We start from the raw sequence: 57,671 nt of genomic DNA, 5'->3' as shown, positions 1-57,671 counted from the left end.
GGCGGCGGCGCGCGGCGTGGACGTCGTCGTCCACCTCGGCGGGCTCGCGGACGAGGCGCCGTTCTCCGACATCCTGGAGACCAACATCGCCGGCACGTACCACGTGTACGAGGCCGCGCGCCGGGCCGGGGTGCGCCGCGTGGTCTACGGAAGTTCGAACCATGTGACCGGCTTCCACGACGTGTCCGAGGTGCTGACCGAGTCGTCGCTGCTGCGGCCGGACACCTACTACGGGGTGTCCAAGGCGTTCGGCGAGGCGCTCGCCGCGCTCTACCACGACAAGTGGGGCGTGGAGTCGGTGCTGTTGCGGATCGGTGCCTTCCGGCCGGAGCCGGAGGACGTACGCCAACTCTCCATCTGGCTGAGCTGGGACGACGGCGCCGAACTCGTACGGTGCGCCGTCGACGCCCCGGCGGTCGGCTGCCAGGTGGTGTACGGCTGCTCGGCCAACTCCGACTCGTGGTGGGACGGCACGGCGGGCTGGGCGGCGATCGGCTACGCGCCCCGGGACGACGCCGCCGGCCACGCCGACCGCGTCGACCGCACCCGGGGCGAACCCACGCTCCAGGGCGGCGGGTTCACGGCGGCGGACTACCGCGGAGGGATCTGGTGACGAACCACGCGAGCGGTGCGGACGTGCTGATAACGACGGCGTTCCTGCACGAGGGCGACGCCGTGGACACGATGCTGCGCGACGCGGGACTGCGCACGGTGCACACGACGGGTCTGACGGAGATGGGGGACGGCCCGCGCAAGGCGCTGCTGGCCGGGGTGCGCGCGATCATCGCCGGGACGGACCGGCTCGAAGGGCGGTTCCTTCAGGAGGCTCCGGACCTGAGAATCGTGGTGCGTACGGGAGTCGGCTACGACAACGTCGACGTCGAGGCGGCCACGTCCCGCGGCGTCCCCGTCTGCGTCACGGCGGGCTCGAACCGCCAGGCCGTCGCGGAGCACGTCTTCGCGCTGATGCTCTCCGCGGCGCGCAACATCCCCGACGGCCGCGACCTCGCCGAGGGATGCTGGCGGCAGCGGACCGGACGCGAACTGCGCGGCGCGACGCTGGGCATCCTCGGCCTCGGGTCGATCGGGAAGGCGGTGGCGCACATCGCCCGTGCCTTCGGGATGCGGGTGATGGCGTACGACCCGCACTTCGACGCGGAGTATGCCGCCGCGCACCACATCGAACGCGGCGACCTGGAGGACGTGTTGCGCGAGGCGGACTTCCTCACGCTGCACCTGTTTCTCGACGACAGCACGCGCGACCTCCTCGACGCCGCCGCCTTCGCGACGATGAAGTCCGACGCGGTCGTGATCAACACCTCGCGCGGCGGCGTGATCGACGAGGACGCCCTCGTCGCTGCCGTGCGCTCCGGGCGGATCGGCGCCGCGGCGCTCGACGTCTTCCGCGTCGAACCGCTGCCCGTGGACAGCCCGTTGCTGCACACGCCGGGCATCATCACCACCGGGCACATCGCGGGTGCCACCCGGGAGGCCAGAGCCGCATCGGGACGGAACGCCGCGGACAACGTCCTCACGGTCCTCGGCGGCGGCCGTCCGGCGCACGTGGTCAACCCGGCGTACGAGAAGTCCGTGCACGCATGAGGATCGAGACGCCCTCGGGGCCGATACGGCTGGCCGCCAACCTCAAGTGGCTGTTCACGGAGCTGCCGTTCGAGGAACGCTTCGACGCCGCGGCGCAGGCGGGCTTCCGCGCGGTGGAGTTCCCCTCGCCGTACGCGCTCGCACCGTCCCGTGTGCGGCGGTTGCTGGACGCCGCGGGGCTGGAGCAGGTGCTCGTCAACACCCCGGCGGGTCCCGCGGGTTCGGCCACCGCCGCGGGGGCGGCGTATGTGCCCGGTGCGCGGGAGGAGTTCCGCGCGGGGGTGGAACGGGCGCTGGAGTACGCGGCGGTGCTCGGCACCCGTGTCGTCCATGTGATGGCGGGGGTGCGACCGCAGGACAGCGATCCGGACGCGGCGTTCGCGGGCTATGTCGCCAACATCGCCTGGGCCGCCGACCGGGCGCGGGGGAGCGGTGTGCGGCTGGCGCTGGAGGCGATCAACCGCCGGGATCAGCCGGGGTACGGGCTGGCGTCCATGGAGACGGCCGCCGCGGTCGCACAGGCCGTCGACCCGGAGACCGTCGGCGTGCTCTTCGACGTCTACCACGCGCAGGTGAGCGGCGGAAACGTCATCGAGCGCTTCGAGACGCTGCGTACGGCGGTGGCCCATGTACAGATCGCGGACAACCCGGGCCGCGGGGAGCCGGGCACCGGGGAGATCGCGTACGCACGCGTGCTGGAACGCATCGCCGGCAGCGGATATCCGGGCTGGGTCGGCTGTGAGTACGAGCCCGCGTCGGGCACGGCGGAGGGCCTGGTGTGGACGAAGGGACTGTACCGATGACGTCTGGACGGATAGCCCTCATCAGCACGACGCCGAAGGCCGTGCCGCCCGCGGCGGCGGCCGTCGGCGCGGCCCTGCCGGAGGCGACGGTGTGGAACCTCATCGACGACCGGCTGCTCGCCGACGCCACCGCGGAGGGCGGGGTGACGCCGTCCCTGGGCGAGCGGATGGACCGCCTCATCGACCTCGCCGTCGCGGGCGGAGCGGACGGAGTGCTGCTGACCTGTTCGCAGTTCGGCGGCCGCGCACGCATCCGGGACCCGCGGCGGGACGGCGTCGCGGTGCTCGCGGCGGACGATCCGCTGTTCGCCGAGGTCGCCGCCGCGGCCCCGGAGACCGTCGTCGTGGTCGCCTCCCTCGCCTCGTCCGCCGCCGACAGCACCGCCCGGCTCGGCGCGTACCTGACGGAGGCAGGAGCCGGCGCGGAACTCGTCACGGTCGTGGCCGAGGACGCCGCCACGACGGACGATCCGGCCCTGGTGACGCGGGAGTTGACCGACGCGGTCGCCGCCGTCGGCGTTCCCTACGACCTGATCGTGCTCGCGCAGTACTCGCTCGCCCCGGCCGCCGAGGCCCTCGCGGAGCGCTTCGGCACGCCCGTGCTGGACGGTCCGAGCGCCGCCGCGAGACGTCTCGCGCAGTCGCTGGAGACGCGCGCATGATCGGCGTGATCGCCGACGACGCCACCGGGGCCACGGACGTCGCGGCGGCACTGAGCCGTGCCGGGCTGCGCACCGCGCTCGCCCTCACCACGGACCTCGCGCGCTGGGAAGGCCACGCCGACGCGCTCGTCCTCGGGCTGAAGACCCGGTCGGTCCCCGCCGCCGACGCCGTACGGCAGAGCCTGGAGGCATGGGAGGCCCTGGCGGCACAGGGCGCGGAGCGCGTGTATCTCAAGTACTGCTCCACGTTCGACTCGACGCCGGACGGCAACATCGGTCCGGTCACCGAAGCCCTCGCCGGCCGGCTCGGCACGCGGACGGTGGTCACCACGCCGAGCGCGCCGCTGCACGGACGCACGGTGTATCAGGGCCATCTCTTCGTCGGCGACCGGCTGTTGCACGAGACGCACATGGCCGACCACCCCCGCACCCCGATGCGGGACTCGTCGGTGCCGCGTCTGCTGCGGGCGCAGGCACGGTGGCCGGTGGAGCTGCTGCCGCTGGCGGTGGTCCACGCCGGAACCGGCGCCGTACGGGATCGTCTGGAGGCGCTCGGCGCGCACGGTGCCGTCCATGTCGTCGCGGACGCGCTGGACGAGGCCGATCTCGACGTGCTGGCCTCCGCGGTCCGCACGGCCCCGGTGGTCGCCGGATCCGCGGGCCTCGTCGGGGCGATCGGCAGAGCCTCGTCGGCGGGTTCGCATGCACCCTCGCGCCCGCCGGCGGGCCGTACGGCGGTCCTCGCCGGAAGCTGCTCGCACCGTACGCTCGAACAGATCGCCGCCTTCCGCGACGTGGGCCGCCCCCTCTATCAACTCACGGGCGGTCCGGGGCAGTCAGCGAACGAGTTGGCGGACGCGGCCCTGCGGTGGTGGGACGGACTCGCGGACGACGCACCCGCGCTCATCGCCTCCTCCCAGCCGCCCGAGCACCGTGCGTCGGCGCCGGAGGGAATGGCCGACCTCTACGAGGAGGCCACGGGGCTGATCGCGGCGGGACTGGCCGAACGCGGGCTGCGCCGGCTGGTGATCGCCGGCGGCGAGACGTCCGGTGCGGTCGTGAGCGCGCTGCGCACCCGGGTCGCGGAGATCGGCGAGGAGGCGGCACCGGGAGTGCCGTGGATCCACGACCGCGAGCACGGACTGCACCTTCTGCTCAAGTCCGGCAACTTCGGCGGTCCGACGCTGTTCGTAGATGTGACGGGTGACGTGCCGGGGGACGGGAGCGGGGCCGGGACGGGGGCGGCGACATGACCGAACGCGCCGCCGCCGCACGGCAGTTGGAACGCGTCGCCCACTCGATCCACCGCCGGGGCCTCACCCATGGGCGTACGGGGAACGTCGCGGTGCGCGTGGGCGGACAGATCCTCGTCACCCCGACCGGCGTCTCCCTCGACGCGGTCAGCGCCGACGCCCTCTCGGTGATCGGCCTGGCCGGAGACCATCTGGCGGGACCGCGCCCCACCAAGGAGGCGCCGCTGCACGCGGCCATGCTCCGCGCCCGCCCCGGCGACCAGGCGGTCGTCCACACGCACTCGCTCCACTCCGCCGCCGTCTCCTGTCTGGCGGACCTCGACGACGAGGAACCCCTGCCGCCGCTGACCGCCTACTACGCGATGCGCGTCGGCCGGATGCGGGCCCTGCCGTACGTCGCGCCGGGCGACCCGGCGGGAGCGGCGACGGTGGAGGAGGCCGCGCACGCGACGCACGCGCTGCTGCTGCGCAACCACGGACCGATCGTCAGCGGACGGGACGTGGACGCGGCACTCGACGCCCTGGAGGAGATCGAGCACACCGCCCAGGTCTTCCTGTCCCTGCGCGGTCTGCCGATGCGGCCGCTCACCCCGTCCGAATCAGCGGCGCTGTCCGCTCCGACACCTTCGACACCCCGGAAGGCGAGCTGACCATGGTCTCGGTGTACAGCGGTTTCGTCGTACGTCAGCCCCTCGTCGAGCACCTCATACCGCTCTTCGAGGAGACACACGACGCGAGGATCGACCCGGCCTTCGCGCCCACCACGGTCCTGCTGGAGCGCATCACCGGGGGGGAGCGCCCCGACGTGGTCATCGGCGTCGCCTCGGTCGTACGCGACCTCGCCGAGCGCGGACTCCTCACCTCGCCGGTGCGCGAGATCGCCGTCTCGGCGGTGGGGTACGCCAGGCCCGCCGGCGCACCCGGTCCCGCGGACGACTCGGCGGACGCCTTCCTGCGCTATCTGTCGGACGCACGGGCGGTCGCCTACTCGTTGAGCGGCGCCAGCGGGATCCACTTCATGACGGTGCTGCGCGCACGCGGCCTCCTGGACCGTATCGACGAGCGAGCGGTCCGGCTGGAGGGCGGACTGACGGCGCACGCCCTCGCCGACGGCAGGGCGGACGTCGCGGTGCAGCAGATCAGCGAACTGCGGTCCGTTCCGGGCTCGCACGTGATCGCGCCCCTGCCCGAGGAGTTGCAGTCGTACGCGCGGTTCGCCGTCGGTGTACGTCCCCAAGTCGGCCCGGACGCACAGGACTTCGCCGACCTGCTGTGCAGCGCCCGCGCCCGGGAACGGTTCGAGGCCGCGGGTCTCAGCGTGCCGAGCTGAGAGGACCGGTCCGCATCCCGTCGGCAGAAGCCTTGACGCCGATATCAAGCGCTATATTATAGTCCCCATTCCGATCATGAGTTCGAGTCAGTCACTGTCGCAGGGTTGTCGAGGGAGGTTGAACCGATGGTCGCAAGCGTCGTCCCCAAGCGCGGCACTCTTGGAGACAAGAAGATCCTCACCGGTCTCGGCGGTGGGGTCGCACTGGAATGGTACGACTGGAACATCTACGGCCTGATGGCCTCGTTCCTCGCACCGCACTTCTTCCCGTCGGACAACCCCGTCAACTCCACCCTGGCGGCGCTCGCGGTGTTCGCCACCGGGTTCGTCACCCGGCCGTTGGGCGCGGTCGTGCTGGGACCGCTGGCGGACCGGGTCAGCCACAAGAAGGTCCTCATCCTCTGTGTGTCGATCATGGCGGTCACGACGCTGGCGATCACGTTCCTGCCCACCTACGACCAGATAGGCGTGACCGCCGGCTTTCTGCTGCTGGCGCTGCGTCTCATCCAGGGGCTGGTCACCGGGGCCGAGGCGCCGGTCGCCAACACGGTCGCGATGGAGCTGGCGCCCGAGGGGAACAGGGCGCAGTACCTCGGCGTGGTCAGCGGGTCCTTCGTCCAACTCGGCATTCTGATCTCGATGTTCGCCAGCTTCCTCACCAGCGCCGCGGTCGGTTCGGACGCGATGCACGAGTGGGGATGGCGCATCCCGTTCTTCATCGGCACCGTTCTCGCCGTCGCGATCGTCTGGCTGCGGCGCACCCTGCCGGAGACGCTGAAGAAGGGCGAGAGCACAGAGGACGCCCAGCACGCGACGACCGGCGGAGTCTGGCGGGAGATCTGGGAGCGCCGGCTCGCCCTGCTGGCGATCGTGTTCGTCGTGGGCGCGGCCCAGGTCGCCAACTACACCTGGAACACCGGACTTCCGAACATGGCGAACTCCGTCTTCGACGAGAACAGCACGCTCGTCTTCGCGATCATCAGCGGACTCGGTGTGATGCTCGTCTTCGGCGGCCCGGTCGTGGGGCGCTTCGCGGACCGCCGCCGTGCGTCCCGCGTCTTCGTCTTCTGCCGCCTGCTGGTCATCCCGGCGATGGGGCTGACCCTGCTCTACACCCGTCCCGGTCTCGGTGTGTTCGCGCTCGTGGTGCTGCTCGGCGGGATCGTGGTCTGTCTGAACATGGGCCTGGTCAACTTCACCGCCACCAGCCTGATGCCGCTGTCCTGCCGTGCGACCGGGGTCGGCCTCGGCTTCGCGCTCGGCGTGATGCTCTTCGGCGGCACGGCCTCGTACATCATGATCTGGCTGCAACAACAGGACCTGTACTGGCTGTTCAGCGTCTACGGCGGAGGCGTCGCGGCGCTGAGCGTCGTCCTCTATCTCGTGGCGAAGAAGAAGGGGCATGTGCATGTCGATGACTGACGTGTCGGAGAAGCAGCACGGGAGACGACAGAGCCGCCGGTGCGGGAGGAACTCATGAGCGTCCTCATCGATAGGGGAACGATCACGGCGCGGATCGACGAGATCGTGCGCGGAGCCGAGCATGTGTCCATCGACCACGACCGCGTGAACGATCTGGCCCGACGGATGGCCGAGCGTCTGCTCGGAGCCGACCGGCACGCGACGCCGACACTGCTCACCCCGGACCAGGGCCCCATGGTCAACGACCGGGACACGTTGCAGTTCTATCTGATGCGGCGTTCGCAGAGCTTCACGATCTGGCGGTGGACGGACGCGGCACAGCACGGCGTCGAGGCGTGGGACTGCCACGTCAATGGCGAGCTGTACACGGGGGAACGCGCGGTCAGCGCCTGCATCATGCGGGCCATCGACGACGGACTGCCGTTGCTGGACGCGGACTTCCTGGAGACGATCACCCGGGAGCAGTTGGCGGACGTCTACCGCGACGAGGTCACGGGAGAGGTCACCTACCAGATGCTCGACCACCGGCTGGAGAAGCTCCATGAGATCGGCCGGGTGCTCAACCGCTTCTACGACGGCCACATGGTCAACCTCATGGAGCGGGCCGACGGCCGGATGTTCCGCGAGGACGGCAACGGGTCGGTGCAGCGGATCGCCGCGGACTTCCCGAAGAGCTACGGCGACGAACCGTTCGTCAAGCTGGCGATCACCGTCGTGCACCAGTTGCACAACCGCCTCGACGCCGGTCTGCCGACGACCGAGGAGTTCGCCCGGCTCGTACGGATCGACGACCCGGAGAACTCGCTCGGGCCGGCGGACTACTACATCCCGCTCTTCCTCACCCGCTGGGGGGTGTTCCGGCTGAGCGAGGAGATGACCGCGATGCTGCGCGAGCGCCGTCCGATCGCGATGGACTCCGCCATGGAACGGGAGTTCCGCGCGGCGACGGTCGCGGTCTTCGACGAGGTGCAGCGGCGCTCCGGGGTCGTACTGGCCGAGCTGGACCACGAGTTCTGGTATCACTCCGCCTTCCGCTGCCGCCCCTGCCACCCCGGGGCGAGCGAGGAGGACGTGCCCTGTCCCATCCGTGACGACTGCACGGCCTTCCAGCGCAGACCCGCGCTGATGGAACTGGGCTGGCCGCTCGTATACACGCCGTACTACTGATCGGGCCGGTGCTCGCATGGCAGCGCAGGACACAACAGGGGACACGACCGGGGACACATCCGGGGGCACGGCCGAGGACGCAGCCGGGGTCACCGTCCAGACCGTGACCGGACCGGTCGCGGCGTCCGAGCTGGGCATGACGCTCGCGCACGAGCATCTCTTCACCGACAACCGGCGCAGATGCCGGGAGCCGGACCCGGACGACGCCGAGGGCGTGGAGATCGCGGGCTCGCCGCTGCGTCCGGCGTATCTGGCACGGCTGCGCTTCGACCCGATGCTCTCGCGCGACAACGCCGTGCTCGACGACGCGGACCTCGCCGTCACGGAGGCCCTCAGATTCCGCGCGGTCGGAGGGCGGACGATCGTCAATCAGACGCCGCTGGACTGCGGGCGCCGCGAAGGCGATCTGCGGCAGGTCGCGGAACGCACGGGCCTCAACGTCGTCGCCGGAGCGGGGTATTACCTGGAGGCGTTCCATCCGCCGTGGCTGCGCGGCGCCACCCTGGACGAGATCGCCGACAGCATCGTGCGGGAGGTGGAGGAGGGCACCGACGGGGTCAGGGCGGGGATCCTGGGGGAGACCGGCGTCTCCGCGGACTTCACCGACGAGGAGCGCCGGGTGCTGCGGGCCAGCGGGCGGGCGCAGCGGCGTACCGGTCTGCCGCTGTCGGTCCATCTGCCGGGGTGGGAACGGTACGGGACCGAGGTGCTCGACGTCCTGGAGGCCGAGGGCTGCGACCCGGCGGCCGTCGTGCTGTCCCATCTGAACCCGAGCGCGGGCGACGTCGCGTACCACCGGGCGCTCGCCGCCCGCGGCGCGTGGCTGTCCTTCGACATGATCGGCATCGACTGGTGGTTCGGGCACCAGAACACCCAGGCGCCCGCCGACTCGGTCGTCGCCTCGGCGGTCGCCGGACTCATCGGCGAAGGGCTGGGCGCACGCATCCTGATCTCCTGCGACACCTATCTGAAGATGCAGCTCCACGCCTTCGGCGGCTACGGCTACGACCATCTCCCGCTGCGCTTCCTGCCCGCGCTCGTACGCGAGGGCGTCGCACCGGAACGCGCGGCCGCGCTGCTGACCGACAACCCCCGCGACCTGTTCGTGACGGCGGCGCGCAACGGGGCCGCCGGGCGGAGGAGTTGACGGAGGCCGTGAAGGACGAAGCTCTGACGGAGGACGCCGACGAGGTCGTCGGCCTGGCGCGCCGGCTGATCGCGATCCCGTCGGTGTCGGGGGACGCCGACGGGCAGCGGGCGGTCCAGCGGACCGTCGCCGAGTACGCGACGGAGCGGCACCCGGCGGTCCGGGAGGACGGCGATCTCGGCGCGGAGCGTCCGTGGACGCTGCTCTCCACCGGGGACGCGCGCGCCCAGACGCTGCTCTTCGTCTGCCATGCCGACACGGTGCCGGCAGGGGATCCCGGTGCCTGGTCGACCGATCCGTTCCGCGCGGTCGTCGACGGCGGGCGTCTGACCGGCCGTGGCGCGGTGGACATGAAGTGCGGCCTGGCCGCGGCGACTTCGGCGCTGGTGCTCGCCGCGGAACGCGGGGCGGCCGTCGCCGTGCTGATGACCAGCGACGAGGAGGCGGGCGCACTGGGCGCCGCCGGTGCCGCCGCCGCTCTGGCGGACCGCGACGTCGGCGCCGTGATCGTTCCGGAGGCGACGGACGGCGTGATCCACGTCGGCCACCGCGGAGCGCTCTGGCTGGACGTCGAGGCGCGGGGCCGCGCTGCCCACGGAAGCACGCCCGGCCGGGGCGAGAACGCGATCCTGGGACTGGCCCGCGTGCTGGAACGCGCCCGGCACGAGCTCCCGTTGTCCTCGGACCCGGACCTGGGCGAGGAGACCTGGAACGTGGGCACTGTCGCCGGGGGTACGGCGCCCAACATCGTCCCGGCGCACGCGTCCGCGACAATCGACATGCGTACGGTCGGCGCGGGCGAGGCACAGGTGCGGTGGTGGCGGGCACAGCCCGAACTCGCCTCCGTACGCACCCTGTTGAGCCTGCCCGCGCTGCGTACGGACCGTACGCATCCGTGGATCCGGTCGCTTCCCGCACCCGTCGCGCCCGCCGGGGTGCCCTACTTCACGGACGCCTCGGTGCTCCGCGCGCACTTGCCGGGAGTTCCGGTCGTGGTGTGGGGGCCCGGTGCCCCGGCGCAGATGCACGCGGTGGACGAGGCGATGGATCTGGGCTCGCTGCGTGCGATGTGCGGGCGGTACCGCCGCGCCGTGCTGGACCGGCTGCCCGAGTCCCGCGGTCCGGGCTAGGCGCGGACCGGATCGGCCTAGGAGAGAAGGCGTGCGCGGGCGTCCAGGAGGTGCTGGCGCATCTGCTCCCGCGCGCCGTCCGGGTCGGACTTCTGCAGCGCGTCCAGGACGACGCGGTGCTCTCGCGCGGCGGCCGCCGCCCCCGTACGGCCGCGCTTGGTGAACAGCCGGAAGCGCTGCATGTGTCCGGTCAGCGCGAGATAGGAGTGCTCCAGGAACGGGTTGTCGCTCTGCGCGGCGATCAGCCGGTGGAACTCGGCGTCGGAGTGCCAGTAGTGGCGGAAGCTGTCGGTCTCCTCGTCGGCGTGCGTGCTGGCGTCGGCCAGCTCGTCGACCGTGCCGCGCAGCTCCTCCAGGAACTCCGGCGTCGTACGCAGCGCCGCCTCGTAGGCGAGGGCCGGTTCCAGCACCGACCGGGCCTCGAAGAGCTTGTCGACCTCGCGGTCGCTGAGCGGGTTGGCGACGCGGTAGCCCTTGAGGGCCTCCCGGTACACCAGGCCGGTGTGTTCGAGCCGTGCGAGCGCCTCACGCAGAGGGGTCTGGCTGACGTTGAGCTCTCGCGTCAGCGCGCCGATGTTGAGCGTCTCGCCCGCCATGCGCTCGCCGTCGAGCAACTGACGCATGAGCACGTCGTACATCTGGTCCGCTATCGGCCGCCGGGCCGAGCGCTTCGCGATCGTCACGTGTCCTCCCGTGGAACTCCTGCGACATTCTCGCACGCGACCTCGCCGTTACCTTCGGTACTTCCCTGCTGACGGCAGCCGTGAGCGGCCCCCGGACCGGGGCCGGGCGGGCCCGCCGGACAGGCGGTCGCCCGGGACGGCTCAGCCCCCGGTGCCCTCCTCCCGGTCCACCGCGTCGTGCAGTGCGCGCCAGCGTGCGTAGAGCCCGGTGTAGCGGGCCGCGTGCGCGGCGTCGGGACGGACTTCGCGCAGGGTGCCGATCAGCCGGGAGCGCAGGGCGTCCAGATCCGTGGCCGCACCGCAGCCCAGGAACGCCAGCGCGGCGGCGCCGAGCAGGGTCACGTCCGGCTGCGGCGAGATGAGCAGCGGACGGTCCAGCGCGTCCGCGCGCAGTCGTGCCAGATGCGTACTGCGGGCCGAGCCGCCGGCGAGGACGACCGGAAGCCGCCCCGAGGGGTCGAGCCGGTCCAGCCCCTCGCGCACGGTGAACGCGGCCCCCTCCTGCGCGGCGCGCAGCAGATGGGCGGGACCGTGCCCGGGGTGCTGTCCGAGCACCGCACCGCGGGAGCCGGGCCGCCAGCGCGGGAAGCGTGCGCCCGTCATGGCGGGCAGGACCGTCAACCCGTCGGCCCCCGGCGGCACTTCCGCGATCCGCTCGTCCTCGACGTCACCGGTCAGGGACCGCCACCGGGCGACGGCTCCGCCGGTCAGTCCGCTGGCTCCGCCCGCGACGAACCGGCCGGGCAGGACCGAGGGGTTGAGGACGGCGCCCTCGGGAGCCTCGTCGGCCGAGGGCAGCAGCCGTCCGACCACGTCGGTGGTTCCGGCGACGTCCGCGACGGCGTCCTCACGGGTGCCCAGCAGCAGCCCGATGCCGACGGAGCCGTCCGGTCCGCCGGATACGACGGGAAGCCCCGCGGGCAGGCCCGTGGCGTCGGCGGCCGGTCCGGTGAGGGTGCCGACCACGGAGGCCGGTTCGGTCTGCGGTGCGAACACCGAGGCGTCCAGGCCCAGTTCGTCCAGCAGCGCGGTGTTCCAGGAGCGGCTGCGCACGTCGGACGCCAGGGTGTACGCGGCGCCGACGGTGTCGGAGACCAGCTCCCCGGTGAGCCGTGCGACGAGGAAGTCCTTGGGCGAGAGCACGGCGTGTACGGACGCGGCGTGCTCCGCGTCCCTCTCCAGCAGGCGAGCCAGCGCGCCCCCGGCGAGCGAGGGCCGCCCGGAGGCGTGCAGGATCCGCCGTACGGTCGCGTCGTCGAGCGCCGCGAGCCTCTCCAGACCGCGGGGATCGGACCAGCCGCCGCCGCGTTCCTCGGGTTCGAGGTCCGCGTCCACGGTGACGGTGCCGATGTGGGCGGCGATCGCCAGCGCGGCGGGCGGTTCGCCGGCGCCGGCCTCCCCGGTGGCGGCCTCCTCGGCGGCGGAGACGCCCCGCAGGGCGGCCAGTACGTCGCGGTGCAGCGCGGCCGGGTCGAAGATCTCTCCGCCCGGGTCGCACGCGCGGGAGCGGTGACGGGTCGCCAGGACGCGTCCGTCGAGGTCGACGACAGCGGCGCGCACCGCGGAGGTGCCGACGTCCACGGCGACGACCCGTGGGGCTGCGCTCATTCGGCGTCTATCCGCAGCAGGAACGGGAACTGCGGCAGGGTCCAGCTCGTCGTCAGCTCGACGACGCCGCCCGTCGCGTCGAAGGTCCGGCGGCGGGCCTCCAGCACGGCCCCTCCCGGTGCGACGTCCAGGAGCGCGGCCTGTGCCTCGGTGAGCAGCGCGGCCGTCATCGACTGGTCGGCGTACCGGAGTTGGACGCCGAAGCGTTCGCTGAGCGTGCGGTAGAGGGAGCCGCCCAGGAGCGGTTCCCGGCACAGCGAGGGCGCGACCGCGTAGGGGATCCAGGCGTCCTGGAGGGCGGCGGCGCAGCCGTCGATGAGCCGTACGCGCGTGATGTGGCTGGCCAGATCGCCCTCCGCTATGCCGAAGGCGTCGGCGACCTCGGCGTCCGCCTTCTCCGCCTCGGCCCGTACGACGCGGGAGGAGACCTCGCTGCTGGTGCTGGCGATCTCGTCCGCGAAGGAGCGCAGCCGGTTCAGGCGCCGGCCCCGCTTGACGTTCTCGCTGACGAACGTGCCGCTGCCCTGCCGGCGTACGACGAACCGGTCGGAGTCCAGCAGGTCCAGCGCCTGGCGCACGGTCATCCGGCTCACCCCGTACTGCCGCGCGAGGTCGGTCTCGCCCGGCAGTTGGGCGGCCGGAGCCAGTGCGCCGGACTGGATCTGCTCGACGAGGTCGTTGTAGATCACCTGATACCTGGGGGCGCGCGTCACGGCCGGACCGCTCCCGACTCCCGCAGCCCCGCCAGCTCTTCGGCGCTCAGCCCGAGGATGTCCCGGTACACGTGGTCGTTGTCCTCGCCGACTCGGGGTGGTGCCTTGCGGACCATGGGCGGGGTCTTCTCCATCTTGACGGGGTTGCCGGGCATGCGGATCGTACCGAGTTCGGGATGCTCCGACTCGACGATCATTCCGCGGGCCGCGATCTGCGGTGACCGTGCGACCTCGGCGACGTCGGCGACCTTGGCGTAGGGCACCCCGGCGTCCTCCAGGGCGTGCGCGATCTCGGCGACGGTGCGCGAGGACGCCCAGGCGCCGATCTCGCCCTCCAGATACTCCTGTTGGGACATTCTGCCGTCGACCGTCGCGAAGCGCGGGTCCCCGGCCAGGTCGGGACGGTCCATCACGGCGCAGATCTTCGCGAACAGCGAGGCGGTGCCGGCCTGGATGTAGACGGGCCCGTCCGCGGCCTCGTACACGTTCACCGGTGCGGTCAGCAGATCCCGCGACCCGCTGCGCGGCATGCTCTGCCCGAGCATCAGCTCCGAGATGAGGCGGACGCCCAGCGCGGAGAACATCGTGTCGAACGACGCGACGTCCACGAGCTGTCCCTCGCCCGTCCGTTCACGGTGCAGCACCGCCAACAGCGCGCCGATGGCGCCCTGGTAGCCGGTGGTGTAGTCCGCGATGTAGGTCCCGCTGAGCGTGGGCCTGCCGCCGGGCTCGCCGGTCATGCTCATCAGCCCGGACGACGCCTGGGAGATCGCGTCGAAGAGCGCCCGGCGGGAGTCGGGGCCCGTCTGCCCGAAGCCGGAGATGGAGACCAGGATGACGTCCGGGTTCAGCTCCTTCATCCGCTCGTAGCCGATGCCCATCTTCTCGATGGTGCCCGGACGGTAGTTCTCCACGACCACGTCCGCCCACTCGATGAGCCGCTCCAGGATGCCGAGCGCCTCGGGGTGGCGGGTGTCGAGCGCCGCGTCGTACTTGTTCCGGTGGTACAGGAACATGTAGATGCTCTCGTCCTCGTGGTACGGCCCGTGGTGGCGGGAGTCCTCGCCGCCCGGCCGCTCGATCTTGACGACCTCGGCCCCGAAGTCGGCCAGGATCTGCGCGCACAGCGGCCCGGCGATGAACCGCGACAGATCGAGCACCTTCACGCCCGCGAGCGGCGCCGCCGCCGTTCCGTCCGCCATGTCGCTCATGCCTCCTCCCGCCGGCCCGTGAACGCCGGGTACGTCCACGCGTTGGCGTCGCGGTCGATCTGTACGTCCAGCACCGTGGGCGTGCCCGCGGCCAGCGCCTCGGCGACGCGCTGCCGCAGCGTCGGCAGGCTGCCGACCGTCGCTCCCTCGACGCCCATCGCCAGCGCGGCCATGGCGAAGTCGACGGGGCCGAAGTCGACGCCGACGGTGCGTCCGCCGAAGTGCAGCTCCTGTTCCTGGCGGATGTTTCCGTAGCTGGAGTCGTTGAGGACGACGACGCAGACGTTGCCGCCGACGCGGGCCAGGGTCTCCAGCTCGCCCATGCTCATGGCCAGGGAGCCGTCCCCGATCAGGGCGAGGACGGGACGTGCCGGGTCGATGAGGGACGCGGCGACGGCCGAGGGCAGCGCGAAGCCCATGTTCCCGAAGCCGACGGGCTTGATGTAGCTGTTCGGCTGCCGGATCTCCCACAGGAAGGACCACACGCCGGGGTTGCCGGCGTCCGGTATCAACAGGGTCTCGTCGGGCGCGGCTTCACGCAGCGTACGGACGATGTCGGCGGGCGAGAGGGCCCCTTGGGCGGCGGTGTCCGCGACCTCGGTGCTCTGCCACCACGCCGTACGTGCCTTCTGCAGCGAGGCCAGCCACTCCGCCCTCATCTCCCGTGCGCCGGCGGCGCGTTGGCCGGCGGCGGTCACGAGGCCGCGGGCGAAGGAGGCGAGGTCGCCCACCACGCCCTCGGTGATCTCGGAGTAGTAGCGCCCGATCATCGCGGGGTCGACGTCGACCTGGACGATCTCGGGCAGGGAGCGCCGCCAGCGGGTCGTCGAGACGGCGTTGAGGCTGTTGCCGAGCGCGAGGACGAGGTCGGCCTCGTCCAGGACCCTGCCGGAGAGGGCGGTGCCCATGCGGCTGGCCGCCCCGAACACCAGCGGATGCGTGGTCGGTACGGACCCGATGCCGTTGAACGTGGTCACGACCGGGATGCCCAGGGCCTCGGCGAGAGCGAGCACGTCCTCGCTCGCGCGCGCCCGGTTGCCGCCGTTGCCCAGCCAGACGACCGGACGCTGCGCGCTCAGCACACGCTCCACGGTGCGGGCGAGCACGGCCGCCTCGGCGGCCGGACGCTCGCCGACCCACCGCCGGCTGGGATGTTCCGCCGGAACCGCGGGCGGGTCCTGGACGCGGCCCTCGATCGTGTCGCGGGCGAAGTCGAGGTGTACGGGACCGGGGTTGCCGGTCAGCGCGTTGACGTACGCCTCCTCCATGGCCTGCTTGATCGAGGAGGCGTGCGCCACCAGACGCGAGAACTTCACCAGCGGGCCCAGGAGTCGGACGTGGTCGGCGTTCTGCGCGTCGTCCTTGTGGATGTTCTCGCCGTTGTTGTTGCACGTGAGTACGAAGCCGGGGCTGGAGTCGCGGTAGGCGCCGCCCACGCCGGTGAGCAGGTTGGTCGCGCCGGGGCCGGTCGTCGCGATGCAGGCGGCCGGTCTGCCGGTCAGCCTGCCGTAGGCGTCCATCATCACGGCCGCGGCGTTCTCGTGCCGGGTGTGGACGAGTTCGATGCCGGGGGTGTCGATGATCGCGTCGGTGATCGCGAGGGTCTGGCCGCCGACGACGCCGAAGACGTACTCGACGCCGAAGGAGCGCAGCATGTCGACGACGAGCTGACCGCCGGTCTTGGATGTACTCATCTGCGGTGATTCGCTTTCTGTGTCGATGCGTCCGGTCAGGACGCGGGAACGGTCGCGCAGGCCCAGCCGGCCGTCATCAGCCGGCCGTCCGACTCCCGTCGGACCCAGACCTCCAGATCGATGCGGAGACCCGAGTCGACCGGGGTGACCGCCGTGACCACGCCGGTCGAGACGAACGGTTCGAAGACCTCCAGGGGCGCCAGGAACTTCACCCGCAGCCACCCGGAGGTGAAGAAGGCGGATCCGAAGCGGAGGCTGAGCAGTTGGGCCAGTACGCCGAACTGCTGCTGGCCCTGCACGATCGGTGCGCGCAGCCCGCCCGCGCGGGCCACGCCGATGTCGTTGTGGATGTTGCGTACGTACTCGCCGACGCGGCTGAAGACGGCGGCCTGTTCGGCGGTGACCGTCTTGTGCAGCGGGGCGAGCACGTCGCCCGGCCGGACCTCGGCGTCGAGGGCCGTGACCACCCGTGCGTCGTCGGCCACTTCGCCGGCCACCCGGCGCTCGGGGCTCGCCGACCCCCGGCCGCCGATGGCGCCCGGATCGGTGCGGAGGATCTCCACGCCCCGGTGCCGGACGATGCTCCGCCCGTCCTCGCCCGTGGCCCGCGCGTCCATGACGACGTAGCCCTGGCCGCGGCGCCGGTAGGCCTCGGTGTACCTGCCGGTGAGCGTGACCGTCTCGTCCAGCACGGCCGGGCTGTCGAACCACATCTGCTCCTCGGTGTGGTAGCCGACGACCTTGCTGGCGGCGTAGACGAGGGTGAAGAGCTGGACGAGGTCGTTGCCGAGGAGCGCAGCGTGCGCGATCCGCTGCCCGTCGAACGGGCTCCGGTGCAGATGCCAGGGGGAGTGGTCGTCCTGCGTGAACGCGAACCGCTTGATCTTGTGGTCGTCCACGAGGACCCGTACGGTCCCCAGCTCCTCGGGGATGCTCAGATTCTCGAACTCCGGCTCCTTCAGGCCCGCTTCGAGCACGTCGGCGTCGGCGGTGCGGCGCGGGTCGGTCAGGTCGCGCCAGGGGCGCGGGGACCGGGGGGACGCGTCCGTCACGGTGCCACCGCCTTCGGCTCGCCGGAACGGCCGCTCTCCTCGTCCTCGTCCTCGCCCTCGCCGACGCGGTCCATGTCCCTCCTGTTGGTCTCCGGAGCGAGCCACGCACAGACCAGGGCGATGACGAGCGAGCCCACCGTGATCAGCGCGATCGGCCAGGGATCGCCGTCGGTCGCGGCGAGCAGCGCGGTGGAGGCCAGCGGCCACAGACCGATGAGGATGCTGGGGATCTGCGCGGCCATCGAGACGCCCGTGTAGCGCACCTTGGTGCTGAACAGCTCGGAGAAGAAGGCCGGTTCGACGCCGTAGACGGCGCCCACCCCGATCGCGTACGCCACGGTGTAGATCACGTACGTGAGCACCACGGCGTCGGCCTGGAGGATCCAGAAGAAGGGGAAGGTGACGATCAGGCCCGTGACCGCGCCGATGATGAAGACGGCGCGGCGGCCGATCCGGTCGGAGAGCTTCCCGAAGTAGTAGTAGGTGTAGATGGCGGCCGCGGCCGCGACGGTGCTGGCGACCAGCACGTCGGTGCGCGGGACGTCGGTGTAGTTGGTGGCGAAGGTCAGACCGATGGTGAGGATGATGTAGCCGAAGACCGCCTCGCCCAGCCGCATTCCCATGGTCAGCAGCAGCGGCCTACGGAACCGCCGGAACAGCTCGGCGAGCGGCATCCGCTCCTTCACGCTCTGGTCGGCGGCCTGTTCCTCCAGCTTCTTCTGGGCGGCGCGGAACGTCGGCGTCTCGGTCAGCCGGAAGCGGATGAACAGGCCGACCGCGATGAGTACGGCGCTGAAGAGGAAGGGCACGCGCCAGCCCCAGCCGAGGAGTTCGTCGTCCGGCAGCAGGGAGACCAGCGCGAAGATGCTCGTGGAGAGGACCAGTCCCACGGCGTTGCCGATCTGCGGTGCGCTGCCGTAGGCACCCCGTTTGTGCGGCGGTGCGTACTCGACGGCGACCAGCGAGGCGCCGCCCCACTCACCGCCGACGGCGAAGCCCTGCACCAGCCGCAGCACCACCAGCAGGACGGGCGCCCAGACGCCGATCTGCGCCGTCGTGGGCAGCAGCCCGATGAGGAAGGTCGATATGCCCATCATCATCAGCGTCGTGACCAGGGCCGCCTTCCGGCCGAACTTGTCCCCGAAGTGCCCGAAGACGATGCCGCCGACGGGACGGGCGACGAAGCCGACGCCGAAGACCGCGAAGGCCGACAGGGTGCCGATGATCGGGTCCTTGTCGTTCGGGAAGAACAACTGGCCCAGGACGAGCGCCGAGGCGGTCCCGAAGATGAAGTAGTCGTACCACTCGACCGCTGTGCCGACGAGGCTGGCGACGGCGGCGCGCTTGGCCAGCGCGGCCCGCTCCCGCCCGCCGGACGGCCCGGCGGTGGCTGTTTCTGGCATGGGTGACTCCGTTGTCGGTGATGTCTGAGTCGATGGGACTCGACGTGAATCGATGGGGCTCGATGGGAGGGGCGGCGGGGAGCGGTGAGGGTGGCCGGCGCGGATGAGCGCTCAGGTCACACCAGGCGGGTGGGGCGCGCGGGGTCGCCGTCGACACGCGCGGACGTCCAGCCGAGGGCGCTGCGCGTCCCGTCGGCCTTGTCCACCCAGACCTCCAGCTCCAGACGGTCGCCGTGGACGCCGGACACCGCGCCGCCCGTGGTCAGTTCGTCCCCGACGAAGACCGGGGAGACGAAGCGCAGATCGAGTTCGCCGGAGGTGAAGAAGCTCTTTCCGAAGATCTCGACGAGGTGGGAGACGATGAAGCCGGTCTGCTGCTGGGCCTGCACGATCGTGCGGTCCAGCCCGGCGGCGAGAGCCTTCTCCCGGTGCGTGTGGACGTTGGCGTAGCCGCGCCCGGCCCATGAGAACGCCGACATCTGGTCCTGCGTGAAGGCCGTCGTACGGGTGGGGAGGGCCGCCCTCTCCGGAGCGTCCAGCCGTGCACGGTCCAGCGGCGGAACGCTGTCGTCCACGGTGCCGAGCACGGTGCGGGGGCGTTCGGCTCCCGCCGCCCGGCGCTGGCCGACGATCTCGCCGGCGACCGTGCGCATGATCTCCTTGCCGGTGTGCCGTACGAGCAGACGCCCGTCGGCCCCGCGCGCCTCCGCTTCGAGGACGACGTAACCCTGGCCGCGCCGCTGGTACTTCTCCGTGTAGCCGCCCTCGACGGTCACGGTCTCGCCGACCTTCACCGGTGAGTGGAAGGTGAGGTGCTCGTGGGTGTGCAGACCCTGCGCGGTGTTGCCGTCGTAGTTCTCGTAGAACAGGAACAGCAGATCGTTGGCGAGCACGAGGGGATGACCCACGGGGCCGCCGAAGGGGGACTCCCCGAAGTACCAGGAGCCGAAGTCGTCTTCGCAGTACGCGTAGTCGAGGACCTTGCGCCGGTCCACCGTCACCTCGACGGGGCCCATCGGCTCGGGGATCTCGACCAGTTCGAAGCGGGCCTCCTTCAGGGGCGAAGTCTGCGACGCCATGGTCACCTCCGTGTCGGGCCCGTCCCAGGCCAAATTGTCTAGACGACTAGGCTTTACGCTAGGTTCACACAACGGAAGCTGTCAACGGGTATGTCGGCTCCGGGATGTGTCCGGCATGCGGCTGCTCGGCGCGTACGGCGACGGGGCGACGCAGGCCGGGCCTCATCTCGCGGCGGGCGAGGGGCAGTTGGGGTCGCGGTGAGGCCGCGAGACGAGGCCGGCACGGAGCGGTCGCCGCTCAGGGCGTCGTCGCGAGGTGGTCCCTGACCGCGGCGTGCAGGGTCTCGCCGTCGTCGGCGAAGGAGTCCGTGGCCCAGCAGACGTAGCCGTCGGGGCGCAGGAGCAGGGCGGCTGCTCCGATGTCTTGGGAGTCCTGGGAGTCCTCGGGGTCCTGGGAGTCCTCGGAGCGGGTGGCGTGGACGAGGTCGATACGGGGCGGAAGCCGGAGGTCCGCCGGTACGCCGTGGGTCAGATCGAGCAGGACGGCGTGGCCGCGGCCGAAGAGCGCGGACAGCCGGGTGGCGCCGGCGCCGGTGACGAGGTCGGCGTCCGGGACGCGGTGCCCCGTGAGCGGATGGTCCCCGGGTACGTCGTAGCGCAGGGAGAGGCCCGACATCAGGCCCGCGATATGGCGGTTGGCGTCGGGCAGACGCAGCAGGTCGACGACGATGTCGCGCAGGGCGGCCACGTCCGCGCCGGGGTTCGGGTTCGCGAGGACGCGCTGCGCCGAGGTGTGGTGCAGAACCTGGGCCGCGACGGGGTGGCGTTCGGCGTGGTAGCTGTCCAGGAGGCCGCGCGGTGCCCGGCCCTGGACGGTGGCGGCCAGCTTCCAGCCCAGGTTGTACGCGTCTTGTATACCGAGGTTGAGGCCCTGGCCGCCCAGCGGGGGATGGATGTGCGCGGCGTCTCCGGCGAAGAGGACGCGGCCCGTGCGGTAGTGCTCCAACTGCCGGGTGGCGTCGGTGAATCGGGACGCGTTCTCGACCGCGCCGAGGGTGGTCTCGGAGCCGTACACGGCATGCAGGGCGGCGGTGATCTCCTCCGGGGTGACGGGGGTGTCGCGGCCGGTGTCGTCCCGACCGGCGTCTTCCTGACCGGCGGCGTCCGTTCCTCCCGTACGGCCGTAGGTGAGCCGGTACAGCTCGCCACCCAGCGGCATCAGCATCGCCCAGTAGCCGCCCTCGTGCCGGGTCAGTGTGCTCAAGTGCCCCATCTCCCGCGGCACTTGGGGCGAGACGGCGGTGAGGCGGACGTCGGCCAGTACGGCCCGGTGCGTTCCGGACCTGCCGGGGAACGGCATGCCGAGCAGTTTCCGTACTGTGCTGTGCCCGCCGTCGCAGGCCACCGCGTAGTGGGCCCGCACCCGCGGTCCGCCCGACGTCGCGACCAGTACGCCGTCGTCGTCCGGCTCGACCGCGCGGACCGCGGCGTCGCGTACGACCCGCGCGCCCTGCGCGACGGCCCGTTCCTCCAGTTCCTCCTCGACCTTCCACTGCGGGATCGCGATCGGGTACGGATGCCTGGTCCGCCACGGGGTGCAGTCCAGCGGCACCGGCAGGGCGGCGAAGTGCCCGCCCGTCGGCACGCGTTCGGCGGCGCGCGCCTGCAACGGGGCGAGCAGACCGCGCAGTTGAAGCATCTCGGCGGTGCGCGGCTGTATCCCGCCGCCCTTGACCTGCTCGATCCGCTGCGGTGAGCGCTCCAGCACCAGCGTCCGGACGCCGGCCAGGGTCAGCTCGCAGGCCAGCATCAGCCCGGTCGGCCCGGCGCCCACCACGACGACCTCGGTGTCGAGGGTTTCCGGTTCGGTCATGTCCAGCTCCCGGTCATGTTCGACTCCTCCATGTATCTCGCCTCGGTATAAAACTACACCCGGTGCAGAAATATCCTCGGGGGAGCCGACTGCTACGGTGTGGACCGTGGACGACGGCAGGCCAGGACTGCGGGAACGGAAGAAGCAGCGGACCCGCGCGGCGATCTCCGACGCCGCGATCACGCTCTTCCTGGAACACGGCTTCGGCAAGGTCTCGGTGGCCCAGGTCGCCGACGCCGCCGAGGTGTCCAAGCGCACGCTCTTCGCCTACTTCCCGACCAAGGAAGACCTCGTACTGCACCGCCTCGCCGACCACGAGACCGAACTCGCCCGCGTCGTACGGGCCCGCGAGCCCGGCGCAGGCCCCCTGGCCGCCGTACGCGACCACGTCCTCGCCCGGCTCCGCGAACGCGACCCCATCACCGGACTCAACGACCGCCCCGACGTGCTGCGCCTGACGCGGATGATCCTCGACTCCCCGTCCCTGGCGTCCCGGATGCAAGGCTTCAAGGCCGGCGCGGAACGCGCACTCGCCCAGGCCCTGCGCGAGACGGCGGACACCCCCGACCTCACGTCACGTCTGGCCGCCGCCCAGATCGTCACCGTCCAGTGGATCCTCGCCCACGACAACGCCCGCCGCCTCGCGGACGGTGAGGCGGCCGACGCGCGCTACGCGGGCGCGGTGGCCGACGCCGAACACGCCTTCACGCTGCTGGGGAACGGCCTGCGGGACCTCACGCCGAAGCGCACTCCGGGGCGGTCGCCCAAGCGGTCACAGAAGCGCTGACCTCGGCATCGCATCCGGCCGACGGGCGCCGGTGAGGCCCGAACGGCCGGTCTCCGGCGGGCGGTTGGGGCCGTGCGTAGCGGTATCCCTGTACGTTCCGATCGGCTGGAACCGGAAGGGACTTCGACGCAGTGCGTACGCGCCCGTAGGCGCGTACGAGCGGCCGAGCTGGACGACGCCGATGCATTCGCCGTCTGCGACCTGAGCTCCGGATTCACCGAACGGGCCCCGCGGCGGCCGGTGTTGACTGGGCTGCTCTCCATGTTCCGGCAGGCAGTTGGCAGGGTTGCCCTACGCGAAGGTCAGCGGACGATGTCGGGAAATCGACAGCCGGAGCTCGAGGTCAACAGCTCACCCGCTCAACTGCTGAACCTCCACGATTTCCCTGGCCCGCTTCCTCGGGTCAGGCATCTCCGTGTCGAACGTCATCCATTCGAGCCGAGGCGGTCCGCCCCGGGCGTCCCACTCGACGAAGGCAGCCTGCTTGTACTGGAAGACGTGCAAGTAGCCCCTCAGCTTGTCGTAGTCACGCTTGCGGCCCCCAGCCCGTACATCCCCCTTTTTCGCCTCCACCACCAGCAGGTTTCGGCTGACGTCGCCTGTCCCGTCATGCACGATCAGATCCGGAGTGACTTGCTCGCCCCGGTCGTTCTCCTTGGGTTCTCCGAGGTACTTGGTTCGGATGGCCTCGTTGCCTTCAACATCCCGGGGGTGTGATCGGTTGTGATCCACATCTGCCCGAAAGCCCTCTCCGAGGGCGTTGTCTATTCGTACTTGCAGAGCGGCTGCGACCTTCGCCACCACACACCGTTCACTCGTATTCTCCCTCACCACTTGCGGGTACCTCCGCCAGACGTCCCGCAGGGCCCCGCGCAGAGCCTCCTGTACCACGTCGCCAATCTCCATCCGGCCTCCCCTGCCTCAGAGTTGAGCCGACTCGTGCTACGGCCCGACATGTTGTGCAGAAGTATGAGGCCGACCCCTGACTTGGGGACGTACCGGGCCCCAAGGGCGCTCCGCGCAGGAAAGCCGGGTGGGGGCCGTCGTCGGCGGTGCAGCCGGTCACGGCCCGGCGTTCGGCTCCGGGGCGGTCCTGTTGCGGCAGCGCCGCCCCGTGAGCAGGTTCGACGTGGCGCCGTCGATCACGGAGTCCAACCGTTCGCGGGCGCTGAGCAGTTCGGCGATACGGGCGTCCACGCGGTCGCGTTCCGCCGCCAGCCGGCGGAGCAGTTCCGGGGTGGCGTCGCCGTCGACGACGCACGGCATGAGTCCGGCGATCGTCTTGCTCGACAGGCCCGCGGCATAGAGCTGCCGGATCAGCACGACCTGGTCGACCGCGTCCTCCCGGTAGTGCCGCTGTCCGCTGGCGCTGCGTTCCGGGGCGAGCAGCGCCTGTTCCTCGTAGTACCGCAGCGCCCGCACGCTGACTCCGGTTCTGGCGGCGAGCTCGCCGATGCGCATGGTGACCGCCTCCCTGCCGTGGGCTGCCCTGTCGTGGACTGCTGCTGGCCCCGGCTTGCCTTTGACGCCGGGCTTGCCTCTGACGTCGGGCTTGCCTCTGACGTCGACGTCAGGTTTTAGCGTAATCCGTACGAAGCCCGGCCGGGGCCGCCGAGCGCGGGGGCGCCCGCGCTCGTCCGCCCCGCCGTGCGCCAAGTACCGCCCGAAGGAAGCGAGTTCCCATGAGCATCCCGGTCACGGCGGCGACCGGCACCCCCGGTGCCGCCCCCGCCCCCGCTCCTGCCCCCGCCCCCGTCGTCTCCGTGAAACCGGTCGTACTGCCCGCCCCCGGACGCGGCGAGGACCTGCGCGTGCGTGTGTCCGCGCCGGCGACCGGGAGCGGTCTGCCGCTGGTCCTCCTCTCGCACGGCTACGGCTCGTCGCTGGAGGGCTACGGACCCCTCGCCGACCACTGGGCCGCCCACGGGTTCGTCGTCGTCCAGCCCACGCATCTGGACTCCAGGACGCTCGGACTTCCGGCGGACGATCCCCGCAGGCCGCGGATGTGGCGGTTCCGGGTCGAGGACATGCAGCGCGTTCTCGACGGCTTCGACGTGCTGGAGGCGGCCGTCCCCGGCCTCGCCGGGCGCCCGGACCGGAGCCGTGTCGCTGCGGCCGGGCACTCCTTCGGGGGCCAGACCGCGGGCGTGCTGCTGGGGCTGCGCGTCCGCGACCCGGAGACGGGGACGTCGGAGGACCTCTCCGATCCGCGGGTCACGACGGGCGTCCTGCTCGCCACGGCCGGGACGGGCGGCGACGATCTGACGCCCTTCGCCGCCGAGAACCTGCCCTGGCTGAGGGACCCGGACTTCTCGCACCTGACCACCCCGGCCCTGGTGGTCGCGGGGGACCGGGACGACCTCCCGCTGACCGTCCGCGGCGCGGACTGGACGACGGACCCGTACCGTCTGAGCCCCGGCGCAGAGAGCCTGCTCACCCTGTACGGAGCGGAACACTTCCTCGGCGGCGTCTCGGGTTACGACTCCGCGGAGACCACCGACGAGGACCCGTCGCGCGTCGCCCTGATCCAGCAGGTCACCTCGGTCTATCTGCGTCACAGCTTCGGCATCGACGGCTCCGGCTGGACGGCGGCGCGCAAGGCCCTCGCCGGGAACGCCCACCCGCTGGGACGCCTCGACTCCAAGTGACCGCCGCGGCAGCGGAGTTGCCCGGCTAACACCGACCGGCAGGCGGCCGCCACTCCCGCCTGATCAACCCGAACACCCATGAGTCGGAGACCTCGCCGTTCACGATGCAGTCTTCCCGCAGCGTTCCTTCGCGTACGAATCCGATCTTCTCCAGGACGCGGGCGGACGCCGCGTTGCGCGTATCGGTCTCGGCCTGAATCCGGTTCAGGTCGAGTGTGTCGAATGCCCACGTCAGCAGGGTGTGCGCGGCCTCCGTCGCGTAGCCGTGGCCCCACATCGCCTCGGCGAGGCAGTAGCCCAACGACGCGCTGCGGTAGTCCGGGTTCCATCCGGTCAGACCGCACCAGCCGACGAAGGCCCCGTCAGAAACACGGTCGACGGCCACCCGCGCCCCCGTCCCTTCGTCCGCCATCGTCCGGCACTTCGCGATGAAGCGCTCGGCGCGCGCCGGTTCGTTCCACGGCGGGGAGTCCCAGTAGCGCAGCACGTAGGCGTCGCTGTGCAGTGCGAAGAGGGGAGCCGCATCCGCGTCGGTGAAGGGCCGCAGCCGCAGGCGGGCGGTGTGCAGTACGGGGGTGGCCAACGTCATGTGTGCCATCTTGCCTCGTCACGAGGGCGGTCGGAGCGCCCAACGCCCGGTCCGAGCCCGGGCGTTGGAGGTCGCTCGTACATCCGCGTAACGCGCGGTCACGCCCGGGGAGGCGGCACGGTTCCGGAGTGGTCGTGGTCGCTCGGGGCCGTCTCGGAGGTGACCTGGTAGGACAGCAGTTCCTGGAAGAGGCCCGGCCGGTGGGCGAGTTCGGGGTAGGTGCCGTCCTGGACGATGCGTCCTTCGTCGAGGACGACGATCCGGTCGGCGACGGCCAGGTTGGTGATCCGGTGGGTCACCAGCAGCACCACCCGCTCCCGTGCGAGGTCCCGCAGCCGCTGGAAGATCCGGTACTCGGCCTTGGGGTCGAGGTTGGCGGTCGGCTCGTCGAGGACCAGGAGTCCGGCCTCGCGGAAGAACGCCCGCGCCAGAGCGACGCGTTGCCACTGTCCGCCGCTCAGCTCCTCCCCGCCCAGCCACTCCCGGGCGAGCAACGTGTCCAGCCCGGCGGCGAGTCGGGCGACGACTTCGTCCGCGCCGGCGGCCTCGCAGGCTTCGTACGCGGCCGTGTCCCCGCGCGGGGAGGGCTGGCCGAGCGTGATGTTCTCCCGCACGGTCAGCGGCCAGCGTGCGTAGTCCTGCGGTACGAGGGCCACTTGCTTCCACAGTGCGTGCGGCTCGGCGTCGTGCGTGGCGGTCCCGTCCCACAGCACGTGTCCCCGGGTGGGGAGGTACAGGCCGCTGACGATCTTCGACAGCGTGCTCTTGCCGGAGCCGTTGAAGCCCACCAGCGCGGTGACTTCACCGCGGTTCAGCGTGAGGGAGACGTCGGTCAGCGCGTCCCGCTCCTTGCCCGCGTAGCGGTGGGAGAGGGACGCGATCTCGATCGTCTTCGGCGGCCCGGGGCGGTGGGTGCCGCGGCGCATGCGGAACCCGCCGGTGCGTTCGAGGAAGTTGGTCCAGTCGTCCATGTACAGGCCGGTGCGTACGGCCCGGGAACCGACGGCCACGAGGCCGCGGACGGACTGGCCCGCGGTCTGCAGGGCGAAGACCGCCGCGCCCGCGCGTCCGACGCTGATCCGGCCGGTCGCCAGCAGCCACACCACCGCCGCCCACACGATCGCCGAGCCCAACCCTCCGCATACCGCGCCGAGCAGCGAGAACCGGGCCCCCTGGTCGGCGGCGGCCCGGTCCTCCCGGTTGATCCGGGCGACCGTGCGTCGGTACCGGCCGGAGAGGAAGGAGGCCATGGTGCCGGCGCGGATCTGGTCGGCGGCGTCCCGGGTGTAGATGTGCCAGCGCAGCACCGCGAGCATCCGGTTGTCGCCGTTGCTGCGCAGGTTGGCCAGGTATCGCACCCGGGCGGCGCTGACCTGGGAGACGGCCTGCGGCAGGCTGGCGGCCACCAGCAGCGGCAGCAGCACCGGATGGACCCCGGCGAGGACGACGGCTCCGGCGAGGAAGCTGGCGGAGGAGGCGATGAGGTCCTGGCCCTCGTCGATCAGGTCTCCGGTGACCTGCGCGCCGCGGTCGGCGGCCTCCCGGTCGCGGTTGAAGTCCGGTTCGTCGTAGGCGGCCAACTCCACAGCGGTGCAGCCGTCGAGGAGCATCTGCTCGGCCTCGCGCGTCATCAGCGGACCCAGCCGCGACGAGAGCCAGTTCACCGTGATCCCCATCACCGCCCGCGCGGCGGCGGCGCCCGCGAGCAGCGCGACGGACGGCCACGCGTGCAGCAGCCGGTCCAGGACGTCTCCGCTGGCGAGCAGGGCGGTCAGCGTGCCGCTGATCGCCAGCAGTCCCATCGCCTGTGTGATGCCGGCGACCGTCTGGCAGGCGAGGAGCCCCGCGGTGGCGGGCCGGTCCACCCGCCAGGCCAGAGCCAGGGACCGGCGGACCAACAGGGGCAGGCGGCGTGCCATGTCGACCAGCCGGATCGACCTGCCGGCCGCTTCGCGGCTCCCCGTCAGGTCCACGAACCGCATCTGCGAGCTGTCGGAGTCCTCGTCGCCGACGGTGTCACCCGTGGCCTGCCGGGGCACCGTCGGCTTCTCCTCCGGCGAATCGGCAAGTCCGGTACGGGGACCGGGAGTTCGGTGGTGTGCGGCCGGTTCGTCGGGCGAACTGTGGCCGCTGCGTGCTCCGTTGCCGGTGCTGTCGGATCCCTCGGCCTTGTTCATGCCGACCACGTCCCGCGGAACGCAGAGCCGGGGACGGCGTCAACACCGCGCCGCCTGGCCGGGGTTGGCGGCACACCATGAGGGGGTCGTTCGATTTCAGCCGGGACGGACGTGTGAGTACGTGCGGGCGCCAAGGAGTCCTCCGTACGGATGGGCGGTGGGTACAGACGCTCTAGAAACGGCCCCGCGACGGGCTCGGTAACGGGTCTTCAGCGGACAGGTGTTCTGTTGCGCGAGTCGGGCCCCTCGTAGAGCCGCGGCCGTGGGCGCGGGTCATTCGAACGGTGTCCAGTCACCCTGGCGAGGGATTGCGCATGGCGGTTTCCGGGGGCGCCGGGTGCCTTGGTGCAACGGACCAGACGGCGGGGACGGACAGCGGCGCGCGCCTTCGGCGCCCGCTCTGCCGTCTCCACATGGAAGTGCGATTACTGCACTCACGATGCCCGGTTCAGCAGCCGTGGAGGGCAACTCCAGGGGCGCGGAACGTGAGTTGCGCTGCCGCTGTGCCCACTTCCCGTACGTCCGGGGGGTGTTGGGCCGTGCGACGGGGCATAGTGGGCGGTGTGTCTGTGTATCAGGTCTCGTGTCCGGGGAGGACGCTCATCCTCGATGAGGAGCAACCCCTGCTCGAGGGCGGCGGTTTCGAGCCCGAGCCGGCTCTGTGGTGTGTGCTGGAGAGCGGCCATGCCGGGTTGCATCACACGCTCGCGCAAGGCTTGCAGGGAGGCGAGGGCGTACCGCCTGTCTCGTTGTGGCTGCGCTGGGCGGAGGGCGCCGAGTTCGACTCGCGGCGGGAGATCCTGCCCCTCTCGCCCTGTCCGGTCCGGTTCCTCGCGGGGACCCTGCAGGAGGACGCGTGCGGTCTGCCGGAGGCACACGCCGGCCGGCACGGCTTCGAGTTCGGCCCACCGATCAGCGAGGCCGACACCACGCCCTACTGGTTGCTGTGACAGCCCCGGCCGACGCGTCCCGGGCAGGACGTGCCCGTCCGTATGCCCGCCCGGACATGGTGCTCTCCGCCCCGTACGGAACCGGCCGGTTGCTCCGCTGAGAACGGTTGGTTCGGCACACGGAGCGTGGCGGCCGGGGCCAGGTCGACCGGCTGATCGTCGACGAACACGCGCTGCGCTGCGGGGAGTTGCACGTGGTGCGACCAAGAGCGCTCCTTCGTCACAGCCATCCCCACCTGTGCGTGGACGCATGTGACGCGACGTGCTCGAGCCGGGTCAGGAGACGACGTCCTTGCGGGCGAACCCCCGGAAGGCCAGGGCGAACAGCACCAGGGCGAACGCCACCGAGACGGAGGTGCCCTTGAGCATTCCCGTCCATTCCAGCTCGGGCTGTATCGCATCCGCCCACGCGTACTGCCAGTGCGCGGGAAGGAACTCCCGCCAGGAGCCCAGTGCTTCGACCGCGTCCAGCAGATTGCCGACGATGGTCAGCCCGACCGCTCCGCCGACCGCGCCCAGCGGCGCGTCCGTGACGGTGGAGAGCCAGAACGCCAGCCCCGCCGTGACCAGTTGGGAGACGAAGACGAACGCGACGGCGAGGGCGAGCCTGAACACGGCGTCGGTGGCGGGGATCGAGCTGCCCGTCGGGCTCCGCAGCGGGTCCCATCCGTACGCGACGGTGCCCACCGCCAGCGAGAGCAGCGGAAGCAGCACGATCGCGGCCAGGCTGAAGGTCAGCGCCACCCGGAGCTTGCTCCACAGCAGCCGTGCGCGCGGCACGGGCGCGGCGAGCAGATAGCGCAGCGAGGACCAGCCCGCCTCCGAGGCGACGGTGTCCCCGAAAAACAGCGCCACGGGGATGACCAGCAGGAAGCCCGCGGAGAGGAAGAGCGCCGATGTGGCGAAGTTCAGCCCGGAGACCGTGGCGGTGTCCACCAGGTTGATGCGCTGTTCACGGCCGGCGCCGCCACCGCCACCGCCGCCGTCGTCGCCCCCGATCGCGAAGGCGACGACCAGGACGAAGGGCAGCACGGCGAGGATCACCGCCACCACGGCCGTACGACGGCGCCGCAGTTGCCGGACCGCCTCCACCCGGAAGGGCAGGGTGCGGCCCGCGCGGTAGCCGGACGCGGTTTCCAGCGGGGCGGTCACGAGGTCTCTCCTTCGATCAGGGTGAGGAAGGCGTCCTCCAGGCGGCGGTGCGGGCCCAGGCCGTTCACGGGGATCTCCATCCCGACGAGTTCCGCGAGCAGTCGGGCGGGGGTCGCGCCCTCCAGCCGTACGAGCAGGCCGTCGTCGGTCCGTACGGCGGAGCCGACGCCCGGCAGTCCGGCCACCTTCCCCAGCACGGCGTCCGGGACGGGCGGGCCGTCGACGCCGACGAGCAGCGTCTCGCCGGAGCCGGTGATCTCCGTGACCGTGCCCGACCGCACGAGCCGCCCGCGGTCCATGACGACGAGGTGGGTGCAGGTCTGCTCGACCTCGGCCAGGAGGTGGGAGGAGACGATCACGGTGCGGCCCTGCGCGGCGTACCGGATCATGACCTCGCGCATCTCGCGGATCTGCGGGGGATCGAGGCCGTTGGTGGGCTCGTCGAGGATCAGCAGATCGGGCAGGCCGAGCATGGCCTGGGCGATGGCGAGCCGCTGCCGCATGCCCTGCGAGTACGTGCGCACCGCGCGGTGCAGCGCGTCGCCGAGCCCGGCGATCTCCAGCGCCTCCCCGAGGTGGGCGTCCTCCGCGGGACGGCCCGTCGCGGCCCAGTACAGCTCCAGGTTGGCCCGCCCGGACAGATGCGGGAGGAAGCCGGCGCCCTCGACGAACGCGCCCACCCGGGAGAGCACCGGCGCACCGGGCCGCACGGCGTGCCCGTAGATCCGGATCTCGCCCTCGTCGGGCGTGACCAGGCCCATCAGCATGCGGAGGGCGGTGGTCTTGCCCGCGCCGTTCGGGCCCAGCAGACCGAGCACCTGGCCCTGCTCGGCGCGGAAGCTCAGGTCGCGTACGGCGTAGCGGTCGGCGGAGGTGTCGTAGCGTTTCGTCAGCCCGGTGATGTGCAGCGGTACGTCGGCCAGTTCGGGGTCGGGAGCGGGGGCCGGGGCGCGGCGCCTGCCGGTCACCAGCAGGACGGCGGCGAGCGCGCCGGCGAGGGGGAGGGCCCAGACCCACGCGGGCAGCGGGGCGGTCTCGGTGGTGACACCGCGAGCGGTGGGGACGCTCAGGCCGCCCTTCACCGAGGCGGTGTACGAGGCCGGTTCGGCCGGAGACGCATAGCCGAGGTCGGTGGCGGCGAGGACGAGCCGCAGCCGGTGGCCCGCTTCGACTTCGTGGTCCACGGCGGGCAGGCGGAGTCGCACGGTCCGGCCCTTCCCGGCGTCGGCGATCCGGACGGGGGCGACGAGTTGGGAGGGCAGGGTCTGCTTGCCGTCCGGCCCGACGTCGTAGACCTTCGCGAAGAGCACGGCGTCGTCGGCCCCTTGGGACTTCACGTGGGACTTCACGCGCACCGTGGCGGTGGGGGAGCCGGTGATGTGCAGCGGGTTCTTCAGGGGCCGGGAGTCGAAACGGGCGTGCTGGCCGGGGAAGTCGACGTTCAGCCCGCCGACGCCGAGCGAGGACAACTGGGAGAGTCCGCCGCCGAGTCCGCCGCCCAGACCGGGGACGGCGGAGATCGAGGGCGGCCCCGCGCCCGGCGGGTTCTCGAAGGGCCTCTCCGCGGTGTCGAGGGCGACGGTGCGGGCGCCGCTGCTCAGCCCGGGATAGGTCTCGCCGACGGCGCCCCGGCTGCGGACCGTGCCGTCCGTGGAGTCCACCCCTCCGGACTTGGTGACGCGGAAGGCCGGTCCCGTGTCCGCACCCTTGTCGCCCTTCAGATAGCGGTCGAACCAGGCCGTCGTACGGGCGTCGAGGCGGGAGGTCTCCAGGTCTCCGCCGTCGTGTCCGCCCGCGAACCAGTCGACGGAGACGGGCGCCCCGTTGGCCCGGATCGCCTTGGCCATGGCGTCCGCCTGGCCCAGCGGGAAGAGGGAGTCGGCCTGCCCCTGGGCGATCAGCGTGGGCACCTTGATCCGGTCCCCGACGGCGGACGGGCTGCGGGCCTCCAGCAGTTCACGGGCGTCGTCGTCCGGCTCGCCGCTCACCGCCACCCGCTCGTACATCTCGCACAGCTCCGCCTCGAAGCGCCCGCAGCCGCCGCCGGGAGAGCCGGAGCCGAAGAAGACCCCGGACCACAGCTTCTTGAAGACGCCGTCCGGGAACAGCGCGTCGGCCAGGTTCCAGTACGTCATCCGCGGCGCGATGGCGTCGACCCGGGCGTCGTGCCCGGCCGCGAGGAGCGCGACCGCTCCGCCGTAGGAGGCTCCGGCCACCCCGACCCGCGGGTCGCCGGCCGCGTCGAGGCGCACCTCCGGGCGCCGGGACAGCCAGTCGATCAGGCGGGAGACGTCCGCGACTTCGCGGTCCGGGTCGTTGATGCCTATCCGCCCCGTGGAGTCGCCGAAGCCGCGCGCCGACCAGGTCAGTACGGCGTATCCCTCACGGGCCAGGCTCTGCGCCTGCGCGCGCACGTCGTCCTTGCGTCCGCCGAAACCGTGACCGAGCAGCACGGCGGGACGCTTCGCGGACGGGGAGCCCGAGGTGAAGTACGAGGCGTCGATCCGCGCGTCCGGCACGTCGAAGGTGCGGTCGGCCTGCCGGACCGGCGGCTGTCCGCCGGACGCCACCGCGCTCCACGTGCCCGCACCGGCGAGCGTGACGAGGACGGCGGCACCGACGAGCAACCGTCTCCAGCCGCGATGCGCCTTCCCGCGCGGCCCGGCTGACGGCGCCGACGGCCGGAACAGGCGCGTCACACGGCTCTTTCGCAGCTCCATCCTCGAACCCTAGAAGGACAGACCGCCGGTATCCGGGGGCCTCCAGGTGGATTCCGGCTCCGCTCCCGGGCGTACGTGCACGGTGCTGGCGTACAACCGACGCGGTATGCCGACGCTGCGATCGGCGACGCCCAGGTTGAAACAGCACGCCCTCCCGCGTGGCCGGGAGCGCGCCCGTCGCTTCGAGGGAACCGGATGCGCACCACCGGCCCTCGTTCAGGCCCGGGTGTAGCCGCCGTCGGCGAAGAGTTCAGCGCCGGTGACGAACGACGAGGCGTCCGAAGCCAGGAAGCCCGGTGCCGCTGGTCGACGAGCCGGCCGTCGGGTTCCCGTTCCGGGCGAGGAGTTTCGCCGGCCGCGGCATCAGTGGAGCACGAGTAACTCTCGGTGCTCGCCGGTGAGTTCATGACGGCGGGCTGCTCCACCGTGATCCAGCGCCGGACGATTCTTGGAGACGGAGCTCATGCCGCCCACCCGCTCGATCCTTCCACCGGGCGCCGGTACGACGCGCCGCCCGAGCCCCACGTCCGTACGTACGCCGTGCCCGATCTAGTGTCGACACTTGGTCGATAAGGGGGCGGACGGCCGAACTCGCCGCCGCCTGCTTTCCCTGCCGGCTGCGCGGTGCGGCAGGGCGCGAAGTCGGCCGCCCCGGAGTGGGGTGTGCTGCTCGGCGTCGGCGATCACGTGCTTCGTGTGCACGTCCTGACGTGTTCAAGCGCAGGAAGAGTGGGGTGTGGAGGGCGGCGTGGAGAGGTGCTTCCTCAGAGTTTCAGGTGGTGGTCCCGAGGTGCCGGCCGGGGCGGCGGAAACAACGCGGACAAGTGGTTGCAGCTCTATGGACATCGAGCAGCGCCGCTGATTGAATCCTAGTGTCGACACTTCGTGGACAGGGCAAGACGGGTGGCTGTGGCCGGACCGCTTCCCCATCCAGTCCGGTCGGCCGCCACGCCGGTAGGACCGGCTTCCCTCCCGAAGGAGGCTCCGTGAATCAACCCGCTCAGAAACTGCTCGTCGGCGACGTGACGCTCGGGTACCGGTCGGCACGCACCGATTCGTTCTCCCTCGCGTGCGACGGGCTCTCGTTCGATGTCGCCGAAGGTGAATTCGTCGCGATCGTGGGTCCCAGCGGCTGCGGGAAGACCTCCTTCCTCAGCGCTGTCGCCGGTCTGCTGCCGGTGACCTCGGGGCGGCTGGAGCTCAACGGGGAGCAGATACTCGGGCCTTCGCCCGACCGCTCACTCGTCTTCCAGCAGGCGTCCCTCTTCCCGTGGCGGACGGTGGAGGCCAACATCGCGTTCGGTCTCAAGGCACAGCAGCGGCTCGACAAGAAGGGCAAGGACCGGGTCGCGGGGCTCGTGGAGCTGGTCGGGCTTTCCGGCAAGGAGGGAAAGTACCCGCGCGAGCTCTCCGGCGGCATGGGGCAGCGCGTCAATCTGGCTCGCGCCCTCGCGACCGATCCGGACCTCCTCCTGCTGGACGAGCCCTTCTCCGCGCTCGACGCGCAGACCAGGGAGGTCATGCAGGAGGAGCTGACCCGGATCTGGCAGGCCGACAGGACCGGCAAGGGCAAGACCGCCGTCTTCGTCACCCATGACGTGCCGGAGGCCGTGTTCCTCGCGGACCGGGTGGTCGTGTTCTCCGACGGGCCCGCCCGTCTGCTCGAAGTCGTGGAAGTCGACCTGGCGCGACCGCGTGACGCCGCCGTCAAGCGGTCCGCCGAATTCCAGGCGATCAGTGACTACATCCTGCGGCTCGTGATGAGCCGGTCCCAACCAGGCCGAAGGGCGAGTGACCATGACAGCCACACAACTGTCGCCGGGTAGTGTCCGGCCGCCGGTGCGCACGGCCGGGCCGCGTCCGCGCCGTACGTCGGGCCGCCATCTCAATCTGGTCCTCGGGGTCGTGGGACTCGCGGTGGTGCTGGGCGCATGGCAGCTCTGCGCGGTCACCGGCATCGTCGACCCCAACTTCAGCAGCTCGCCGTCCGGTGCCTTCCTGGCCCTGATCGAATCGGTCGGTTCGGGGGCGATCTGGGCGCCGCTCGGTTCGACGCTCTCCATCGTCGCGCTCGGCATGGCGATCTCGGTCGTCGCCGGCATCCCCGCCGGGCTGCTCATCGGGCGCAACAAATACCTTCACGGCCTGACGGATCCGCTGATCAGCATCATGTACTCGGTTCCGTATGTGGTCTTCCTGCCGATGCTCATCTTCTGGTTCGGCATAGAGATGAACGCGCGCCTGGTGATCGTGGTGTGGAGCTCGCTGTTCCCGCTGCTGATCAATGTCATCGCCGGCTCCCGCAATCTGGATCCCGCCTACACACAGGTCTCCCGCGTCTACTGCGCGTCCCGCCTGTACACGCTCAGGGCCGTCGCGTTCCCCGCGACGCTGCCGTACATCCTGGCCGGCATACGGCAGGCCGTCGGCCGCGCGCTGATCGGGGCGATCGTCGCCGAGCTCTTCATGGGCTCCTCGGGACTCGGCTACCAAGTGCAGTTGCAGACCTCGAACTTCGCGATGGACGAGGCGATGGCGTCCATCGCCGTCATCGCCGTGGTCGCCATCGTCCTCACGCGGGGCGTCGGTCACCTGGAGCGCCGGTTCACCTTCTGGTCGGCCTCCGACTGAGCCGCCGACAGCAGCCACCGGCCGAGTCACACGACAGTACGACAGCACGCGTCACACGACAGCAAAGGACTCCCGTCAATGCGTAAGCGCATCACCAGAAGGCTGTGCGTACCCCTGGGCGCCATGCTGACGCTGACCGTGTCCGGCTGCGCGGTGTCGAGCTCCGCGTCGGTCCATCCGTCCAGCATGAAGATGACGATCGGCTACACCGCCATCGGCGCGGCCTATTCGGACCTGTACATATGCCAGGACAAAGGGATCTTCAAGAAGAACGGTCTGGACGTCGAGATCACTCTCCTCAACAGCTCCTCGCAGCTTGTGGCGGCGCTCGTCAGCGACAGCGTCCAGGTCGGCGTGGGAGCCACCACGGCGACGGCGGCCGGGGCGATGAATCTCAAGGGCGTCGATCTGCGGTACGTCGCACTGCCGATCAACCGCTACTACATGGAGATGTGGGGACGGAAGTCCGTGAAGCCGGGCGACGGCCTCAAGGGCAAGAAGATCGGGCTCAGTTCACCCGGCTCGCTGGGCGACGCGGCCGTGGACGCGCTGATCAAGAAGTACGGCTGGTCCGACGGGGACGTGGAGAAGGTCTTCCTGAAGTCCACGCCCGCCGAGGTGTCCGCCCTCGAGAACGGCGCGGTCGACTCCATCGTGACCCAGCCGCCTACGGGCACCAAGACGCGGCAGAAGGGCTTCAAGAAGGTCATGGACTTCACGTCCCTGCCCGCCGCGGCCAACGCCTACACGGTCAAGTCGGACTATCTCTCCACCAACCGCAAGGCCGTCGCCGCCTTCATCAAGTCCGAGACGGAGTGCCTGGCGATGCTGCACAACGACCGCGAGGCGGCGCTGGCCAGCATCATGAAGCACAGCGGCGTCGACGACAGGAAGCTCGCCGAGTACTCGTACGACTTCTTCAGTCCGCTGTGGGCCAGGAATCCCAGGGTCGATCCGAAGCTCGTCGAGGACGCCTTCAGCGTCACCGCGGACAAGGGCATCGGGACGATGCCGGACGACACCCGGGGGTTCATCGACAACTCCTACGTCGACAAGCTGCGCGATTCCGGCTACATCGACTCCCTCTCCCGTCACGACGCGAAGGGTGAGTGACGTGGGGGCACTTGACGACGTGGACGACCTGCGAGGCTGGCTGGCGCTCGCCGAGAAGCTCGGCGAGGTCAGAAGCATCCACGGCGCCCATTGGGACAAGGAGATCGGCGCCGCTTCCGAGGCCAACTACAAGAGCGCCGCGCCACCCGCGCTGGTCTTCGACGACATCGTCGGCTATCCGCCGGGGATGCGCGTCCTCACCGCCTCCATGAGCAACGCCCGCCGCCTCGGCATGACGCTCCGGCTCGGTACGGATCTCGACGACCGGGCCCTGATCGAGGCGCTGCGCAGCAAGCCCGGGGAGTGGGGGGCGAACGCCTCGCGCTATACCGTGAACGAGGTGGAGACGGGCCCGGTCAAGGAGCACGTGATCGGACCCGAGAACGCCGACCTGCTGGCATTCCCCGTGCCCCAGTGGCACGAGGCGGACGGCGGGCGGTACATCGGCACCGGGTGCGCTGTGTTCACCACCGATCCGGAGACGGGCGTGCTCAACGCGGGCGCGTACCGCATGCAGGTGCAGAACGGCGGCCGTGCCGCGAGCGTCAACATCGAGGCGGGCAAGCACGGCGCCGCCCATGTGCGGGAGTGGTTCGCCCGGGAGGGCAGGGCGCCCGTGACGGCGTCGTTCGGCCACGACCCGCTTCTGCTCGTCGTCGCCGGCACGGAGGTGCCCGCGGGGGTCTCGGAGCTGGAGTACGCGGGCGCCGTGCGCGGCAGGCCCGTCGACGTCATTAGGGGCGAGGTCACCGGGCTGCCCCTTCCCGCCACCGCCGAGATCGCCGTCGAGGGATGGCTCTATCCCGAACGGCGGGAGCAGGAGGGCCCGTTCGGCGAGTGGACCGGCTACTACAGCGGCGGCACGGAACCGGTCCTGACGATGGACATCGAGCGGATCTACCACCGGAACGATCCGGTCCAACTGGGCGCGCCCCCCGGAAAGCCGCCGCACGACTACTCGTACATGCGCAGTGTCATGAAGTCCGCGATGATCCAGGACGCGCTGATCCAGTCGGGTCTCCCAGGCGTCGAGGGTGTGTGGGCCCACGAGGCCGGCGGAGGGCGCCAGTTGCTCGCTGTCGCCGTCCAGCAGCGGTACGCGGGTCATGCCAGGCAGGTCGGCTATCTGGCGGCGCAGATGCCGGCCGCCGCGTACATGAACAAGTTCGTGGTCGTCGTGGACGCGGACGTCAACCCGCGAAGCCTGAACGACGTCGTGTGGGCGATGTGTACGCGGACGGACCCCGCCGAGGACATCGAGACCATGCGCCAGACGTGGGGCAGCCGCGTCGACCCGCTGCGCGAACAGGGCGTGCCGCCGTTCAACACCCGCGCCGTCATCGACGCGTGCCGGCCGTGGACCCGGCTCGAAGCGTTCCCCCGAGTCGCCGAGGCGAGCGAGGAACTGCTCGACCGTGTCACCAGGCGCTGGCCGGACGTACTGGGCGGCATGCGTTGAACGCCGTGCCGATCCGGTCCGAATACCCCACGATCGGAGACGCGGCCAGGCGGCACGAGGTGACGCGGATGCTGAACCGGGGCATCGCGGGCTCCGGCATCGCCGACGAGATAGCCGTCGCCGTCGCCGCGGAGATCATCGAGGGCAGGCTCGCTCCCGGTGACGACCTCAACTCCGTTGAGCTGGCGCGGACGTTCAGCAGCAGCAGGACGCCGGTCAGGGAGGCGCTGCTGATACTGGAGCGCGAAGGGTTCGTCCAGATCACCGCCCGTCGCAGGCCCCGGGTCGCGCGGCTGCTGCTCAGCGAGGTCAGGGAGCTGTACAACCTGCGCGCCGAGTTGTACGCGATCGTCAGCAACTGCGTGTGCCGGGTCGCCACGGAGGAGGACCTCGAACTGCTCCGTGAGCATCAGCGGAGCCTGGAGTCGGCGGCCGCCGACGACGACGTCGACCGCTACTTCTGGGTCAACGTGCACTACCGCAACACCGAGGCGGCCATAGCGAGGGACGCGACCCTGCGCCGGGTGCTGGACACACTCGGGCTCCGCGCCCTCCAGCTCCGCCACCTCAGCCTGTCGCTGCCGGGCAGGCTCACCCCTTCCGCGCAGGATCACGCGCGCCTGCTGCGCGCCTACGAGGACCGGGACGCCGGCCTGGCCTCGGCGCTCACCAAGTCCCTGGTCCGGGGCGGGCTCAGAGCCATCGAGAGGTCTGGCTGGACGGGGGAGGACTCGTGACGGCCGGGACGACCACGAGTGGCACCGCGCACACCGGCGGCGCAGGCGGAAGCACCCACGAGAACGAGGCGAGGAAGGCGATGTCCGTACCACTGCGGTTCCGGCTCAACGGCGAAGACATCGAGATGCAGGTCAAGGACGCCGGCGCACCACTGCTCGACGTGCTCCGGCACGATCTCGGCCTCACCGGCACCAAGTCGGGATGCGAGATCGGCTACTGCGGCGCGTGCACCGTCATCGTGGACGGTGAGGCCGTGCCGGCCTGCCTCCAGATGGCCGGCCTCCTCGAGGGCAGGGACGTGCGCACGATCGAGGACCTCGGCGGGCCCGGCGGACTCGACCCGGTGCAGCGCGCGTTCGTCGAAGAGGCGGGATTCCAGTGCGGCTTCTGCACACCGGGCCATGTCATGGCGCTGCGTGCGCTCCTCGACGAGGATCCGGCGCCCGACGAGGAACAGCTTCGTACCACCGTCGACGGCAACTACTGCCGCTGCACCGGCTATGTGAAGATCCTCGACTCGGCACGCCGGGCCGTCGCGCTCCAGGCCGGTGCCGCACAGGCCGCTGCCGCGGAAGCCGGTGCCGCAGATGCCGGTGCGGGTGACGTGGGGTCCGCCCCCGGACAGGAGCTGCGCTGATGTCCACGACCGAAGCCCCTCCGACCGGGCTCGACCTCGGCAGGGCCGTGCTGCCCCCGCTCATCGGCAGCGCGGTGGAGCGGATCGACGCCGTGGAGAAGGTGTCGGGTCGCGCTTCGTACGCTGCCGACACCCGGCTGCCCAGGATGCTCTACGGCGCGGTCCTGCGCTCCCCGCACCCGCACGCCCGCGTCCTGTCGGTCGACACCTCGCGCGCCGAACGGCTGCCCGGGGTGCACGCCGTCATCACGGGTGAGGACACGGCAAAGATCAAGTGGGGCGCGTTCCGGCCCGATCTGTATCCGCTGGCCGTCGACCGGGTCCGGTACGTGGGGGACGAGGTCGCCGCCGTCGCCGCCCGGGACCTGGAGACGGCGCGCCGCGCGTGCGAGCTGATCTCCGTCGCGTACGAGCCGCTGCCCGCCGTGCTCTCCCTGGACGAGGCGCTCGCCGACGGCGCGCCGCTCGTGCACGAGGACGCAGCGGGCAACGTGGCTCACGAGTTCTCCTTCGACCGCGGCGGCGCCGAGCAGTGGTTCGAGCGCAGCGACGTGGTCGTCGAGGGCGTCTGGCAGACCGCCCGCCAGTGGCACGGGTCCATCGAGACCATCGGCTGCACCGCCGAGTGGTCGCAGGACCGGGTCTCGATGTGGGTCAACACGCAGACGCCGTTCCTGGCCCGGCAGCGGTACGCGACGGCGCTCGGCCTGCCGCTGCGTGCCGTCCGTGTCGTACAGACCGAGATCGGCGGCGGATTCGGCGGCAAGTCGGGCGACGACAACACATCCGTGATCTGCGCGATTCTGGCCCGGAGGACGGGCAGGGCGGTGCAGATGGTGAACACCCGCGAGGAGGAGTTCCTCGCGAGCCGCCCCCGCATCCCGATGCGCTACCGCGTCAAGCTCGGCTTCACCGCGTCCGGCCTCGTCACCGCCAAGGACATCACGGTGATCGCCGACAACGGCGCCTACACCGGGAAGGCACAGGCGGTGCTCGGGGCGGCGACCGTACGGCACGACGCGCTCTTCAACTACCGTGCGGTGAAGGCGCATTCGCGGCTCGTGTACACGAATCTCGTGCCCACGGGCGCCTTCCGCGGCTTCGGCAACCCGTCGGCGGACTGGGCCGTCGGCCAGGCGTGGGACCTGGCGGCCGAGGAGCTCGGCATCGAGGTGCCCGACCTGTTCCTCCTCAACGCCGTGGAGACCGGCAGCGTCTCCCCGCACAACCACCGGATCACGAGCTGCGAGCTGAAGCAGTGCATCAGCAAGGCCGCCGAGGCGATCGACTGGCACGGCAAGCGCGCGAACCCGGCTCCCCACCGCGGCCTCGCGATGGGCGTCAGCGTCCATGTGTCGGGCCGCCGCAGCTTCGGCGACTACGACGGCAGCTCGGCGATCGTGCGACTCACGGAGGACGGACGCGCCTCGGTCATCGTCGGCGAGGGCGAGATCGGCACCGGCGCACGCACCACCCTCGCCCAGATCACCGCCGCCGAACTGGGCGTCGCCGTCGCCGACGTCTCCGTGTCCCGCCCCGACACCGACCTCACGACACACGCGCTGGGCGCGCTCGCCAGCCGCGTCACCTACGTCGCGGGCAACGCCGTGAAGCGCGCCGCCGAGCAGGCGTGCCGGCAGCTTCTCGAAGCGGCCGCACGCCAGTTGGGCAGGCCCGCCTCCCAACTGTGGGTCGCGGACGGCGTGATCCACGGTCCGGCCGATGCCGACGGGCAGGGCCCGGTGTCCTCACCGGTCGGCACCGTCGTACGGGCTGAGCTGTACCGGCCGAACGGACAACCCGTCGTCGGGGTGGGCTCGTTCGACAATCCCTCCGAGTTCCCCGACCAGTCCCGGTACGGAAACGAGTCCGGCGCCTACAACTTCGCCGCCGAGGCGGCCGAGGTGGAGGTCGATCCGGAGACCGGCGCCGTCACGGTCACGGAGCTGTCCGCCGTCGTCGACTGCGGCACGGTCCTCAACCCGCCCCTGGCCGAGGGCCAGGTGGAGGGCGGCATCGCTCAGGGCCTCGGCATGGCCCTCACCGAACGGTTCGCCTGGCGGAACGGCGCCCCGACCCGTCCCAACTATTCGGACTACAAACTCCCGACGGCCGGGCTCATGCCGCGGAAGATGCACATCGGATTCGCCGACTCCTACGAGCCGACGGGGCCTTTCGGCGCCAAGGGCGTCGGCGAGATCTCGCTCGACCCGGTTCCCTCGATCATCGCGAGCGCCGTCGCGGACGCGGTGGGCGTACGGGTCCAGGAGCTGCCCATCACGGCGGAGAAGGTGTTCTGGGGCATGCGCGAGGACACCGCTGGGTCCGCCGCGGCGGACCGTACCGACACGGCAGGGCCCGGCGGCGCGACGAGGGAACCGGCCGCCTCAGCCGACGAGAAGGAAGGCCGATGAGCACGCTCGCACCGGGGCCCGCCCCCGTGGACGCGCCCCGTCCACCCGTCTCCGTCGTCGTACCCCGCACCCTCGACGAGGCCCTGGCCCTGCTCGCGTCCGACGGCACCGCCGTACTCGGCGGCGGCGTCGGCCACACCCTCGCCCGGCACCACCGCACCCCCGTGCCCGGGACACTGGTCTCGGTCACCGGCCTGCCCGGCCTGTCCTCGATACGCCAGGAGGACGACCGGATCGTCGTCGGCGCGGGTACGACTCTCGCCTCGTGCGCGGCCAGTGACGCGCTCACGCGTGCCTGGCCCGTGGTCGCGGAGGCGTGCGGGGTCGTCGCCACCGGCCGTATCCGCAGACTCGTCACCATCGGTGGGAACATCGCCGCCCGCGACGACACGCACGACCCGCCCGTCGCACTCACCGCAGCCGGCGCCACCCTCCGCGTCCGCGGCGCGAACGGCACGCGGACACTCGCCGTGGACGGCCTCGCCGGACCGGACGGGCTCCGCCCCGGCGAGCTGATCGAAAGCGTCGTCCTGCCGCCGCGCGATCCGAAGCACGGCAGGACCGGTTCCGCGTACCGCAAGTTCCTCGCTCGCGGAGTGTGGGAGTACGCGTGCGTCCACGTCGCCGCCACCGTCACCCTGGCCGGCGACGGCTCGGCGGCCCGCCTGACGCTCGCCGTCGGTTCGGTCGAGGGCGGGCCCGTCGCGGTCGGCCTGAGCCCACTGCTCGGCCGGCCCGTCGACACCGGGCTCATCGACGAGGCGGCGCACACGGCGGCGGCCGAGACCCGGCCGTACGACGACGTGAAGGGATCGGCCGCGTACAAGACGCACATGATCGAGGAGTTCTCGCGCCGCGCGCTCACCGAGGCGGCCCACCGGGCCCGGAACACCGAGCACCGCCAGGAGGAAGACCGATGACGCGCACCATGGTCGACGGCGAGGCGCGCACGCGCGACGGCGTCCGCCTCTCGTACACACACATGCCCGCCTCCGAGGGCGCACCCCGGATCGCGTTCGTGCACAGCCTGGCTCTCGACAGGTCGCTGTGGTCACGCGTGATCCCGCTCCTCGCGGACGAGACCGAGATCCTCGTGTACGACTGCCGGGGCCACGGCCGCTCGGAACGGCCCGAAGGCCCGTACGACACCGGCCAGTTCGCCGACGACCTCGCCGGTCTCCTCGACCACCTCGGCTGGCGGGACGCCGTCGTCGCCGGGTGCTCGATGGGCGGCTGCGTCGCCCAGGCGTTCTCCGCACGTCATCGCGACCGTACCCGGGGGGCCCTGTTGATCGACACCACCGCCTGGTACGGGCCGACCGCGGCGGCCGACTGGGCCGACCGTGCCGCCAAGGCGCGGCGTGACGGGCTCGCCGCGTTGGTCCCTTTCCAGCTCACGCGCTGGTTCGGCGATGCGTTCCGCGAACGGGAGCCGGAGCTGATGGAGCGTCTGGCGGAGGTCTTCACCGGCAACGACATCCACGCCTACGAGGCGACGTGCGCCATGCTCGGCGCCGCCGACCTGCGGACGTCCCTGTCCGGGGCCACGCACCCGACGGCCGTCCTCGTCGGCGAGGACGACCGGGCCACACCGCCCGCCATGGCGCAGGAGCTCGCCGCTCTGACCGGCGCCGGCGCCGCGACCGTCGTACCCGGTACGCGCCACCTGACCCCGCTGGAGAACCCGGAAGCCGTCGTCGCCTCGCTGGAAGCGCTGACATGTCACGCGCCGGCTTCCGGCCCCGGAGCCGCCTCGTGACCGTCGTCGACGTCCACGCCCACCACGTGGGCACGCACGCCGTGGACCGTATCCGCGACGAGGGCGCGGCCCACGGGGTCCGGCTGGTCACCGCCGATACGGCCGGCGGGCCCGTCACCCGCGTCGAGGTCGGCGGCCGGCGCAGCGGGCTGCCGCTGATCCCGCCGCTCACCGATGTGACGGCGCGCCTGGAGTGGATGACGGCGGCCGGGATCGACACGCAACTCGTCGCCCCGTGGATGGACCTTGCCGGGTACGACCTGCCGCCCGAGGACGGCCTGTGGCTGGCCCGGGTGCAGAACGACTCCGCCGCCGCGCTGCGCGCCGCGTACCCCGACCGGTTCCGGATCGCGGCGGCCGTGCCGCTCCAGGCGCCGGAGTCCGCGGCCCGGGAGCTGCGCCGCGCCGTCACGGAGCTGGGGCACGAAGCCGTCCAGATCGGTGCCCGCGTGGGCGAACAGGGCCTGGACGAGCCGATGTTCGAGCCGTTCTGGCGGGCGGCGGAGGACCTCGACGTGCCGGTGATCGTGCACCCGGCGGAGCTTGAGGTGCCGGAACGGATGCGGCGGCTGTTCCTGCACATCCTGGTCGGCAACCCCTCGGAGACGACGTTCGCGGCGGCGGCACTGCTGCTCGGCGGCGTGCTGGAGGCCCATCCCCGGCTGCGGGTCCTCCTCGTGCACGGCGGCGGGTTCCTCCCGTACCAGATGGGGCGCCTCGACCGGGGCTTCACGGCGGCACCGCCCGGCGCCCGCGCGTCGGGCACGCTCAGCCCGCGCCGGCTGGCCGGCCGCCTGTACTTCGACACCGTCCTGCACGACGACGGCGCCCTGCGCCACCTCCTGGATTTCGCCGGACCGGGCCGGGTCGTGCTGGGCAGCGACTACCCCTTCCCGATGCGCGTCGACCGCCCGCTCCAGGCGCTGGACGCGCTGGAACCGGACGGGCCGGCGCGGGCCCGGATACTGAGTGCGGGGGAGCTGTTCGGGCAGGAGCCGACATGACGGGAGGCCCGGCGCTCCCGGCTCTCGCCGCGCGGTCAGCCGGCGGAGCCGGTCCAGCCCGAGCCCTCCACCGCCGCGAGACCACGCCGGACGATGGAGCGGTTGAGCGCCGCCGCGAGGTCCGCCTCGCGGTCCGTGTATGCCTTCAGCAGTCGTCGGTGGTCCTCGGCGGACGTCTGCATGCGGCCGGGCAACGACAGGCTGAGGTGGCGCAGTTGCAGCGTTCTGATCCCGATGGAGTCCAGGACGCCGCGCACCGTCTCGTTCGCCGCCAGCCGTGCCTCGGTGTTGCGGAAGCCGACGACCAGCCAGAAGAAGCGCTCGGGGTCACCGGCCTCCGCCGCGGCTTCCAGATCGGCCTGCGCCTCGTGCAGCTCGTCCAGCTGCCCGTCCGTGCAGTGCCGGACGATGCGTCTGCTGACCAGGCCGTACAGCTCGCCGCGCAGCTCGTACATCTCCCGGACCTCGTGGATGTCCATGCTGCGCACGCGGGGACGCTTACGGGCAGCGATCTCGACCAGACCCTCGCGCTCCAGAGCCGCGAGCGCCTCCCTGACCGGTGTGCGGCTGCTGCGGAACCGCCGTGCGAGATCGACGGAGTTGAGGTCGTCGCCGGGCTTCAGCCTGCCGTTGATGATCGAGGCACCGACGGAGACCAGGATCCGTGTGCCGACACCGCCCGGGTCCTCGGTCCGGCCCAGCACTCGCAGGATCTCGCGTTCACCCGGCGTCAGCCCCGGTCGGTCGAGGGCGCCCCGCGTCAGCGCGGCGTCCGCCCGCTCCTCGCCGTCCTCGCCGTCCTCGCCGGTCATCGGCGGCCACCACCCGCGGACCCGGCATCGGCCACCCGCATCTGTCCCCTCCTCCGTGCACCGATTCGTCCATCCGCGACCCAACCCCGTTACGGGAGCAGGCACCGATGCGTGAGATCCTGCCGCAGCTACGCGAACTGATTGAATCGAGTATGCCTTTCGCGCTCGCGACGGTGGTCGGCGTGCGGGGGAGCGCGCCCCGCGGACCCGGCGCCGTGATGGCCGTCACCGGTGACGGCCGGGTGATCGGCAGCATCTCGGGCGGATGCGTCGAAGGCGCCGTGTACGAGGCGGGCCTTGAGGCCGTTGCGCACGGTACGGCGAGCTTTCACGTGTACGGCATCGCCGACGAGGACGCGTTCTCAGTGGGCCTGACCTGCGGGGGCGAACTGTCCGTGCTCGTCCGGCCGTACTCGCCGGGCCCCGCGCAGGACGCGCTGGCGCATGTGCTGAACGCGATCGCGGTGCACGAGCCGGTCACGGTGGCCACCGTCACGGGTGGCGAGGCCCCGCTCGGCGCGCAACGGGTCGTCACCGCGGGACAGACGTCCGGCACCCTCGGCAACCCGTGGCTGGACGGCGCCGTCGACGACGACGCCCGCGGTCTCCTCGCCCAGGGCACCACGGACGTCCGCCACTACGGGGCGCGAGGGCAGCGCAGGATGGACGAGGTGTCGGTGTTCGTGCAGTCCTTCCAACCGCCCCCGCGGATGCTGGTGTTCGGCGCGATCGACTACGCGGCGGCCACGGCGCGCATGGGAGCCTTCCTCGGATTCCATGTCGCGGTCTGCGACGCGCGTCCCGCCTTCGCCACCCGCGAACGTTTCCCCGCGGCGGACGAGGTCGTACGGGCGTGGCCGCACGAATACCTGGCACGCACCCCCGTGGACGCGCGCACCGTGATCTGCGTGCTCACACACGACCCGAGATTCGACATACCGCTGCTGCTCGCCGCGTTGCGCACCCCCGCCTCGTACATCGGCGTGATGGGGAGCCGCCGTACCCACACCGACCGGGTGGCCCGGCTGCGGGAGAACGGCGCGACGGACGCCGACCTGGAGCGGCTCGCCTCTCCGATCGGCCTCGACCTCGGGGCCCGTACCCCGGAGGAGACGGCCGTCTCGATAGCGGCGGAGATCATCGCGCAGCGCTGGGGCGGCTCGGGAGAGCGCCTCTCGCGGATGTCCGGCGACATCCACCGCACCTTGGCGACGACGGCCGGAGAAGGGGACGGCTCCCGCCGGCCGGGTATGCCGGAGTGAGCGGGGACTGCGGCCGCAAGGCCGGAGGCCGCTCAGCCGGACGCCGGGGTGTGCCGGAGCACGGCACCGGCCGTACGTCGCAGGCTTCGCCACGCGCAGCCCCACAGCACGCGTCCCCGTCGCCCCCACGCCGGGGTGCGAACGCGCTTCCCGCCTCGGCGGCCCGTACGGAGGGAAAGAACATGAACGACGACACCGCCACCGGTCTCACGGACGTACCCACCACCACCCTGGCCGACCTCCTCGGGTACGCCCAGGTCATGGACGTCGGGATACGCCCGCTGTGGCCCACGGCGCCACGCGCGGCGGGACCGGCTTTCACCGTGCGGTGCCCGCCGGGCGACAACCTCATGCTGCATGCCGCCATTCACCGTGCGGAGCCCGGCTCCGTCGTCGTCGTGGAGTCCGGCGACATGGAGTACGCGCTCGCCGGGGGCAACGTCTGCGCCGTCGCCCAGCGCCGCGGGATCGCGGCGTTCGTGCTCGACGGCCTGATCCGCGACCTCGCCGAGGTGCGCGCGATGGGGTTTCCCGTCTACGCCAGGGGCGTCATCCCGATCCCGGGAGCCAAGACGGCCGTCACACCGCTGGGCGCCAAGGTGCGGTGCGGCGGCGTGGACGTGGCGGCGGGCGACTTCGTCGTCGCCGACGAGGACGGCGTCGTCGCGGTTCCCCGTGACCGCCGGGACGCCGTGACCGCTGCCGCTCTACGGAAACTGGCCGAGGAGGCCACCCAGTCCCTTGAGATGTGGGAGGCCGCTCACCGCGCCCGCGTCGACAAGATCCTCTCCGGCGGCGAATAGAAAGGGTGCACCGACCCGTTGTCGTCGCGGGTGGACACCGGCACCGTCGAATCCTGATCGCCCTCCGCATCCTCGCTGGCCCAGGTCGTATTGAAGGTGCTGGAACCGGCGCTGAGCAGACGCAGATTCGTCCACTTCCGGTCTCGGGCGTACTCGCGGAGCGGGCGCGTCGGCGACCTGTTCCGCACTGAGCTACGTCGTGTCGTAGCTCAGCCCCTCGTTCGTGCCCGAGTGAAGTCGCGTGCCTGCGGGTGGAGTTGCGGGTTGTGGGGGCCCTTCGGTGCGGGAGCAGTGGGTGGCGGTGGACTCCCAGATGCGGCGGATCCCTGGTTCGGCTGTCCGACGATCCGCCGTTACACGGGCGCCAACTCGACTGGCGACTTTCCCAACGCCTCGCATACCAAAGGCCCGTAGAAGTCGTCGGGCACGCTGTGCCCGTTCTCCCAGCTCGCGATTGGGCGCTTCACGCTCGCGTCAGCGGGTAGCTGGTCGCCCTTGTGCGCGGCAGCTCCTCGCATTTCTGCGATGAGACGGCCTTGCCGCCAGCCCAATTGTTTTCGGGCAGTGGGCAGTTCGTTCACGGCAGACTCCTTGAGGGCTTCCGCAAACCGGAATCACTTCTTTGGCGAGAACTGGCAGGGGCAACCGCGGACTGTTGGTGCGACGGTGGCTTCCTATCTCTGAGGAGGAGTTCCATTGGGTGGCTCTGTAGTGGCGTTGGTGGTCGCCGTAGCGGGCGTTTCCGGAACGCTCCTAGCGCCGTTGCTCGCTCAGCGGGCGCAGTCGCGATCGACGGCGGCGGAGTTCGAGCGGCAAGAGCGCGCACGGTTGATGCAGTGGCGCAGAGAACAGGTGCGTGATGAGCTTGCGCAGCGGCAGGCCTGCTATGTAGCTACGAACGCTGCCTTCCGTCGGTATCGGACGCAGCTGATGGAGTATCTGTGGTGGGTGCATCACGATGTGACGGATACTGAGAAGAGGCAGAGACTGGAAGACGCGCGTCTAACACACCATGCAGCCCTAGCCGAGGCTCAGATGATCGCCTCCTCGGATGTCCTGGACGAATTGGACGAAGTCGCCAAGCTTCTTTCGGATACCTACCGGAAGATCATGTACCTTCACGAAGGAAATCCGGAACCTGACGGATCATTCGAGGAGATCGGCAGCCATTTGGTGTGGCTGTGGGAACGCTGGAAGAAAATGCGCGAGGTCATGCGGGCCGATCTCGGTGACAGTAATCGGTCCGCCCTTCCTTCTGATGCGGCGCCGTAAGGACAAGAAGGCTCTGTGCGACTGTGGAGCAGGTTCGGTGGCAAGGCTCATCGCGCCAACTCTGGCGTCGTGGCCTAGGCAGCTGTGGGTAGGGCCGTCACATGGGCATGCCCTCGTAGCGTCTTCGATAGTCACGTGCCCGCTCGCGCTCCTGGCCAAGGATGATGTGGAGTAGCTGACCATACTGTGCGATCGGAGGAGCCGCGCGGAGCGCGCCGCACTTCGTCTGGCTACCCACACCGCACAGGCTCTTAAGGTCATGGCACGACTAGGAAGAGCGCAGTGCAGGCGCCCCGAAACATTAAGAGGCACGGACCGTACGTCGTGGAACTGGACCTTCTGTTTACAAGCTGTGGACAGATCGGACATCTACGGTCGGAGCGGTCACATGAGGGGCGTCCACGCGTGCCTGCGGCTGCCAACGATCAGCGGGAGTTGCTGTACTTCGCTGCTGTACCGAGTGTGTTCGTCTGTCGCGTGACTAGCACCTCGCATGCAGCCAGCGAACCTGTGAATCGGCGTCGCAGCAGTGAGCAGGCTCTCTGCGGTTTCACCCGTCCCTGCCCATCCGCTGACGCCGTCCCTGACCTGCTCCAAAGCTGTCCAAGATCATGACGCTATTACAACGTGATCACTGTCATGAGGCTGCTTTCGCCCGCATCTGCCTGCACACGCAACAACGCCCCGCTCCCAGCATCCAAGCTGGTCACAGGGCGTTCGCGACACTTACACGGAAGTACCCCCGGCAGGATTCGAACCTGCGCACACGGCTCCGGAGGCCGTTGCTCTATCCCCTGAGCTACGGGGGCTCGTCGCGCTGTGAGCGGCGACAGGAAGAACAGTACCAGCTTGGCGGTGGTGCCCCGGAACCCGGTTTTCGAGGTCCGGGGGCTCCGTGAAGCGTGGGGAGCCGGGTCCGCGGGACGTGCCCCGCACGGGTGGAAAAGGGCAAAACCCGGACGCCGGGGGAGGGGTGTGCCTAGGCTCTGTCGTGTGCCGGGTATGTCTGGCCGGGTCCTTGTCGTGGACGACGACAAGGTCATCCGGGAGCTGATCAGGGTCAATCTCGAGCTGGAAGGCTTCGAGGTCGTGACCGCTGCCGACGGTGTCGAGTGTCTGGACGTCGTGCACGGCGTACGGCCCGATCTCGTCACGCTCGACATGGCGATGCCCCGTCTCGACGGGCTGCGCACAGCCGAGCGGCTGCGTTCCGATCCGCGTACGCGCCACATCCCCGTGGCGATCGTCAGCGGGCACGAGCAGTTCGGCGGCGCGGGCGGCGAACGCGGCGAGGAGCCCCCGGTCGACGCCCTGCTGGCGAAGCCCTTCGAGCCTGCCGAACTGGTGCGGATGGTACGGCGGTTGACCGGACGGTCCGAGGACGGCGACCCGCGCCCGGGCGAAGCGGACGACCAGGAGCCGGTGGGCTGGCCCGCCGGGCGTTGAGCCGTCGCTGCCGGGTACGGGCACGCAGGCCGGATCGCGGAATCCGTGCTGTGCGGAATCCCGTTCGCGCAGCCCCACCCCCTCTCCCATACGCTTGCTCTGTGACACCCGCCCAGCTCTCCCGCACCGTGCTGCGCGCAGCGCGCTCCGCCGTGGCGGACGGCGAGTTCGGCCGGACACGGGGAAGCATCGAGTTGCCGCAGCGGGTGACGGTCGAGTCGCCGCCGCGGCGCGGGGGCGGGGACTACGCGGTCAGCGTGGCCTTCCGGCTCGCCGGTCCGGCGGGCATGACGCCGTACGACGTGGCGTGTGTGCTGCGCGACCGGCTCGTGGCGCAGGACGGGGTCGGCGCCGTGGAGATCGCCGGGGGCGGATTCCTCAACGTCACGCTCGACGACCGCGCGCGGGCCGACCTCGTCGCCGAACTGTCGCGGGAGGACGAGGCTTACAGGCGCGCCGCCGCCGGCACCCCCGCCGCCGACATCGCGCACTGGAGCGCCGCCACCGGTGACGCCCCGGCCGCGCTCACCGTACGTACGGCGCAGGCGAGTCCGCTCTTCCGCGTGCAGTACGCGCACGCACGCGCCCGCGCGCTGTCCCGTAACGCACGCGACCTCGGCTTCCGCGCCGAGCCGTACGCCCCGCCGTGCACCGGGTCGCCCGCTGCGACCCGGCCCGGTACGGCGACGGGAACGGAAGCATCGCCGAGCGCGGCACCCGCACGCACCCGCTCCCCGTACGGCCCCCGCGGAGACGCGCTGCTCGCGCTGCTCGCCGACCACCGGCGGGTGAGCGAGGAGTCCGGCCCGTCCCGGCACGCGCGGCATCTCCTCGCCGTGAGCGACGCCTTCTTCGACTTCCAGGAGCAGTGTCCGCCCCTGCCCAGCGGAGACGAGAAACCCGGGGCCGCCCACCGCGCCCGGCTGGCTCTCGCCGAAGCCACCGGGACGGTGCTGGCAGGCGGCCTCGCCCTGCTCGGCGTCAGCGCCCCCGTACATATCTGAGGCGGACGACCACCCGGAGCAGCCCCGCACCTACCGCGCACCGCATCGCACCGCACAGCACCGCATGGCACGGCGCACGCCCCGCCGCTCAACGCCGCCCACTGCCGACCGACTTCGAACTTCGACCACCCCGAGCCACCACAGACTTCGAACACGCAAAGGAACCACGATCAGCGTGAACACCCACCGCCTCCGTGACGGCCGTCCCGAGAGCGAGGCCCCCGCATGAGCCGCTCCGCGCACCCCGCAGGACCCCGGCACGCCGATGTGCTCCCCGAGGGCCACTACTCCGCGCCGCCCGCCGACCTCAACGTGCTCGACCCCCGCGTCTGGCCGCGTACCGCATCCCGTACGACGGACGGCTCGGTCACCGTCGGCGGCCTCGATGTGAAGGACCTCGCCGAGGAGTTCGGCACACCGCTCTACGTGCTCGACGAGGCCGACTTCCGTGCCCGCTGCCGCGCCTGGCGCGACGCCTTCGGCCCGGACGCCGACGTCTTCTACGCCGGGAAGGCCTTCCTCTCCCGTGCCGTCGTGCGCTGGCTGACCGAGGAGGGGCTCAACCTCGACGTCTGCTCCGGCGGCGAACTGGCCGTCGCCCTCGCCGCGGGCATGCCGCCCGAGCGAATCGCGCTGCACGGCAACAACAAGTCGTCCGCGGAGATCCGGCAGGCCGTCGAGGCGGGCGTCGGGCGGATCGTGCTGGACTCCTTCCAGGAGATCGTCCGCGTCGCGCACATCGCCGAGCGGCTCGGCCGCCGTCAGCCCGTACAGATCCGTGTGACGGTCGGCGTCGAGGCGCACACGCACGAGTTCATCGCGACGGCGCACGAGGACCAGAAGTTCGGGCTCGCCCTCGCCCCGGGCGGCGGCCACCCGGAGGCCGGCGGAGGCCAGGCCGCGGAGGCTGTACGGCGCGTACTGAAGCTGGACAGCCTGGAGTTGACCGGCATCCACTCGCACATCGGCTCGCAGATCTTCGACACCTCCGGGTTCGAGGTCGCGGCGCACCGCGTCGTCGGGCTGCTGGAGGACATCCGCGACGAACACGGCCTGGAACTGCCGGAGATCGACCTCGGCGGCGGTCTCGGCATCGCCTACACCTCCGAGGACGACCCGAGCGAGCCGCACGAGATCGCGGTCTCGCTGCACGAGATCGTGCGCCGCGAGTGCCGGGCCGCCGGCCTCGCCGTGCCCCGGCTGTCGGTCGAGCCGGGCCGCGCGGTGGTGGGACCGTCGGCGTGCACGGTGTACGAGACGGGCACGGTCAAGGAACTGCCGGGCCTGCGGACGTACGTGAGCGTGGACGGCGGGATGTCGGACAACGTCCGTACGGCGCTCTACGACGCCGAGTACAGCGTCTCGCTCGTCTCGCGCGCCTCCGACGCCGAGCCGATGCTCTCCCGCGTCGTCGGCAAGCACTGCGAGAGCGGCGACATCGTCGTACGGGACGCCTTCCTGCCGGCGGACCTCGCGCCCGGCGATCTGCTGGCCGTACCGGCGACGGGTGCGTACTGCCGCTCGATGGCGAACAACTACAACCACGCGCTGCGTCCGCCCGTCGTGTCCGTACGGGACGGGGAGGCGCGGGTGATCGTCCGGCGGGAGACGGAGGAGGATCTCCTGCGACTGGATGTCGGCTAGCGAGACATTCGTCCCACATATTGGAACGAACGTGGATTCTCCGTACCGGTACGTGAGACTGACAGCACAGGAAATGACGAGAGGCGAGGTCGGATGATGCGTACGCGTCCGCTGAAGGTGGCGCTGCTGGGCTGTGGAGTCGTCGGCTCAGAGGTGGCACGCATCATGACGACGCACGCGGACGACCTCGCCAACCGCATCGGCGCCCCGGTGGAGTTGGCCGGCGTCGCGGTGCGCCGGCCCGACCGCGTACGCGACGGCGTCGACCCGGCGCTGGTGACCACGGACGCCGCGGGGCTCGCCGCACGCGAGGACGTGGACGTCGTCGTCGAGGTCATCGGCGGCATCGAGCCGGCGCGCAAGCTGATCACGACGGCGTTCGAGCACGGCGCGAGTGTCGTGACGGCCAACAAGGCGCTGCTCGCCGAGGACGGCCCGACGCTCCACGAGGCCGCCGAGAAGAGCGGCGCCGACCTCTACTACGAGGCGGCGGTCGCCGCCGCGATCCCGCTGGTCAGGCCGCTGCGCGAGTCGCTGGCCGGAGACAAGGTCAACCGCGTACTCGGCATCGTCAACGGCACCACGAACTTCATCCTCGACCGGATGTACTCGACGGGCGCCGGCTACGGCGAGGCCCTCGACGAGGCCACCGCGCTCGGCTACGCCGAGGCCGACCCGACCGCCGACGTCGAGGGCTTCGACGCCGCCGCCAAGGCGGCCATCCTCGCGGGCATCGCCTTCCACACCCGTGTACGCCTGGACGACGTGCACCGCGAGGGACTGACCGAGATCACCGCCGCCGACATCGCCTCGGCGAAACGCATGGGCTGCACCGTCAAACTGCTGGCGATCTGCGAACGGGCCGCCGACGGCCGCTCGGTCACCGCGCGCGTGCACCCGGCGATGATCCCGCTCGGCCATCCCCTCGCCGGCGTCGGCGAGGCCTACAACGCCGTCTTCGTCGAGTCGGACGCGGCGGGCCAGTTGATGTTCTACGGGCCGGGCGCGGGCGGCGCGCCCACGGCCTCCGCCGTGCTGGGCGACCTGGTGGCCGCCTGCCGCAACAAGCTCAACGGGGCCAGGGGGCCCGGGGAATCGGCGTACGCGCAGCTTCCGGTCTCGCCGATGGGCGAGGTCGTCACGCGCTACCACATCAGCCTCGACGTGGCCGACAAGCCCGGTGTGCTCGCCCAGGTCGCGACCACGTTCGCGGAGCACGGCGTCTCCATCGACACCGTGCGCCAGCAGGGCAAGGACGGCGACGCATGGCTCGTCGTCGTCACCCACAGCGCACCCGACGCGGCGCTGAGCTCGACGGTCGAGGCCCTGCGGGAGCTGGACACCGTACGCGGCGTCGCCAGCATCATGCGGGTCGAGGGCGAATGAACGGGCGATCGGGCCCCGGCGTCAACGAGCCGCGGCCACAGGGGAATCGAGGACAGTGAGCACCATGGAATCCGCAGCACCCGCCACCTCCCGCCAGTGGCGCGGCGTCATCGAGGAGTACCGCGACCGGCTGCCCGTCGGCGAGGACACCGCTCCCGTCACCCTGCGCGAGGGCGGCACACCGCTCGTACCGGCGCAGCTCCTGTCCGAACTCACGGGCTGCGACGTCCACTTGAAGGTCGAGGGCGCCAACCCGACCGGTTCCTTCAAGGACCGCGGCATGACGATGGCGATCACGCGCGCCAAGGAGGAGGGGGCGCAGGCCGTCATCTGCGCCTCCACGGGCAACACTTCGGCCTCGGCGGCGGCCTACGCCGTACGTGCCGGGATGGTCTGCGCCGTCCTCGTGCCGCAGGGCAAGATCGCCCTGGGCAAGATGGGACAGGCGCTGGTGCACGGCGCCAAGATCCTCCAGGTGGACGGCAATTTCGACGACTGTCTGACGCTCGCCCGCGGTCTGTCGGAGAAGTACCCGGTGGCGCTGGTCAATTCGGTCAACCCCGACCGCATCGAGGGCCAGAAGACGGCGGCGTTCGAGATCGTCGACATGCTCGGCGACGCCCCGGACGTCCATGTGCTCCCGGTCGGCAACGCCGGCAACATCACGGCGTACTGGCGGGGTTACGACGAATACCGTACGGACGGTCCCGCGACGCGCGCACCGCGCATGTGGGGGTTCCAGGCCTCCGGCGCCGCACCGATCGTGCGCGGGGAGCCGGTGAAGGACCCGAGCACGATCGCCACCGCGATCCGCATCGGCAACCCGGCGTCCTGGCAGCAGGCGGAGCGCGCGCGGGACGAGTCGGGCGGCTTCATCGACTCGGTGACGGACCGTCAAATCCTGCGCGCCTACCGGCTGTTGTCCTCGCGCGAGGGCGTCTTCGTCGAGCCGGCGTCGTCCGCGTCCGTGGCCGGGCTGCTCCAGGCCGCCGAGCAGGGCAGGCTGGAGCCGGGCCAGCGCGTGGTCTGTACGGTCACCGGCAACGGCCTCAAGGACCCGGACTGGGCCGTGGCCGGCGCTCCGCAGCCCGTGACGGTGCCGATCGACGCGGACGCCGCGGCGGAACGGCTGGGCCTGGCCTGACGGTTCGTCGGCTCCGGCAGCGGGCAGTCATTCCGGGACCGGCGCGGAGCCTGCGCGTGGAGCGGCGAAGCGGAGACGAGACCAGGCGAGAGTCAGCAGCGGTGAGCCGTCGTCCGGGACGGCGACGCAGAAGAAGAGAACGTACGCGGCTGCGCCCGCGCGCAGTCGGAGAACGCACACGGGAACGCAGGTGAAACGGGAGGCTTTCCGGCGACGGAGACGGTGGCAAGGGAGCGCGTAGCCGCTTGCGACACGCATCGTGCGCCTCCTGTGCGCCCTGTGTCGCCACTGAACCTTCCTTCGATAAGCTTGCGTTCATCCCACCCCCCCGTAGGTACTCCGGGGGCGTCCCCTCGTCCTGCCGGGGAGGCCCCGCCGGTCCGCCGTGTACCGGAACAGGGTCGGTGACCCTCCGGCTCCGCGTCGCGGTCCGTGGGAATTCGCGTCAACAATCCAAGGAGAGTCATCGGGAGATGGCCGGTCCCGCCTTCCGCGCCGCCGCTGTCCGCGTGCGCGTTCCCGCCACCAGCGCCAACCTCGGCCCCGGTTACGACGCCCTGGGCCTCGCGCTGGGTCTCTACGACGACGTCGTCGTACGGGTCGCCGAGTCCGGCCTGCACGTCGACATCGCGGGGGAGGGCGCGCAGACGCTGCCGCGCGACGAGGACCATCTGCTCGTCCGTTCCCTGCGTACGGCCTTCGACCTGCTCGGCGGCCAGCCGCGCGGCCTGGAGGTCGTCTGCGCCAACCGCATCCCGCACGGGCGGGGCCTCGGCTCGTCCTCCGCGGCGATCTGCGCCGGCATCGTGGCCGCGCGCGCCGTCACCACGGGCGGCGAGGCCAAACTGCACGACGAGGCGATGCTGGAGCTGGCCACCGAGATCGAGGGCCACCCCGACAACGTCGCGGCCTGTCTGCTGGGCGGCTTCACGCTGGCCTGGATGGACGGCGGCTCCGCGCGGGCGATCAGGATGGAGCCCTCGGAATCCGTCGTGCCCGTGGTGTTCGTGCCCGCGAGCCCGGTGGCGACGGAGACGGCGCGCGGTCTGCTGCCTCGTCATGTCCCGCATGTGGACGCGGCGTTCAACACCGGACGCGCCGCACTGCTCGTGGAGGCGATGACCCGGCGCCCCGAACTGCTGCTGCCCGCGACGGAGGACCGGCTGCACCAGGAGTACCGGGCGCCCGCGATGAAGGCGAGCGTGGAATTGGTGAACCGGCTGCGGGCGGACGGCGTCCCAGCAGTTGTCTCGGGTGCCGGCCCCACGGTGCTCGCGCTGCCCGAGGGCGACGGAGCCGCCGACAAGGTGGCCCGGCTTGCGGGCGAGGGCTGGGCGGCGAACCGGCTCGGTCTCGACACCGAGGGGGCCAGCGTGCTGCCGCTGAAGGCGGACGGCGCCGATCCCGGCTCGGCCCAGTGACGTTGTACGGCCCGGCGCAGCCGGTGGCGGCCATCGAGAGGCCGATGATCGAGGAGAGGGGGAATGTTTGTTGGGCCCGGTAGTGTTAACCTCAAGTCAGTGCTCGCAGTCTCGTGACCCACACGTAAAACTCTGTGGTGGTCCGTAGAGTGCAGTGCTTGAGTGATCCCCAGGGCACAGGCCCAGGATCGCCTCTTCCTCCAGGAGCCTCCCATCTGCTTCCCCCGCGGAAGCGGTCCGAGCACGCTCCGGAGCCGGGGTGCAGGACGCACATTCTCCTTGCACACCGACCATGAATTGATCTCCCCGCCACACATCCAGGCGGGAACCACCGTTTCGGCCAGGTCCGCGCGCACAGGACCGATCGCCGGACAGCACGACCGGTCGCCGAGCCAGACAGGCCGACGTCCGCTCCAGGGAAGGACCCTTTGTGAGCGACACCACCGATCTGATGGGCGTGAACGCCGCTCCTCCTGAGTCCGAGGGCTCGGGCGGCACCTCCTCGGGAAGTGCCCCCGCGGAAAAAGCCGACGCGCCTGCCACGGACGCTTCCGCCGCGCCCGCATCCGGTGCCGCGCCCAAGCGTCGGCGCTCCGGCACGGGGCTCGAGGGCATGGTGCTCGCGGAGCTTCAGCAAGTTGCCTCCGGTCTCGGCATCAAGGGCACGGCGCGCATGCGCAAGAGCCAACTGATCGAAACCATCAAGGAGCGGCAGGCGGGCGGGAGTTCGGCCGCGAGCGCCGACGCGCCGGCCTCCTCCGGCAAGGACAAGGACGCCGCCGCGGCGGGCGAGGGCGACGAGCAGTCCGCCCGGCCCAAGCGCCGTACGACCTCCCGGGCGCGCACGGGCGACAGCGCCGCGGACGGCGGCCAGGAGCAGGACTCCCAGATCGACATCCCGGGGCAGCCCGCGAACGAGGAGAAGGG

At 71.2% G+C, this 57,671-nt stretch carries 51 protein-coding genes and 1 tRNA gene (1 of these 52 running past the window's edge); 34 read left to right on the top strand and 18 right to left on the bottom strand.

Features of this window, described 5'->3' with window-relative positions; all coding sequences use genetic code 11:
* From AN218_RS08550 to AN218_RS08500, 11 genes are all read left to right on the top strand, one after another.
* Positions 1–613, top strand: the 3' portion of a protein-coding gene (locus AN218_RS08550; RefSeq protein ID WP_070016155.1) for an NAD-dependent epimerase/dehydratase family protein. It extends 173 nt beyond the left edge of the window; only the last 613 of its 786 coding nucleotides appear in the window; the start codon falls outside the window, past its left edge; the stop codon is at positions 611–613.
* A complete protein-coding gene (locus AN218_RS08545) occupies positions 610–1,602 on the top strand; it encodes a phosphoglycerate dehydrogenase (protein WP_070016154.1) in 993 nt (330 codons plus the stop codon). The genes AN218_RS08550 and AN218_RS08545 overlap by 4 nt, the downstream gene beginning before the upstream one ends.
* Positions 1,599–2,405 carry a hydroxypyruvate isomerase family protein gene (locus tag AN218_RS08540; RefSeq protein ID WP_070016153.1) on the top strand — a complete coding sequence of 269 codons (807 nt, stop codon included), beginning with the start codon at positions 1,599–1,601 and terminating at the stop codon, positions 2,403–2,405. Before AN218_RS08545 ends, AN218_RS08540 begins: the two co-directional genes overlap by 4 nt.
* On the top strand, positions 2,402–3,067 hold the full coding sequence (locus AN218_RS08535) for a hypothetical protein (protein ID WP_070016152.1): 666 nt from the start codon (positions 2,402–2,404) through the stop codon (positions 3,065–3,067). The genes AN218_RS08540 and AN218_RS08535 overlap by 4 nt, the downstream gene beginning before the upstream one ends.
* The gene (otnK, locus tag AN218_RS08530) at positions 3,064–4,320 is read left to right on the top strand and encodes a 3-oxo-tetronate kinase (RefSeq protein ID WP_070016151.1); all 1,257 of its coding nucleotides are present in this window, start codon (positions 3,064–3,066) and stop codon (positions 4,318–4,320) included. Before AN218_RS08535 ends, otnK begins: the two co-directional genes overlap by 4 nt.
* Positions 4,317–4,970: a class II aldolase/adducin family protein gene (locus AN218_RS08525; protein ID WP_070016150.1), complete on the top strand. Its 654-nt coding sequence runs from the start codon at positions 4,317–4,319 to the stop codon at positions 4,968–4,970. Before otnK ends, AN218_RS08525 begins: the two co-directional genes overlap by 4 nt.
* Positions 4,971–4,972: 2 nt before the next feature.
* Entirely contained in the window at positions 4,973–5,650 is a 678-nt protein-coding gene (locus tag AN218_RS08520) for a substrate-binding domain-containing protein (protein ID WP_070016149.1), read from the top strand.
* A gap of 126 nt (positions 5,651–5,776) precedes the next feature.
* On the top strand, positions 5,777–7,072 hold the full coding sequence (locus AN218_RS08515) for an MFS transporter (protein ID WP_070016148.1): 1,296 nt from the start codon (positions 5,777–5,779) through the stop codon (positions 7,070–7,072).
* Positions 7,073–7,126: 54 nt separating this feature from the next.
* Positions 7,127–8,239, top strand: coding sequence for a queuosine salvage family protein (locus tag AN218_RS08510; protein WP_141747515.1), 1,113 nt, complete (start codon positions 7,127–7,129; stop codon positions 8,237–8,239).
* 103 nt (positions 8,240–8,342) lie between these two features.
* A complete protein-coding gene (locus AN218_RS08505) occupies positions 8,343–9,386 on the top strand; it encodes a phosphotriesterase family protein (protein ID WP_216311738.1) in 1,044 nt (347 codons plus the stop codon).
* A gap of 8 nt (positions 9,387–9,394) precedes the next feature.
* Positions 9,395–10,516 (top strand): M20 family metallopeptidase, encoded by a 1,122-nt coding sequence (locus AN218_RS08500; protein WP_070016146.1) that lies wholly within the window; start codon positions 9,395–9,397, stop codon positions 10,514–10,516.
* 17 nt (positions 10,517–10,533) lie between these two features.
* Here the strand turns inward: AN218_RS08500 and AN218_RS08495 are convergent, their stop codons facing one another.
* From AN218_RS08495 to AN218_RS08455, 9 genes are all read right to left on the bottom strand, one after another.
* The gene (locus AN218_RS08495) at positions 10,534–11,199 is read right to left on the bottom strand and encodes a GntR family transcriptional regulator (protein ID WP_244900355.1); all 666 of its coding nucleotides are present in this window, start codon (positions 11,197–11,199) and stop codon (positions 10,534–10,536) included.
* Positions 11,200–11,340: 141 nt separating this feature from the next.
* Positions 11,341–12,807: a xylulokinase gene (locus AN218_RS08490; RefSeq protein WP_070016145.1), complete on the bottom strand. Its 1,467-nt coding sequence runs from the start codon at positions 12,805–12,807 to the stop codon at positions 11,341–11,343.
* Positions 12,804–13,520, bottom strand: a complete 717-nt coding sequence (locus AN218_RS08485) for a GntR family transcriptional regulator (RefSeq protein ID WP_244900354.1) — start codon at positions 13,518–13,520, stop codon at positions 12,804–12,806. Before AN218_RS08485 ends, AN218_RS08490 begins: the two co-directional genes overlap by 4 nt.
* Positions 13,517–14,731 (bottom strand): CaiB/BaiF CoA transferase family protein, encoded by a 1,215-nt coding sequence (locus AN218_RS08480; protein ID WP_070016144.1) that lies wholly within the window; start codon positions 14,729–14,731, stop codon positions 13,517–13,519. Before AN218_RS08480 ends, AN218_RS08485 begins: the two co-directional genes overlap by 4 nt.
* Positions 14,728–16,425 carry a thiamine pyrophosphate-binding protein gene (locus AN218_RS08475; protein ID WP_070016143.1) on the bottom strand — a complete coding sequence of 566 codons (1,698 nt, stop codon included), beginning with the start codon at positions 16,423–16,425 and terminating at the stop codon, positions 14,728–14,730. Before AN218_RS08475 ends, AN218_RS08480 begins: the two co-directional genes overlap by 4 nt.
* Before the next feature lie 35 nt (positions 16,426–16,460).
* Positions 16,461–17,477, bottom strand: coding sequence for a MaoC family dehydratase (locus tag AN218_RS08470; protein ID WP_070016142.1), 1,017 nt, complete (start codon positions 17,475–17,477; stop codon positions 16,461–16,463).
* Positions 17,474–18,880 carry an MFS transporter gene (locus AN218_RS08465; protein ID WP_070016141.1) on the bottom strand — a complete coding sequence of 469 codons (1,407 nt, stop codon included), beginning with the start codon at positions 18,878–18,880 and terminating at the stop codon, positions 17,474–17,476. The genes AN218_RS08470 and AN218_RS08465 overlap by 4 nt, the downstream gene beginning before the upstream one ends.
* 116 nt (positions 18,881–18,996) lie before the next feature.
* Positions 18,997–19,959: a MaoC family dehydratase gene (locus tag AN218_RS08460; RefSeq protein ID WP_070016140.1), complete on the bottom strand. Its 963-nt coding sequence runs from the start codon at positions 19,957–19,959 to the stop codon at positions 18,997–18,999.
* Between the two features lie 238 nt (positions 19,960–20,197).
* Positions 20,198–21,772, bottom strand: coding sequence for an FAD-dependent monooxygenase (locus AN218_RS08455; protein WP_070016139.1), 1,575 nt, complete (start codon positions 21,770–21,772; stop codon positions 20,198–20,200).
* A gap of 106 nt (positions 21,773–21,878) precedes the next feature.
* On the opposite strand from AN218_RS08455, the gene AN218_RS08450 reads away from it, so the two are divergent.
* Entirely contained in the window at positions 21,879–22,559 is a 681-nt protein-coding gene (locus tag AN218_RS08450; protein WP_070016168.1) for a TetR/AcrR family transcriptional regulator, read from the top strand.
* Between the two features lie 351 nt (positions 22,560–22,910).
* On the opposite strand, the gene AN218_RS08445 is transcribed toward AN218_RS08450, so the two are convergent.
* Positions 22,911–23,465: a hypothetical protein gene (locus AN218_RS08445; RefSeq protein ID WP_070016138.1), complete on the bottom strand. Its 555-nt coding sequence runs from the start codon at positions 23,463–23,465 to the stop codon at positions 22,911–22,913.
* Between the two features lie 156 nt (positions 23,466–23,621).
* A complete protein-coding gene (locus tag AN218_RS08440; protein WP_070016137.1) occupies positions 23,622–24,020 on the bottom strand; it encodes a MerR family transcriptional regulator in 399 nt (132 codons plus the stop codon).
* Between the two features lie 221 nt (positions 24,021–24,241).
* On the opposite strand from AN218_RS08440, the gene AN218_RS08435 reads away from it, so the two are divergent.
* Positions 24,242–25,207: an alpha/beta hydrolase family protein gene (locus tag AN218_RS08435; RefSeq protein ID WP_070016136.1), complete on the top strand. Its 966-nt coding sequence runs from the start codon at positions 24,242–24,244 to the stop codon at positions 25,205–25,207.
* 25 nt (positions 25,208–25,232) lie between these two features.
* On the opposite strand, the gene AN218_RS08430 is transcribed toward AN218_RS08435, so the two are convergent.
* The gene (locus AN218_RS08430) at positions 25,233–25,796 is read right to left on the bottom strand and encodes a GNAT family N-acetyltransferase (protein WP_070016167.1); all 564 of its coding nucleotides are present in this window, start codon (positions 25,794–25,796) and stop codon (positions 25,233–25,235) included.
* Positions 25,797–25,894: 98 nt separating this feature from the next.
* A complete protein-coding gene (locus AN218_RS08425; protein ID WP_070016166.1) occupies positions 25,895–27,778 on the bottom strand; it encodes an ABC transporter ATP-binding protein in 1,884 nt (627 codons plus the stop codon).
* 758 nt (positions 27,779–28,536) lie between these two features.
* On the opposite strand from AN218_RS08425, the gene AN218_RS08420 reads away from it, so the two are divergent.
* Positions 28,537–28,923: a hypothetical protein gene (locus AN218_RS08420; RefSeq protein WP_070016135.1), complete on the top strand. Its 387-nt coding sequence runs from the start codon at positions 28,537–28,539 to the stop codon at positions 28,921–28,923.
* Positions 28,924–29,199: 276 nt separating this feature from the next.
* Here AN218_RS08420 and AN218_RS08410 read toward each other — a convergent pair whose 3' ends face one another.
* Together AN218_RS08410 and AN218_RS08405 are read right to left on the bottom strand one after the other, a co-directional pair.
* The gene (locus AN218_RS08410; RefSeq protein WP_070016133.1) at positions 29,200–30,075 is read right to left on the bottom strand and encodes an ABC transporter permease; all 876 of its coding nucleotides are present in this window, start codon (positions 30,073–30,075) and stop codon (positions 29,200–29,202) included.
* Positions 30,072–32,795 (bottom strand): alpha/beta fold hydrolase, encoded by a 2,724-nt coding sequence (locus AN218_RS08405; protein ID WP_079131940.1) that lies wholly within the window; start codon positions 32,793–32,795, stop codon positions 30,072–30,074. Before AN218_RS08405 ends, AN218_RS08410 begins: the two co-directional genes overlap by 4 nt.
* Positions 32,796–33,781: 986 nt before the next feature.
* Between AN218_RS08405 and AN218_RS08400 the strand changes: the two genes are divergently transcribed.
* The 10 genes from AN218_RS08400 to AN218_RS08355 all read left to right on the top strand — a co-directional run bounded on the left by AN218_RS08400 (position 33,782) and on the right by AN218_RS08355 (position 44,550).
* Positions 33,782–34,621, top strand: coding sequence for an ABC transporter ATP-binding protein (locus AN218_RS08400; protein ID WP_070016132.1), 840 nt, complete (start codon positions 33,782–33,784; stop codon positions 34,619–34,621).
* Positions 34,593–35,426 carry an ABC transporter permease gene (locus AN218_RS08395; RefSeq protein WP_079131939.1) on the top strand — a complete coding sequence of 278 codons (834 nt, stop codon included), beginning with the start codon at positions 34,593–34,595 and terminating at the stop codon, positions 35,424–35,426. Before AN218_RS08400 ends, AN218_RS08395 begins: the two co-directional genes overlap by 29 nt.
* Positions 35,427–35,504: 78 nt before the next feature.
* Positions 35,505–36,539, top strand: coding sequence for an ABC transporter substrate-binding protein (locus tag AN218_RS08390; RefSeq protein WP_070016130.1), 1,035 nt, complete (start codon positions 35,505–35,507; stop codon positions 36,537–36,539).
* A 1-nt stretch (position 36,540) separates the two neighbouring features.
* A complete protein-coding gene (locus AN218_RS08385; protein WP_070016129.1) occupies positions 36,541–37,998 on the top strand; it encodes a UbiD family decarboxylase in 1,458 nt (485 codons plus the stop codon).
* Between the two features lie 5 nt (positions 37,999–38,003).
* Entirely contained in the window at positions 38,004–38,735 is a 732-nt protein-coding gene (locus tag AN218_RS08380; RefSeq protein ID WP_216311737.1) for a GntR family transcriptional regulator, read from the top strand.
* Positions 38,732–39,373, top strand: a complete 642-nt coding sequence (locus AN218_RS08375; protein ID WP_070016128.1) for a (2Fe-2S)-binding protein — start codon at positions 38,732–38,734, stop codon at positions 39,371–39,373. Before AN218_RS08380 ends, AN218_RS08375 begins: the two co-directional genes overlap by 4 nt.
* Positions 39,373–41,787: a xanthine dehydrogenase family protein molybdopterin-binding subunit gene (locus tag AN218_RS08370; protein ID WP_070016127.1), complete on the top strand. Its 2,415-nt coding sequence runs from the start codon at positions 39,373–39,375 to the stop codon at positions 41,785–41,787. Before AN218_RS08375 ends, AN218_RS08370 begins: the two co-directional genes overlap by 1 nt.
* Complete coding sequence (locus AN218_RS08365; RefSeq protein WP_070016126.1) at positions 41,784–42,707, top strand: FAD binding domain-containing protein; 924 nt, start codon at positions 41,784–41,786, stop codon at positions 42,705–42,707. Before AN218_RS08370 ends, AN218_RS08365 begins: the two co-directional genes overlap by 4 nt.
* Complete coding sequence (locus tag AN218_RS08360; protein ID WP_070016125.1) at positions 42,704–43,546, top strand: alpha/beta fold hydrolase; 843 nt, start codon at positions 42,704–42,706, stop codon at positions 43,544–43,546. Before AN218_RS08365 ends, AN218_RS08360 begins: the two co-directional genes overlap by 4 nt.
* Entirely contained in the window at positions 43,543–44,550 is a 1,008-nt protein-coding gene (locus tag AN218_RS08355; protein ID WP_141747514.1) for an amidohydrolase family protein, read from the top strand. Before AN218_RS08360 ends, AN218_RS08355 begins: the two co-directional genes overlap by 4 nt.
* 35 nt (positions 44,551–44,585) lie before the next feature.
* On the opposite strand, the gene AN218_RS08350 is transcribed toward AN218_RS08355, so the two are convergent.
* Positions 44,586–45,362 carry a GntR family transcriptional regulator gene (locus AN218_RS08350; protein WP_107421398.1) on the bottom strand — a complete coding sequence of 259 codons (777 nt, stop codon included), beginning with the start codon at positions 45,360–45,362 and terminating at the stop codon, positions 44,586–44,588.
* A 107-nt stretch (positions 45,363–45,469) separates the two neighbouring features.
* On the opposite strand from AN218_RS08350, the gene AN218_RS08345 reads away from it, so the two are divergent.
* The gene (locus tag AN218_RS08345) at positions 45,470–46,624 is read left to right on the top strand and encodes an XdhC family protein (protein ID WP_070016123.1); all 1,155 of its coding nucleotides are present in this window, start codon (positions 45,470–45,472) and stop codon (positions 46,622–46,624) included.
* A gap of 182 nt (positions 46,625–46,806) precedes the next feature.
* Positions 46,807–47,427 carry an RraA family protein gene (locus AN218_RS08340; protein ID WP_070016122.1) on the top strand — a complete coding sequence of 207 codons (621 nt, stop codon included), beginning with the start codon at positions 46,807–46,809 and terminating at the stop codon, positions 47,425–47,427.
* A gap of 353 nt (positions 47,428–47,780) precedes the next feature.
* Here AN218_RS08340 and AN218_RS34265 read toward each other — a convergent pair whose 3' ends face one another.
* Positions 47,781–48,008 (bottom strand): hypothetical protein, encoded by a 228-nt coding sequence (locus AN218_RS34265; protein ID WP_079131938.1) that lies wholly within the window; start codon positions 48,006–48,008, stop codon positions 47,781–47,783.
* A 139-nt stretch (positions 48,009–48,147) separates the two neighbouring features.
* Between AN218_RS34265 and AN218_RS08335 the strand changes: the two genes are divergently transcribed.
* Positions 48,148–48,699 (top strand): hypothetical protein, encoded by a 552-nt coding sequence (locus AN218_RS08335; RefSeq protein WP_171908634.1) that lies wholly within the window; start codon positions 48,148–48,150, stop codon positions 48,697–48,699.
* 737 nt (positions 48,700–49,436) lie between these two features.
* Here AN218_RS08335 and AN218_RS08330 read toward each other — a convergent pair.
* Positions 49,437–49,508, bottom strand: a tRNA-Arg gene (locus AN218_RS08330).
* Between the two features lie 193 nt (positions 49,509–49,701).
* On the opposite strand from AN218_RS08330, the gene AN218_RS08325 reads away from it, so the two are divergent.
* The 7 genes from AN218_RS08325 to AN218_RS08295 form a co-directional block, all read left to right on the top strand.
* Positions 49,702–50,145, top strand: a complete 444-nt coding sequence (locus AN218_RS08325; protein WP_070016120.1) for a response regulator — start codon at positions 49,702–49,704, stop codon at positions 50,143–50,145.
* A gap of 101 nt (positions 50,146–50,246) precedes the next feature.
* Positions 50,247–51,149 (top strand): DALR anticodon-binding domain-containing protein, encoded by a 903-nt coding sequence (locus AN218_RS08320; RefSeq protein ID WP_079131937.1) that lies wholly within the window; start codon positions 50,247–50,249, stop codon positions 51,147–51,149.
* Positions 51,150–51,374: 225 nt separating this feature from the next.
* The gene (gene lysA / locus AN218_RS08315) at positions 51,375–52,793 is read left to right on the top strand and encodes a diaminopimelate decarboxylase (RefSeq protein ID WP_070016118.1); all 1,419 of its coding nucleotides are present in this window, start codon (positions 51,375–51,377) and stop codon (positions 52,791–52,793) included.
* A gap of 96 nt (positions 52,794–52,889) precedes the next feature.
* Positions 52,890–54,179, top strand: coding sequence for a homoserine dehydrogenase (locus AN218_RS08310; protein ID WP_070016162.1), 1,290 nt, complete (start codon positions 52,890–52,892; stop codon positions 54,177–54,179).
* A 64-nt stretch (positions 54,180–54,243) separates the two neighbouring features.
* Positions 54,244–55,323, top strand: a complete 1,080-nt coding sequence (thrC, locus tag AN218_RS08305) for a threonine synthase (protein WP_070016117.1) — start codon at positions 54,244–54,246, stop codon at positions 55,321–55,323.
* Between the two features lie 473 nt (positions 55,324–55,796).
* Positions 55,797–56,744: a homoserine kinase gene (thrB, locus tag AN218_RS08300; RefSeq protein ID WP_070016116.1), complete on the top strand. Its 948-nt coding sequence runs from the start codon at positions 55,797–55,799 to the stop codon at positions 56,742–56,744.
* A 430-nt stretch (positions 56,745–57,174) separates the two neighbouring features.
* Positions 57,175–57,671 (top strand): Rho termination factor N-terminal domain-containing protein (locus tag AN218_RS08295; protein WP_244900353.1); only part of this gene is annotated, 497 nt, incomplete at its 3' end.

The organism is Streptomyces nanshensis (assembly GCF_001751255.1).
GTDB lineage: Bacteria > Actinomycetota > Actinomycetes > Streptomycetales > Streptomycetaceae > Streptomyces > Streptomyces nanshensis_A.
Note: the sequence above shows the minus strand (reverse complement) of the source record. Positions and strands in the feature narration are given on the sequence as shown.

Excerpts from the sequence above, each read along its gene's own strand:
- AN218_RS08350 (WP_107421398.1), bottom strand. The coding sequence starts at position 45,362 with ATGACCGGCGAGGACGGCGAGGACGGCGAGGAGCGGGCGGACGCCGCG.
- AN218_RS08310 (WP_070016162.1), top strand. The coding sequence starts at position 52,890 with ATGCGTACGCGTCCGCTGAAGGTGGCGCTGCTGGGCTGTGGAGTCGTC.
- AN218_RS08425 (WP_070016166.1), bottom strand. The coding sequence starts at position 27,778 with ATGCGGTTCGTGGACCTGACGGGGAGCCGCGAAGCGGCCGGCAGGTCG.
- AN218_RS08405 (WP_079131940.1), bottom strand. The coding sequence starts at position 32,795 with ATGGAGCTGCGAAAGAGCCGTGTGACGCGCCTGTTCCGGCCGTCGGCG.
- AN218_RS08365 (WP_070016126.1), top strand. The coding sequence starts at position 41,784 with ATGAGCACGCTCGCACCGGGGCCCGCCCCCGTGGACGCGCCCCGTCCA.
- AN218_RS08455 (WP_070016139.1), bottom strand. The coding sequence starts at position 21,772 with ATGACCGAACCGGAAACCCTCGACACCGAGGTCGTCGTGGTGGGCGCC.
- AN218_RS08490 (WP_070016145.1), bottom strand. The coding sequence starts at position 12,807 with ATGAGCGCAGCCCCACGGGTCGTCGCCGTGGACGTCGGCACCTCCGCG.
- AN218_RS08340 (WP_070016122.1), top strand. The coding sequence starts at position 46,807 with ATGAACGACGACACCGCCACCGGTCTCACGGACGTACCCACCACCACC.
- AN218_RS08370 (WP_070016127.1), top strand. The coding sequence starts at position 39,373 with ATGTCCACGACCGAAGCCCCTCCGACCGGGCTCGACCTCGGCAGGGCC.
- AN218_RS08525 (WP_070016150.1), top strand. The coding sequence starts at position 4,317 with ATGACCGAACGCGCCGCCGCCGCACGGCAGTTGGAACGCGTCGCCCAC.
- AN218_RS08515 (WP_070016148.1), top strand. The coding sequence starts at position 5,777 with ATGGTCGCAAGCGTCGTCCCCAAGCGCGGCACTCTTGGAGACAAGAAG.
- AN218_RS08390 (WP_070016130.1), top strand. The coding sequence starts at position 35,505 with ATGCGTAAGCGCATCACCAGAAGGCTGTGCGTACCCCTGGGCGCCATG.
- thrB (WP_070016116.1), top strand. The coding sequence starts at position 55,797 with ATGGCCGGTCCCGCCTTCCGCGCCGCCGCTGTCCGCGTGCGCGTTCCC.
- lysA (WP_070016118.1), top strand. The coding sequence starts at position 51,375 with ATGAGCCGCTCCGCGCACCCCGCAGGACCCCGGCACGCCGATGTGCTC.
- AN218_RS08430 (WP_070016167.1), bottom strand. The coding sequence starts at position 25,796 with ATGACGTTGGCCACCCCCGTACTGCACACCGCCCGCCTGCGGCTGCGG.
- otnK (WP_070016151.1), top strand. The coding sequence starts at position 3,064 with ATGATCGGCGTGATCGCCGACGACGCCACCGGGGCCACGGACGTCGCG.
- AN218_RS08480 (WP_070016144.1), bottom strand. The coding sequence starts at position 14,731 with ATGAGCGACATGGCGGACGGAACGGCGGCGGCGCCGCTCGCGGGCGTG.
- AN218_RS08520 (WP_070016149.1), top strand. The coding sequence starts at position 4,973 with ATGGTCTCGGTGTACAGCGGTTTCGTCGTACGTCAGCCCCTCGTCGAG.
- AN218_RS08445 (WP_070016138.1), bottom strand. The coding sequence starts at position 23,465 with ATGGAGATTGGCGACGTGGTACAGGAGGCTCTGCGCGGGGCCCTGCGG.
- AN218_RS08440 (WP_070016137.1), bottom strand. The coding sequence starts at position 24,020 with ATGCGCATCGGCGAGCTCGCCGCCAGAACCGGAGTCAGCGTGCGGGCG.
- AN218_RS08535 (WP_070016152.1), top strand. The coding sequence starts at position 2,402 with ATGACGTCTGGACGGATAGCCCTCATCAGCACGACGCCGAAGGCCGTG.
- AN218_RS08395 (WP_079131939.1), top strand. The coding sequence starts at position 34,593 with ATGACAGCCACACAACTGTCGCCGGGTAGTGTCCGGCCGCCGGTGCGC.
- AN218_RS08360 (WP_070016125.1), top strand. The coding sequence starts at position 42,704 with ATGACGCGCACCATGGTCGACGGCGAGGCGCGCACGCGCGACGGCGTC.
- AN218_RS08325 (WP_070016120.1), top strand. The coding sequence starts at position 49,702 with ATGTCTGGCCGGGTCCTTGTCGTGGACGACGACAAGGTCATCCGGGAG.
- thrC (WP_070016117.1), top strand. The coding sequence starts at position 54,244 with ATGGAATCCGCAGCACCCGCCACCTCCCGCCAGTGGCGCGGCGTCATC.
- AN218_RS08460 (WP_070016140.1), bottom strand. The coding sequence starts at position 19,959 with ATGGCGTCGCAGACTTCGCCCCTGAAGGAGGCCCGCTTCGAACTGGTC.
- AN218_RS08475 (WP_070016143.1), bottom strand. The coding sequence starts at position 16,425 with ATGAGTACATCCAAGACCGGCGGTCAGCTCGTCGTCGACATGCTGCGC.
- AN218_RS08540 (WP_070016153.1), top strand. The coding sequence starts at position 1,599 with ATGAGGATCGAGACGCCCTCGGGGCCGATACGGCTGGCCGCCAACCTC.
- AN218_RS08345 (WP_070016123.1), top strand. The coding sequence starts at position 45,470 with ATGCGTGAGATCCTGCCGCAGCTACGCGAACTGATTGAATCGAGTATG.
- AN218_RS08510 (WP_141747515.1), top strand. The coding sequence starts at position 7,127 with ATGAGCGTCCTCATCGATAGGGGAACGATCACGGCGCGGATCGACGAG.
- AN218_RS08435 (WP_070016136.1), top strand. The coding sequence starts at position 24,242 with ATGAGCATCCCGGTCACGGCGGCGACCGGCACCCCCGGTGCCGCCCCC.
- AN218_RS08465 (WP_070016141.1), bottom strand. The coding sequence starts at position 18,880 with ATGCCAGAAACAGCCACCGCCGGGCCGTCCGGCGGGCGGGAGCGGGCC.